The organism is Actinoplanes sp. NBRC 101535, assembly GCF_030269225.1.
Classification (GTDB): Bacteria; Actinomycetota; Actinomycetes; order Mycobacteriales; family Micromonosporaceae; genus Actinoplanes; species Actinoplanes rectilineatus.
Genome location: NZ_BSSY01000017.1, coordinates 1 through 55,377, shown reverse-complemented (window position 1 = coordinate 55,377; position 55,377 = coordinate 1). Strand labels below are relative to the sequence as shown.

The 55,377-nt window shown below is 70.7% G+C and carries 55 protein-coding genes and 1 riboswitch (1 of these 56 only partly in view); of the genes, 19 read left to right on the top strand and 36 right to left on the bottom strand.

Features of this window, described 5'->3' with window-relative positions; genetic code table 11:
- Both QSK32_RS34960 and QSK32_RS34955 read right to left on the bottom strand, forming a co-directional pair.
- Window positions 1–361, bottom strand: the 5' portion of a protein-coding gene (locus QSK32_RS34960; RefSeq protein WP_285474306.1) for a peroxiredoxin. 98 nt of this gene lie to the left of the window's left edge; the window shows 361 of its 459 coding nt (coding positions 1–361); its start codon is at window positions 359–361; the stop codon falls past the left edge of the window.
- Complete coding sequence (locus QSK32_RS34955) at window positions 342–3,113, bottom strand: helix-turn-helix transcriptional regulator (protein WP_285474305.1); 2,772 nt, start codon at window positions 3,111–3,113, stop codon at window positions 342–344. The genes QSK32_RS34960 and QSK32_RS34955 overlap by 20 nt, the downstream gene beginning before the upstream one ends.
- 40 nt (window positions 3,114–3,153) lie before the next feature.
- On the opposite strand from QSK32_RS34955, the gene QSK32_RS34950 reads away from it, so the two are divergent.
- The gene (locus QSK32_RS34950; protein WP_285474304.1) at window positions 3,154–3,477 is read left to right on the top strand and encodes an SCO4226 family nickel-binding protein; all 324 of its coding nucleotides are present in this window, start codon (window positions 3,154–3,156) and stop codon (window positions 3,475–3,477) included.
- 199 nt (window positions 3,478–3,676) lie between these two features.
- Here the strand turns inward: QSK32_RS34950 and QSK32_RS34945 are convergent, their stop codons facing one another.
- Together QSK32_RS34945 and QSK32_RS34940 are read right to left on the bottom strand one after the other, a co-directional pair.
- Window positions 3,677–4,465: an SAM-dependent methyltransferase gene (locus tag QSK32_RS34945; RefSeq protein ID WP_285474303.1), complete on the bottom strand. Its 789-nt coding sequence runs from the start codon at window positions 4,463–4,465 to the stop codon at window positions 3,677–3,679.
- On the bottom strand, window positions 4,462–4,701 hold the full coding sequence (locus tag QSK32_RS34940; RefSeq protein ID WP_285474302.1) for a hypothetical protein: 240 nt from the start codon (window positions 4,699–4,701) through the stop codon (window positions 4,462–4,464). Before QSK32_RS34940 ends, QSK32_RS34945 begins: the two co-directional genes overlap by 4 nt.
- A 105-nt stretch (window positions 4,702–4,806) precedes the next feature.
- Here QSK32_RS34940 and QSK32_RS34935 point away from each other — a divergent pair, with 105 nt between their 5' ends.
- The 3 genes from QSK32_RS34935 (at window position 4,807) to QSK32_RS34925 (ending at window position 6,869) form a co-directional block, all read left to right on the top strand.
- Window positions 4,807–6,015 (top strand): glutamate-cysteine ligase family protein, encoded by a 1,209-nt coding sequence (locus tag QSK32_RS34935; protein WP_285474301.1) that lies wholly within the window; start codon window positions 4,807–4,809, stop codon window positions 6,013–6,015.
- A gap of 314 nt (window positions 6,016–6,329) precedes the next feature.
- A complete protein-coding gene (locus QSK32_RS34930) occupies window positions 6,330–6,689 on the top strand; it encodes a peptidase inhibitor family I36 protein (RefSeq protein WP_285474300.1) in 360 nt (119 codons plus the stop codon).
- A 51-nt stretch (window positions 6,690–6,740) separates the two neighbouring features.
- On the top strand, window positions 6,741–6,869 hold the full coding sequence (locus QSK32_RS34925) for a hypothetical protein (protein WP_285474299.1): 129 nt from the start codon (window positions 6,741–6,743) through the stop codon (window positions 6,867–6,869).
- A gap of 210 nt (window positions 6,870–7,079) precedes the next feature.
- On the opposite strand, the gene QSK32_RS34920 is transcribed toward QSK32_RS34925, so the two are convergent.
- Window positions 7,080–7,517: an MmyB family transcriptional regulator gene (locus tag QSK32_RS34920; protein WP_285474298.1), complete on the bottom strand. Its 438-nt coding sequence runs from the start codon at window positions 7,515–7,517 to the stop codon at window positions 7,080–7,082.
- Between QSK32_RS34920 and QSK32_RS34915 the strand changes: the two genes are divergently transcribed.
- Window positions 7,500–7,916, top strand: a complete 417-nt coding sequence (locus QSK32_RS34915) for a nuclear transport factor 2 family protein (protein WP_285474297.1) — start codon at window positions 7,500–7,502, stop codon at window positions 7,914–7,916. The genes QSK32_RS34920 and QSK32_RS34915 overlap by 18 nt on opposite strands.
- Here QSK32_RS34915 and QSK32_RS34910 read toward each other — a convergent pair.
- From QSK32_RS34910 to QSK32_RS34885, 6 genes are all read right to left on the bottom strand, one after another.
- The gene (locus QSK32_RS34910; protein WP_285474296.1) at window positions 7,847–9,040 is read right to left on the bottom strand and encodes a serine hydrolase domain-containing protein; all 1,194 of its coding nucleotides are present in this window, start codon (window positions 9,038–9,040) and stop codon (window positions 7,847–7,849) included. The genes QSK32_RS34915 and QSK32_RS34910 overlap by 70 nt on opposite strands.
- A 200-nt stretch (window positions 9,041–9,240) precedes the next feature.
- Window positions 9,241–10,125: a TIGR03560 family F420-dependent LLM class oxidoreductase gene (locus tag QSK32_RS34905; protein WP_285474295.1), complete on the bottom strand. Its 885-nt coding sequence runs from the start codon at window positions 10,123–10,125 to the stop codon at window positions 9,241–9,243.
- 4 nt (window positions 10,126–10,129) lie between these two features.
- Entirely contained in the window at window positions 10,130–10,660 is a 531-nt protein-coding gene (locus QSK32_RS34900; protein ID WP_285474294.1) for a hypothetical protein, read from the bottom strand.
- A 23-nt stretch (window positions 10,661–10,683) separates the two neighbouring features.
- Entirely contained in the window at window positions 10,684–11,406 is a 723-nt protein-coding gene (locus QSK32_RS34895) for a nucleotidyltransferase domain-containing protein (protein ID WP_285474293.1), read from the bottom strand.
- On the bottom strand, window positions 11,403–12,137 hold the full coding sequence (locus QSK32_RS34890; RefSeq protein ID WP_285474389.1) for a nucleotidyltransferase domain-containing protein: 735 nt from the start codon (window positions 12,135–12,137) through the stop codon (window positions 11,403–11,405). The genes QSK32_RS34895 and QSK32_RS34890 overlap by 4 nt, the downstream gene beginning before the upstream one ends.
- A gap of 12 nt (window positions 12,138–12,149) precedes the next feature.
- Window positions 12,150–12,356: a hypothetical protein gene (locus QSK32_RS34885; protein WP_045747362.1), complete on the bottom strand. Its 207-nt coding sequence runs from the start codon at window positions 12,354–12,356 to the stop codon at window positions 12,150–12,152.
- 278 nt (window positions 12,357–12,634) lie between these two features.
- Here QSK32_RS34885 and QSK32_RS34880 point away from each other — a divergent pair, with 278 nt between their 5' ends.
- From QSK32_RS34880 to QSK32_RS34870, 3 genes are read left to right on the top strand one after another with little or no spacing between them, the layout of a single operon-like run.
- Window positions 12,635–12,979, top strand: a complete 345-nt coding sequence (locus QSK32_RS34880) for an ArsR/SmtB family transcription factor (protein ID WP_045747361.1) — start codon at window positions 12,635–12,637, stop codon at window positions 12,977–12,979.
- A complete protein-coding gene (locus QSK32_RS34875; protein WP_045747360.1) occupies window positions 12,972–13,448 on the top strand; it encodes an SRPBCC family protein in 477 nt (158 codons plus the stop codon). The genes QSK32_RS34880 and QSK32_RS34875 overlap by 8 nt, the downstream gene beginning before the upstream one ends.
- A gap of 31 nt (window positions 13,449–13,479) precedes the next feature.
- Window positions 13,480–14,580: an acyltransferase family protein gene (locus QSK32_RS34870; RefSeq protein ID WP_285474292.1), complete on the top strand. Its 1,101-nt coding sequence runs from the start codon at window positions 13,480–13,482 to the stop codon at window positions 14,578–14,580.
- Window positions 14,581–14,691: 111 nt separating this feature from the next.
- On the opposite strand, the gene QSK32_RS34865 is transcribed toward QSK32_RS34870, so the two are convergent.
- The 4 genes from QSK32_RS34865 to QSK32_RS34850 all read right to left on the bottom strand — a co-directional run bounded on the left by QSK32_RS34865 (window position 14,692) and on the right by QSK32_RS34850 (window position 21,769).
- Window positions 14,692–15,942, bottom strand: a complete 1,251-nt coding sequence (locus QSK32_RS34865) for a glycosyltransferase (RefSeq protein WP_045747358.1) — start codon at window positions 15,940–15,942, stop codon at window positions 14,692–14,694.
- Window positions 15,939–18,173, bottom strand: coding sequence for a glycoside hydrolase domain-containing protein (locus tag QSK32_RS34860; RefSeq protein WP_045747357.1), 2,235 nt, complete (start codon window positions 18,171–18,173; stop codon window positions 15,939–15,941). The genes QSK32_RS34865 and QSK32_RS34860 overlap by 4 nt, the downstream gene beginning before the upstream one ends.
- A gap of 9 nt (window positions 18,174–18,182) precedes the next feature.
- Window positions 18,183–20,477 (bottom strand): putative bifunctional diguanylate cyclase/phosphodiesterase, encoded by a 2,295-nt coding sequence (locus QSK32_RS34855; RefSeq protein WP_285474291.1) that lies wholly within the window; start codon window positions 20,475–20,477, stop codon window positions 18,183–18,185.
- A 65-nt stretch (window positions 20,478–20,542) separates the two neighbouring features.
- Complete coding sequence (locus tag QSK32_RS34850; protein ID WP_045747355.1) at window positions 20,543–21,769, bottom strand: aminotransferase class V-fold PLP-dependent enzyme; 1,227 nt, start codon at window positions 21,767–21,769, stop codon at window positions 20,543–20,545.
- Between the two features lie 16 nt (window positions 21,770–21,785).
- A riboswitch (SAM riboswitch) is annotated at window positions 21,786–21,902 on the bottom strand.
- Between the two features lie 60 nt (window positions 21,903–21,962).
- On the opposite strand from QSK32_RS34850, the gene QSK32_RS34845 reads away from it, so the two are divergent.
- The gene (locus QSK32_RS34845) at window positions 21,963–22,748 is read left to right on the top strand and encodes a DUF1684 domain-containing protein (protein WP_285474290.1); all 786 of its coding nucleotides are present in this window, start codon (window positions 21,963–21,965) and stop codon (window positions 22,746–22,748) included.
- Window positions 22,749–22,757: 9 nt separating this feature from the next.
- Window positions 22,758–23,843, top strand: a complete 1,086-nt coding sequence (locus QSK32_RS34840; RefSeq protein WP_285474289.1) for a M20 family metallopeptidase — start codon at window positions 22,758–22,760, stop codon at window positions 23,841–23,843.
- A 121-nt stretch (window positions 23,844–23,964) separates the two neighbouring features.
- Here the strand turns inward: QSK32_RS34840 and QSK32_RS34835 are convergent, their stop codons facing one another.
- Together QSK32_RS34835 and QSK32_RS34830 are read right to left on the bottom strand one after the other, a co-directional pair.
- Window positions 23,965–24,639 (bottom strand): response regulator, encoded by a 675-nt coding sequence (locus QSK32_RS34835; protein WP_285474288.1) that lies wholly within the window; start codon window positions 24,637–24,639, stop codon window positions 23,965–23,967.
- Window positions 24,636–25,679 (bottom strand): sensor histidine kinase, encoded by a 1,044-nt coding sequence (locus QSK32_RS34830; protein WP_285474287.1) that lies wholly within the window; start codon window positions 25,677–25,679, stop codon window positions 24,636–24,638. The genes QSK32_RS34835 and QSK32_RS34830 overlap by 4 nt, the downstream gene beginning before the upstream one ends.
- 162 nt (window positions 25,680–25,841) lie before the next feature.
- On the opposite strand from QSK32_RS34830, the gene QSK32_RS34825 reads away from it, so the two are divergent.
- On the top strand, window positions 25,842–27,299 hold the full coding sequence (locus QSK32_RS34825) for a multicopper oxidase family protein (protein ID WP_285474286.1): 1,458 nt from the start codon (window positions 25,842–25,844) through the stop codon (window positions 27,297–27,299).
- On the opposite strand, the gene QSK32_RS34820 is transcribed toward QSK32_RS34825, so the two are convergent.
- From QSK32_RS34820 to QSK32_RS34805, 4 genes are all read right to left on the bottom strand, one after another.
- The gene (locus QSK32_RS34820) at window positions 27,290–28,462 is read right to left on the bottom strand and encodes an MFS transporter (RefSeq protein WP_285474285.1); all 1,173 of its coding nucleotides are present in this window, start codon (window positions 28,460–28,462) and stop codon (window positions 27,290–27,292) included. The genes QSK32_RS34825 and QSK32_RS34820 overlap by 10 nt on opposite strands.
- A gap of 96 nt (window positions 28,463–28,558) precedes the next feature.
- Window positions 28,559–29,161: an HD domain-containing protein gene (locus QSK32_RS34815; protein ID WP_285474284.1), complete on the bottom strand. Its 603-nt coding sequence runs from the start codon at window positions 29,159–29,161 to the stop codon at window positions 28,559–28,561.
- A gap of 77 nt (window positions 29,162–29,238) precedes the next feature.
- Window positions 29,239–29,577: an STAS domain-containing protein gene (locus QSK32_RS34810; protein ID WP_285474283.1), complete on the bottom strand. Its 339-nt coding sequence runs from the start codon at window positions 29,575–29,577 to the stop codon at window positions 29,239–29,241.
- A 108-nt stretch (window positions 29,578–29,685) separates the two neighbouring features.
- Window positions 29,686–30,900, bottom strand: a complete 1,215-nt coding sequence (locus QSK32_RS34805) for an MFS transporter (RefSeq protein WP_285474388.1) — start codon at window positions 30,898–30,900, stop codon at window positions 29,686–29,688.
- Between the two features lie 331 nt (window positions 30,901–31,231).
- Between QSK32_RS34805 and QSK32_RS34800 the strand changes: the two genes are divergently transcribed.
- Window positions 31,232–32,020, top strand: a complete 789-nt coding sequence (locus QSK32_RS34800) for a DUF1906 domain-containing protein (RefSeq protein ID WP_052721146.1) — start codon at window positions 31,232–31,234, stop codon at window positions 32,018–32,020.
- Here QSK32_RS34800 and QSK32_RS34795 read toward each other — a convergent pair.
- From QSK32_RS34795 to QSK32_RS34765, 7 genes are all read right to left on the bottom strand, one after another.
- Window positions 31,977–33,623: a sensor histidine kinase gene (locus QSK32_RS34795; protein ID WP_045747374.1), complete on the bottom strand. Its 1,647-nt coding sequence runs from the start codon at window positions 33,621–33,623 to the stop codon at window positions 31,977–31,979. The two genes, QSK32_RS34800 and QSK32_RS34795, sit on opposite strands and share 44 nt — an antisense overlap.
- A gap of 18 nt (window positions 33,624–33,641) precedes the next feature.
- Window positions 33,642–35,198: a sensor histidine kinase gene (locus QSK32_RS34790; RefSeq protein WP_045747348.1), complete on the bottom strand. Its 1,557-nt coding sequence runs from the start codon at window positions 35,196–35,198 to the stop codon at window positions 33,642–33,644.
- 328 nt (window positions 35,199–35,526) lie between these two features.
- Window positions 35,527–35,781, bottom strand: coding sequence for a hypothetical protein (locus QSK32_RS34785; RefSeq protein ID WP_157411513.1), 255 nt, complete (start codon window positions 35,779–35,781; stop codon window positions 35,527–35,529).
- Window positions 35,782–36,392: 611 nt separating this feature from the next.
- Entirely contained in the window at window positions 36,393–36,941 is a 549-nt protein-coding gene (locus QSK32_RS34780) for an AbfB domain-containing protein (protein ID WP_052721210.1), read from the bottom strand.
- Between the two features lie 97 nt (window positions 36,942–37,038).
- Window positions 37,039–37,542 (bottom strand): riboflavin biosynthesis intermediates N-glycosidase, encoded by a 504-nt coding sequence (gene ybiA / locus QSK32_RS34775; RefSeq protein WP_285474282.1) that lies wholly within the window; start codon window positions 37,540–37,542, stop codon window positions 37,039–37,041.
- Window positions 37,543–37,583: 41 nt separating this feature from the next.
- Complete coding sequence (locus tag QSK32_RS34770; RefSeq protein ID WP_045747923.1) at window positions 37,584–38,426, bottom strand: SIR2 family NAD-dependent protein deacylase; 843 nt, start codon at window positions 38,424–38,426, stop codon at window positions 37,584–37,586.
- Window positions 38,423–39,322: a macro domain-containing protein gene (locus tag QSK32_RS34765; protein ID WP_285474281.1), complete on the bottom strand. Its 900-nt coding sequence runs from the start codon at window positions 39,320–39,322 to the stop codon at window positions 38,423–38,425. Before QSK32_RS34765 ends, QSK32_RS34770 begins: the two co-directional genes overlap by 4 nt.
- Window positions 39,323–39,406: 84 nt before the next feature.
- Here QSK32_RS34765 and QSK32_RS34760 point away from each other — a divergent pair, with 84 nt between their 5' ends.
- The 5 genes from QSK32_RS34760 to QSK32_RS34740 all read left to right on the top strand — a co-directional run bounded on the left by QSK32_RS34760 (window position 39,407) and on the right by QSK32_RS34740 (window position 44,588).
- Window positions 39,407–40,324, top strand: coding sequence for a helix-turn-helix domain-containing protein (locus QSK32_RS34760; protein ID WP_285474387.1), 918 nt, complete (start codon window positions 39,407–39,409; stop codon window positions 40,322–40,324).
- 127 nt (window positions 40,325–40,451) lie between these two features.
- Window positions 40,452–42,011, top strand: coding sequence for a lysyl oxidase family protein (locus QSK32_RS34755; RefSeq protein ID WP_045747920.1), 1,560 nt, complete (start codon window positions 40,452–40,454; stop codon window positions 42,009–42,011).
- Window positions 42,012–42,080: 69 nt separating this feature from the next.
- The gene (locus QSK32_RS34750) at window positions 42,081–43,238 is read left to right on the top strand and encodes an LCP family protein (RefSeq protein ID WP_245674342.1); all 1,158 of its coding nucleotides are present in this window, start codon (window positions 42,081–42,083) and stop codon (window positions 43,236–43,238) included.
- A 59-nt stretch (window positions 43,239–43,297) separates the two neighbouring features.
- Window positions 43,298–43,831, top strand: coding sequence for a hypothetical protein (locus QSK32_RS34745; protein ID WP_285474280.1), 534 nt, complete (start codon window positions 43,298–43,300; stop codon window positions 43,829–43,831).
- 10 nt (window positions 43,832–43,841) lie between these two features.
- Window positions 43,842–44,588 carry an SDR family NAD(P)-dependent oxidoreductase gene (locus QSK32_RS34740; RefSeq protein WP_285474279.1) on the top strand — a complete coding sequence of 249 codons (747 nt, stop codon included), beginning with the start codon at window positions 43,842–43,844 and terminating at the stop codon, window positions 44,586–44,588.
- 91 nt (window positions 44,589–44,679) lie between these two features.
- On the opposite strand, the gene QSK32_RS34735 is transcribed toward QSK32_RS34740, so the two are convergent.
- The 6 genes from QSK32_RS34735 to QSK32_RS34710 are packed head-to-tail and all read right to left on the bottom strand — an operon-like array spanning window position 44,680 to window position 51,268.
- Window positions 44,680–45,369: an HAD family hydrolase gene (locus QSK32_RS34735; protein ID WP_045747917.1), complete on the bottom strand. Its 690-nt coding sequence runs from the start codon at window positions 45,367–45,369 to the stop codon at window positions 44,680–44,682.
- On the bottom strand, window positions 45,366–46,499 hold the full coding sequence (gene wecB, locus QSK32_RS34730) for a non-hydrolyzing UDP-N-acetylglucosamine 2-epimerase (RefSeq protein WP_045747916.1): 1,134 nt from the start codon (window positions 46,497–46,499) through the stop codon (window positions 45,366–45,368). The genes QSK32_RS34735 and wecB overlap by 4 nt, the downstream gene beginning before the upstream one ends.
- A complete protein-coding gene (locus QSK32_RS34725; protein ID WP_285474278.1) occupies window positions 46,496–48,661 on the bottom strand; it encodes an ATP-grasp domain-containing protein in 2,166 nt (721 codons plus the stop codon). The genes wecB and QSK32_RS34725 overlap by 4 nt, the downstream gene beginning before the upstream one ends.
- Window positions 48,661–49,995, bottom strand: a complete 1,335-nt coding sequence (locus QSK32_RS34720; protein WP_285474277.1) for a glycosyltransferase family 2 protein — start codon at window positions 49,993–49,995, stop codon at window positions 48,661–48,663. Before QSK32_RS34720 ends, QSK32_RS34725 begins: the two co-directional genes overlap by 1 nt.
- A 53-nt stretch (window positions 49,996–50,048) precedes the next feature.
- Window positions 50,049–50,753 (bottom strand): PIG-L deacetylase family protein, encoded by a 705-nt coding sequence (locus QSK32_RS34715; protein WP_245674340.1) that lies wholly within the window; start codon window positions 50,751–50,753, stop codon window positions 50,049–50,051.
- On the bottom strand, window positions 50,717–51,268 hold the full coding sequence (locus tag QSK32_RS34710) for a hypothetical protein (protein ID WP_285474276.1): 552 nt from the start codon (window positions 51,266–51,268) through the stop codon (window positions 50,717–50,719). The genes QSK32_RS34715 and QSK32_RS34710 overlap by 37 nt, the downstream gene beginning before the upstream one ends.
- Window positions 51,269–51,411: 143 nt before the next feature.
- Here QSK32_RS34710 and QSK32_RS34705 point away from each other — a divergent pair, with 143 nt between their 5' ends.
- Both QSK32_RS34705 and QSK32_RS45785 read left to right on the top strand, forming a co-directional pair.
- Window positions 51,412–53,151: an OFA family MFS transporter gene (locus QSK32_RS34705; protein ID WP_285474275.1), complete on the top strand. Its 1,740-nt coding sequence runs from the start codon at window positions 51,412–51,414 to the stop codon at window positions 53,149–53,151.
- Complete coding sequence (locus tag QSK32_RS45785) at window positions 53,148–53,255, top strand: MFS transporter small subunit (protein WP_425394694.1); 108 nt, start codon at window positions 53,148–53,150, stop codon at window positions 53,253–53,255. The genes QSK32_RS34705 and QSK32_RS45785 overlap by 4 nt, the downstream gene beginning before the upstream one ends.
- Before the next feature lie 281 nt (window positions 53,256–53,536).
- On the opposite strand, the gene QSK32_RS34700 is transcribed toward QSK32_RS45785, so the two are convergent.
- Both QSK32_RS34700 and QSK32_RS34695 read right to left on the bottom strand, forming a co-directional pair.
- A complete protein-coding gene (locus tag QSK32_RS34700) occupies window positions 53,537–54,454 on the bottom strand; it encodes a pentapeptide repeat-containing protein (protein WP_285474274.1) in 918 nt (305 codons plus the stop codon).
- A gap of 286 nt (window positions 54,455–54,740) precedes the next feature.
- Window positions 54,741–55,377 (bottom strand): ISAs1 family transposase (locus tag QSK32_RS34695; RefSeq protein WP_285474273.1); only part of this gene is annotated, 637 nt, incomplete at its 5' end.

Genomic DNA, 55,377 nt, shown 5'->3' with positions numbered 1-55,377 from the left:
AGGTCATCCGCTTGGTGCTCAGTGGGCCGAGGGCCAGCTTGCGCTTCACACCGTACGCGGCGATCGTCGCCATGTCCGGGTCGGAGAGCAGCGGATAGTCGAAGGTGTTGGCGTCGGCGAACTCCTTCTGCTTCGCGACGGTGTCCTTGCTGATGCCGACCCGCTGCACACCGGCCGCCTGGAACTCGGCGCCCAGGTCCCGGAAGTTGCACGCCTCGGCGGTGCAGCCCTTGGTCATCGCACCGGGGTAGAAGAAGAGGACGACCGGCCCATCCTTGAGGAGATCGGTCAACCGCCGCGGGTTGCCGTCCTGGTCGGCCAGTTCGAAGTCGGGGGCGATGTCACCTTTGCCTATGCTCACCCGCAGCAGGATACGCCGCCAGCCAGCCGGCGATCTGGGTGCGGCGGCTCACCCCCAGCTTCGTACGGATGTGCTCCAGGTGCGCCGACACGGTCCGCGGGGAGATCACCAGCGCGGCGGCGATCTCCCGGTCGGTGCGGCCCGCGGCGACCAGCCGGGCGACCTCCATCTCGCGGGCCGTCAACGGGACCGGGCGGGTCTGCTCACCGGCCGGGGTGCCGGCCAGCCAGAGGGCGGGTGGCGTGCGCGTACCCCACCGGGTCTGCACCTCGGCGACCAGCGCGGCGGCCTCGGCCGGGCGACGCGAGCGGTGCGCGCAGCGGGCCCGGTCCAGCAGCGCCGCACTGCCCTCCCAGAACCGTCGGCGCCGCGACCAGGCCTGCGACGCGCGTTCCAGCAACACCCGGGCCTTGCCGGTCTGCCCCTCGGCCAGCAGGATCAGGCCCTGCGCGTGATCGAGGGCGGGCAGCGTGCCGGGAATCCCACGATCGGTCAGCAGACCGGCGACCCGGGCCAGCCAGTCCCTCGCGGCGGTCGGTCCGGCGGCGGCCAGGTGCGTCCGGACACCCGTCACCGTGTACGGGTAAAGGTAGGCCGCATCGCCGACTCCGGCGGACGCCGCGTGACCCCGTTCGCACCAGGCCAGCGCCGTCGCGTGGTCGCCGCCCAGCAGGGCCAGTTCGGCAAGCCCCCACCAGGCGGGCGAGACGCGCTGCAGTTCGTGCATGGCCTCGCCGAGCGCGGCGGCCTCGGTCAGTGCCGCGTGCGCCCCGGCCGGGTCGGTGACCAGCCCGCAGAACCCGAGCACGTGCAGCGCGGTGATCCGGGTGGTGATGCCGCCGCGGCCGTCGGCCAGGGCGGCCCGGGCCTGCGCCTCGGCACCGGTGAAGTCGCCGGTCGCCCAGCGGACGTGCGCCAGGTGGGCGGCCATGTAGTGGCGGTCGTTGAAACGTTCGGCGCGGTCGGCGTACGCGATGCCACGGGTCAGCCAGTGTTCCGCCCGTTCGTACTCGACCAGCACCGAGGCGGACGAGCCGAGCATCCGGTGGGCGCGGGCCGCCTGGCGTTCCCGGTGCGCCGCGGCGGCCCGGTCGATCACGGCTTCCAGCAGGGCGTACCCCTCGTCGAGACGCCCCAGGAAGAGCAGCACCGCGCCGACGGTGGTGTCCCGGTCGTCGTCCTCGGCCGGGTGCAGCGCCCGGGAACGCTCGCCGTCGGCGAGGGCTTCGGTCAACCGCCGGTCCAGCATGTACGCCGCCGCGAGCGCCCCGTGCAGGCGGGCCCGGATGCCGTCGTCGCCCGCGGCCAGTGTCAGCCCGGCCCGCAGTTGTTCGACCCGCCGGTCCAGCCCGTCGCCGAGCAGGTGCCGGACGGCGACCCATTCGGGCAGCAGGGCGGCGGCCGCCAGTGGTTCGTCCCGGTCCAGCCGCAGCCGGTAGGCCTCCGCGTAGGCCCGGTCCGCGGCGTCGTTCTCGTCGATCGCGGCCAGCTCGGCGGCGAGCGCGGACAGCAGGGCGGCCCGGTCGGCGGCCGGGTCCGCGGTGCGCAGCGCCCGCCGGTAGAGCTCGGCCGCCTCCTGGTGGGCGGAGAGCTGGGCGGCCTCGGTCGCGCCGGTCATCGCGTACGGGAAAGCGTCCTTGGCTCGTTGGGCGCGCTCGTACTGGTCGCTGACGAATGCGGCGGCGAACCCGGCGTCGGCCGCCGCCGCGGCGGCCCGTCCGTGCAGCTCCCGGCGCCGCAGCGGGCTGAGGTCGGCGTAGAGCGCGTCCCGGATCAGCGCGTGCCGGAAGTCGAACCCGGTCCCGTCCGCCCGGGGCAGGACGAAGAAGTTCTCGCCCAGCTCGCGCAGCGCCGCGTCGATCGTCGCCGGGGCACCGCCGGTGATCGCGATCAGCAGGTCCAGGTCGAACGAGCGGCCCAGCACCGACGCCGCGCCGGCCAGCTCCCGGGCGGCGGGGCCGAGCCGCTCGGCGCGGAACAGCACCGCGTCGGCGAGGGTGTCCGGCACCCCGTCGGCGGCCGCCAGGAACTCCTCGACGTGCAGCGGGATGCCGTCGCTGCGGGCGAAGACGGCGGCGGTCTCGGCGGCCGGCAGGCGCGTGCCGGCGATGGCCGCGGCCAGCTCGGCGGTGTCGGTACGGCTCAGCCGGGTCAGCCGGACCTCCTCGGCGTGACGCTGGGTGAGCAGCCGGGCCCGCCACGCCCGCATCGGCACCCGCGGATACAGCTCGTCGCTGCGGTACGTCCCGACCAGCAGCAGCGGCAGCGCCCGGGCCCGCAGCGCCATCCGCGCGAGGACGTCCAGGGTCAGGTCGTCGGCCCAGTGCAGGTCCTCACACGTGATCAGCATCGGCCGGGTGCAGGTGGCCACCCGTTCGACCATCTCGGTGAGGTCGGTGACCAGCAGCCGCCGGTGCCGGTCCGGGTCGCCGCGCGCGCCGTCCCGCAGCCGCTGCATGATCCGGGTGCCGGTCGGCGCGGTCGCCGGGTCCCGCCGCAGACCGGCGCCGAGATCGCTGAGCAGCCCGGCCGCGATCTCCACGTCGCCGGGGGTGGCCGCGGTGCCGATCACCGCGAACCCGGCCGCCGCGGCGCGCACGCTGATCTCGCGCAGCAGGCGCGTCTTGCCGATGCCGGCCTCACCGGCCAGGAACAGCAGCTCGCCCGAGCCCGCGGCGGCCCCGGCGAGCCGGCGGCCGGCGAGTTCGAGCAGATCACGCCGTCCGATCAGGACGGGACTACTCAGCGTCACCATCGCACTGTAAGAGCCCCGGTGCGGCTTCCTAGGTGTTGTGACCGATGTCCGACGGCTTCCGGGCGGGCACGCTGAGCTGGTCAGTCACCGGTACGACGGAGAGGGCCGGACGATGGCCAAGTTCATGGACGTGCACGACGGGTTCGTCGGAGTCACCGCGGAGCAGTTGAACGCCGCGCACGAGGCCGACCTGAAGATCGAGGGCGAGGAGGGGGTGCACTTCGAACGGGCGTGGCTCGACCCGGAGGCCGGCAAGGTGTTCTGCCTGAGCACCGGGCCGAGCAAGGAGGCGGTGATGCGGGTGCACGAGAGGGCGGGTCACCCGACCACCGAGGTGTACGAGCTGACCACCGAGGTCTAGACAAGTTTCGTCAGGGTCCGCGTGGTGACTTCAGCCGCCCAACGCGCCCGGAATCACCACACCCCACGACGGGTGTGGTGATTTGGGGCGTCCAGCGCGCCCGGAATCACCACGCCACGACGGGTGTGGTGACTTCGGGTGCCCAGCGCGGCTGAGGTCACCACGCGGACGGGATTCGCGCCCTGACCACGAAACGTGGCTAACGTTTGCGTCCCACGCCGCCGAACAGTGCCACCTGTGCGTCGGTGAAGGTGCTCACCTCGTCGGGGCGCCAGCGCAGGATCGGCGTCACGCCCGGCTCCAACAGGTCGAGGCCGGTGAAGAAGCGGGCCACGTCGAGCCGGTCCCGCAGGCGGGTGGTGATGCCCTGCCCTCGCATGATCGCGGCGAACCTGGCCCACGACTGCGGGTCGTGCTCGTCGGTGATGTGCGAGATCACCAGGTGACTGCCGCGGGGCAGGGCGTCCATCAGGGCGGCGACCGTGGCATACGGGTCGTCGGCGTCGTCCACGAAGTGCAGGACGGCGTAGAGCAGCAGCGCCACCGGCCGGTCCAGGTCGAGGATCTCGCGGACCTCGGGCCGCTCCAGGATCGCGACGCCGTCCTGCAGGCGGGCCTCGGCGTAGCCGGTGCGGCCCTCGGGCGTGCTGGTCAGCAGTGCGCGGGCGTGCGCGAGGACGAGCGGGTCGTAGTCGACATAGACCACCCGGGCGGCCGGGAGCACCTCCTGCGCCACCTCGTGCACGTTCGGCGAGGTGGGCAGACCGGTGCCGATGTCCAGGAACTGGTCGACGCCGGCCTCGGCGAGCATCCGCACCGTGCGGCGCAGGAACGCCCGGTTCTGCCGGGGCGCGGTCGCCGCGTTGGGGTTGGCCTGCAGGCCCTGCTCGGCGGCGGCCCGGTCGGCGGCGAAGTGGTCCTTGCCGCCGAGCAGGTAGTCGTAGACACGGGCCGGGTGCGGCCGCCCGGTGTCCAGTGGGTCGCTCATGCCTTCCCCCGCCTCTCGACACGCAGTCCACTGAGGATAGTGCCTATCGGGGCGAGCGCGGCGGACAGAAGCAACGCGGAGAACAGGAAGAATGCCGGTTTCACGACGATCAGCGCGACGCCGGCGCCGAACAGCAGCGGGCTGCGCACCGGAGCGCGGCCCTGAGCGACCAGAAGGCCGAGCAGGACGATCGCCGCGAGGGCGAGAATGAGCAGGGCCGCCTGGACAGATGACATGCAGTGACCGTACGGGTACGACCCCCGGCCCGGCTCCGGCGGTTCCCCTGATCCCGACCCCTAGGTTATTCCTACTGCGCAGATAGGAATGCTATGCTCGGCGGCGTGACACTCTCCGAGCAGGCCGCCGAAGACCTCATCGCCGCACGCGCCTTCAGCTCCGGCCTGCCCGGTTTCGTCGGCATCGCCGTCGACCTGCTCCTCGACCCGGCCTGCGCGCCCACCGGGCGGCGCCCCCTGCGCCACGGCTTCCTCGACACCCGGTCACCACGCCTGCTCGTGGTCAGCGGCCCGCCGTCGCCCGGCATCGAGGTCGCCCTCAAACGCATGACCGACGACCTGGCCGCAGCCGGCCGCGTCGTCGAGGGTCACGGCCTCACGGTGCTGGCCCAGGCCACCGACACCGCCCACCCGGAGGGGCCGGCCCACGCCCTCGGCACCGCCACCGCGGGCATCCGGGTCGGCCTGGAGGCGGGACTCGACGGCGGCGGGCCACTCGGGATCGACCATCGGTGGGCGCTGGCGCACACACTGGCTCCGGTGCTGGCGGCCTCGTTCGCGAACGCGCCGTTGCGTCACGGGCGGCCGACCGGATGGCGCAGCGTCCGGCAGTCCCTGCGCCGGGACACTCCCGTGCTGCCGCCGGTCGTCGGCTCACCCTTCAGCGATTCCCCTACGATCGACGGCTTCTCGGCCGTCGACGGTGGCTCAGCCGTTCTCGGCGGTTCGGCCGTCGACGGTGGCTCAGCCGTCGCTGGTGGCTCGGCCGTCGACGGTGGCTCATTCTTCGGCGGCGGTTCGCTGCCCAGCGATCCGGCTCGCTCCTGGGCCGCCCATGCGATGAACGCCCCGACCGCGACCGGCCGCACCCTGCGCCAGGCGATCCGGGCCGGCGCCCGCCTCACCCCCGACGACGTCGACCGGCACCTCGCCGCCCTGCGCCCGCCGGTCGCCGCCCGCGGTCACCTCGAGATCGACGTCGCCGACCGCCAGCCCGGCACCGGCTGGCGCATCCCCGCGGTCGTCGCCGCCGCCCTGATCGACGACCCGCGCGCCGCCGACGAGGCCTGGCAGGCGACCGCCCACCTGGGCGCCGAACCCCGCCTCTGGGAGCGGGCGGCCCGCGACGCCCTCACCGACACGACCCTGGCCGCCGCGGCCCGCGACTGCTTCATGGCCGCCTACGGCGCGCTGGCCCGCCTGGGCGTCTCCCGCGAACTCCGCGACGACGTGGCCGAGTTCACCGAGCGCTACGTCTTCCGGGGCCGCTGCCCCGCCGACGACGTCCTCGACCAGGTCGCCGCCCGTTCCTGACCCGGCTGCCGTCTGCTCCCGACGCCTCGCCCGCCCTGATGCCCTCGCGCCCCATGGGCGGGCTTCCCTTTCAGGTAAAGACAAATTCCGCATGAACTGGTTATTAATCGTCGCTCAATATAGGCTCAAATCTCATTGAGATCAATGCCGACATTATTGCCGATCAGTGCTCAATAATCGACCTCATCGAATCGCCGGAAGCTCGCATAGCAATCCAAATGAGCACGCGTCGACGCGGTGCGTCTTGTCACATCCATTGCCTCAAATATTCCCTCTACTGTGGAAGCAGCTCACCTTCCAAGGGGGAACGGGAAATGGAAATTCGCAAGATGGCAGCGGTGGCGGCGGCATCGGTCGTGGCCGCCGGAGCGGGACTCCTCGTCGGCGCCACTCCCGCTCAGGCCAGTGTCGCGCAATGCACGGCCGCCTACACGGGGTACCTGTGCCAATGGGACGAAGTGAACTACACCGGCACTTTCCGCATCGCTCTCCCGCCGAGCGACAGCAGGTGCTGGACTACCTCCACCTACCCCCGGGCCGCCAAGAACCTGACCACAAAAAGGGTCAGGTATTACAGCAACTCCAACTGCACGGGTGGTTACGCAACCCTCGACCCCGGAGTCCAGGTCTACGAACTCGGATTCAACTCCAACAGCATCAGGACCCTCTCATAGCAGTCCTGCCTTTTTAGCGGCGCGTTCCTCGTCGGTCAGTACGCACGCGGCGTGCAGATCGGCGAGGTGGCGCAGCAGGGTGGCGCCGGTGTCGTTCACCGGGCCGGCCTTCACCCGGATCTGCGCCGCCTCGGCCTCGACCTCGGCGGCGGGCCCTGGCCGCGGTCACCGCCCCGGTAGCCGCCCAGGCAGCCAGTTCCAAGCATGGTCATCGGCGAGGACGCGACCGAGGTCGCCAACCCGCCGACCACCTGCACCACCGACTGCCAGGCGGAGAACGGCGTCAACGGCCGTCACCAAGGAGGCCATCGGGGCGGCCATCGCTCACATGACCCAGAGGCACTTCGCGGGCATCGACTGAAGCACTGCTCCCTACCAGGTCCCGGGTGTTCAGGTGTCGTCGCGGAAGTTGTAGAGCATCAGCCAGTGGTCGCGTTCGGGGTCGTGCAGCATCTCGATGTCGAAGGTCGTCCACCCGCGGACGGGATGACGCATCCGCTTCACCGCGGACCGGGTGGCCCCCACCTCACCGCGTTCGAACTGCTCGCGGAAGGTCGCGCTGGCCCTCATGAGTTCCGCACGCAGCGAGCGCAGATAAGGGTCACCGGGATAACGGCTGAGCGCGCCCCGCAGTTCGGCAGCCGCGATCCGGATGAGCTGTTCCGCGCCGTCCTCCCCCACCAGCTCGGGCAGGGCGTCGGCGGTGAAGATCTGGTAGACGATGTTGCGCTCGTACCGGCCGGTGGCTGTCAATGGTTTGAGCAGCTCGGCGGCCGCGGCGTTGCCGGCCAGCAGGTCGAGCCGGCCGTCGTGCACGATGACCGGCATCGTGCCGTCCAGGCCGCGCAGCAGTCGCGCGGGACCACCACCCCGGACGGCGTGGCCGACATCATCGCCGGCCGCCGCCGGGGACGGTGTGTCGCCGACGTCGCCGGGCGACAGGAGATCCTCGCCTACACCGAGGGCCTCTTCGCGAAGTTCGATCCGCTCGTCTGGCGCGACCCCGAATGGACCACGGCACCGGCGGTCTACTTCCACGGCAGGGGTGACATGGTCGTCGCCCGTTCGGGGAAGGCCTACCGCAACACCTACCTGACCCGGTTCACCGTCGAGGACGGCAGGATCACCACCATGGCGGAGTACGCGAACGCCTTCCTCTACGCGGGACTGCGGGTGCGACCGAACGGGGCCGAACTCCGCGCGCTGCTCAGAGCTGTCCGCCGCTGATGCGCTGGGCGGCTGCGCCGTTGTGCAGGAACCGGGCCCGGCCCTGCCCGTCCGCGCCGACCAGCGAGAAGACCTGGTGGGTGCCGGCCTTCGGTTCGACGGCGATCAGCTCGTCCTCGTCGAAACGGACCACCTCGACGGGGTCCACGGCCGGGGCGATCCCGGTGCGGGAACGGTAGGTGATGACCGCGCGATCGGCCCGCCCGGGAAGAGCGGCGAGGGTGAAGTCGTAGAGGGTCGAACGGTAGGTGCCGCAGGAACGCCTTCTGTCCCTTGGAGACGCCGGTGTGGCCGACGACCCCGTCCCCGTGGAGCATCCAGCCGAGACCCCAGCCGACGGCACCGAGGCCGAAGTTCGGCACCGCCGGGAGCTGGGGTTCCCGCAGCACCGCCAGGGCCGGGTCGGTGAGGTGCAGCCGGACGAACTCCAGCAGCTCCCGGGCACTGATCGCGAAGTGCGAGCCGCTGGGCGCAGAGTAGTACGACACCGCCCAGTCGCTGACCGGCACGACCTGCCCGCCGGACGGGACGTGGCCGACGGCGGCTCGTTGCAGGATCGCCTCATAGGTGTCCACGGCCGCGGTGCGCAGACCCAGCGGCGCCACCAGCCGTTCGCGGAGCACATCGTGGAACGGTGCACCACGGAGCACCTCCACCAGGCGGCCCAGCACCACGTACCCGCTGTTGGAGTAGGAGAAGAGACTGCCCGGTGGCAGAAGATGGTCCGCCGTGGCGAGAGTGTCGACGAACCGGGCGATGGCGTCGTCGTTGCGCCCGGTGTCGACGAAGTGGTTGCCGTCGACGCCGCCGGTGTGGGTGAGCAGGTGCCGGGTGGTCAGCGTGGCGGTGGCGGCCGGGTCGCTCAGCCGGAACCCGGGCAGGTGGTCGCGGACCGGCCGGTCGAGGTCCAGCACACCCTCGGCCGCCAGCTGCTGGATCAGCGTGGCCGTCCAGATCTTCGTGATCGACCCGACTTTGAACACCGCGTCGGTGGTGGCCGCCACCCCGGTCCGCAGGTTGAGCACACCCGCCGCCTCGTCCCGGATCACCCCGCCGGACAGCACGGCGACCTGGGCGCCCGGGACGCCGTACTCCGCCAGAAGCTCACCCAGGTCCCATCCCATCCCGACAAGGCTAGACACGTTCCGTCATCAGGCTCCGCGTGTTGACTTAGGGCGTCCAGCCCGCCCGTAATCACCACACCCCCACCGGGTGTGTTGACTTAGGGCGTCCAGCGCGCCCGAAGTCAACACACCCATGGGAGTTCGCGCCCTGACCACGGAACGTGTCTCGGGCCGGATTCCAGGAGCAGATGACCGCGCGGTCAGTGTGCGGCCAGGCCGAGGATGACGTCCATCGCCTTGCGTTTCTCGGCGACGGTGGCGCCCAGCCGGCCGTCCGGGATGATCAGCTCGTCGAGGCCGATCGCCCGGTACTCGGCGATGGTGTCGGCCAGCTTCGCCGGGGAACCGCCGATCACCGGCGTCGACAGGCCCTCCGGGAGCGGGCCGTCGACCACGGTCGTCGCCTGTGCGGTGCGCTGGATCGACGCCGGGTCGCGGCCGACGTCGGCGCAGTGCCGGTCCAGCACGGCCGACTTGTGGGCGATCAGGTCCGGGGTTCCCCAGGCGTTCCACATGTCGGCGTGCTCGGCGACGACCCGCAGCATGCGTTTCTCGCCCTTGGCGCCGATCAGGATCGGCAGCGGATCCTGCACCGGCTTCGGTTCGCAGACGGCGTCGGTGAGCTGGTAGTGCGTACCGTCGAAGGTGGTCTCCGGGTCGCGCAGCAGGCCGCGCAGGACCTGCAGGGCCTCCACGAAACGGTCGATCAGTTGTTTCGTGGGCGGGAGTTCCAGGCCGTACTGCGCATGCTCGTTGATCTGCCAGCCGGCGCCGACGCCCAGGGTGAAGCGGCCCCCGGAGATCTGGTCGGCGGTGGCCGCCATGTTGGCGAGGACGGCCGGGTGCCGGTAGGTGTTGCCGTAGACGAGTGTCCCGATCCGCACCCGCGGCACGGCCGCCCCGAGTGCCGCCACCAGCGAACCGGCTTCCAGGACCGGGTGGTGCGGGTCGAAACCGGCACCGGCGTTGGGCATGAAGTGGTCGGCGATCCAGACGCCGTGCCAGCCGGTGTCGGCCGCGTGCCGGGACACTTCGAGCACGTCGGTCCAGGGTTGTGCCGCGCCGGGCCAGATCGAGATTCGCATACGGTCACCCTGCCACGGAGCGCTTCTTCGGCGAGATCGGGTAGCGGCCCAGGCCGAGCGCGGCCCGCATGGTTCCCACACAGTGGTCGCGGGCCAGGTCGACGCGGGCCCGGCCGTAGTGTTCCTCGAGGTTCATCTCGGCGTCGGTGGTGCGCACCGGCTTCTGCCAGGCTTTCTTCATCTGCTCGCCGACCTCGGCCTTCGCCTCGTTGGCGAGCAGCCGGTAGGCGGCGGCGACCCGCGGCGCCTCGATGTCGAGCAGCGCCTGGTGGTAGGCCAGCCGCGAGTAGATCCGGCTGACCTCCTCGGTGAGTTTCTGCCGCGCTTCCGGGGTGCCCGAGCGTCGCCGGATCCGGTAGGGCATCTCGGCGTAGTCCTCGACGACGCTGAGCGCCTCGCCGAAGGCCTGCGCCCGGCGTTCCCGGCGGGCCGTCTGCCGGTTCAGGGCGTAGGTGAGCAGCGCGGTGAGGGCGGCTCCGAAGATCGCGATGACCGGCGCGAGCACCGCCGTGGTCTGAGCGGTCGTCCAGGTCATGCGGCGTGCACCGTCCAGGGGCGTCAGATCTGGTGAAGGACGTCGATGATTCTCGCAACCTGGTCCGCGTCCCATTGATCCGGCCCCGGCCCGAACAGCCGGTTGATGCCGTTCTGGCAGTACAGCCCGTCCAGTTCGTCCCGATGCTCGCGCAGCCAGCCGAGGGCACTGCGATAGGAAACAAGATCAAAAACGTTGTCGGGTACGTTGTAAAGCAGGCATTCCAGCAGGTAGGAGGGCGCGGGGACGCCGTTTTCCACACGTGCCCTCTTCGCGGCCCGGACGGCCTGCTTGAACCGGCCGCCGGTCCGCAGATCCTTCGCGTCGCCGTTGCGGCGGTGCTGCTTCGGAAAGTTGACGATCGGCAACCCGTTCTTGTCCCGGAAGAACACACCACCCCGGTGTTCGGTCGCCACGAGAACGTCGACCATCTCCCCGAAGAGCGAGTCGGGTTCGTCGACGTTCAGACAGCGGCGCCCCATGCGTACCCGATAGGACTTTCCCATGGTGGTGAGAACGTCGTCGCGGAACTCCTCCCAGCCGTAGCCGGGATCGTGCGGCCCGGTGAGCATGAGCACCAGGTCGATGTCGCTGGTGTCGTCGAGAGCGGTGCCATTGGCCCGCGACCCCTGGACGAAGATCTCATATCGCCGCGTATCGAGCAGTGTCGACCGGCCCAGCGCGTCGCGCAGTTCCTTCTCCGCCCAGGGGAGCCAGAACTCCGGACTCCGGAGCGCCATGGTCATGACGCAATTATGCCGCGCCTCGCGAGGTCGACGGTGCGACGGGCGTCCCACCAGGCGATCAGGGCCGTGGGCAGGCGGGGTGACGGGATCGGAGCGCCGTTGCGGCGCACCCGCAACTGGTCGATCAGCCAGCGCGGAGCGTGGGCGCGCTCGATCGCGACCGATTTGGACAGCAGTTCGCCGGTGGCCAGGGTGTGCCGGCCCCGGGCCATCGACGTCAGGCCCAGGTCGGCGATCACCGGGTCGAGCCAGAGCCACGGGCGGCGGGCCGCCCACGCCCAGTAGCCGGTCAGTTCGGCGCGGGCCGCGGCGCGGACGTCGTCGTCGGTCATCGGGGCGAACACCGCCGCCGGCGGGCGCCCCAGGACCGGGTAGCCGTGCCGGACCAGTTCGGCGCGGGTGACGCCGGACAGGATGCGCTGCACCATCCGCCCGTGGGTCCAGGTGGGGTGGCGCAGGTCGGGTTCGGCGGCCCGGGCGGCGTCGACGTACACGCAGCCCAGGTTGAGGCCGTCGGCGATGCCCGCGTCGAGGGTGCGGTGCAGGGCGGCCAGGACCGCTTGGCGGTCGGGTCCGGCCGGGCCGTCGGTGAGGGCCACCAGGTCGAGGTCGCTGACGCCGGGGATCCAGTCGCCGGTGGCCAGTGATCCGGCGACCATCAGGTCGGTCACCCAGCCCAGGTCCGCGAGCAGACCGGCGAAGGCGGGCACGGCGGCGGGCGGCGGCGACATCACGACGCCAGTCTATGGATGGGCTTCCAAGACCACCGGGCGACGGCCCTCGAGGGTGTGGGCGGCGTGCACGGCGAACCGTTCGGCGACGGCGATGGCGGCGAGCACGGTGGCGCGGCGTTCGCCCGGGTGGACAGGGCGGCTGGCGGCCAGTTCGGCGCGGAGCCGGGCGAGGGCGGCGATGCACTCGTCCAGTGAACCGATCACCTCGTCGTGCACGTCTTCTCCGAACGGGGAAGCAGTGGGCCGCAGCGATGCGCGGCGGCCCACCGAAGTCACTTCTTCTTGTCCTTCTTCTTCTTGTCCTTCTTGTCCTTCTTCTTCTTGGCCATGACGGTTCCCCCTTCCCCGGCTCAGCGTCGAATCGCTCCCGATGCTATGCGACACGGTAACTACACGTGAACTTTTCACTACAGACAGGTGTGAACACCCTGGTTGACAGTCGCGAAACAACCTTCTAGCTTTGCTTTCAACCAGTAAGTTGAAAGTAGGTCCCGATGCCCGCCGACACCCTGTCCCGCGTCTTCTCCGCGCTGTCCGACCCGACCCGGCGTGACATGGTCGCCCGGCTCAGCGCGGGAGACGCGACGGTGAGTCAGCTGGCCGAGTCCTACCCGATGACTCTGCAGGCGATCTACAAGCATCTGCGGGTGCTCGAGGACGCCGGCCTGGTCACCCGGCCGCCGGGTCCGCAGCCCCGGCCGGTGCACCTGGAGACGGAGTGCCTCGACGAGATGAGCGCCCTGCTCGAGTTCTACCGGCAGCGCGCCGAGCGCCGCTACCAAAAGCTGGACAGCGTTCTGAAAGACATACAGGCAGACGAGGAGAGAGACAGTGACTGAGGCCACCATCACCGCCGATCCGACCGTGCCGATGGTCCGGATCACCCGCGACTTCGACGCCACCCCGGAGCAGCTCTTCCGGGCACACACCGACCCCGAGCTGTTCGCCCGCTGGGCCGGCCCGGAGGCGATGACCAACAAGATCGACTACTGGGACGCCAAGGACGGCGGCAGCTGGCGCTACGTGGCGCACCGCGACGGCGAGGAATATGCGTTCCGCGGCTGCTTCCACGAGGTGAGCCCGCAGCGGATCGTGCAGACGTTCACTTTCGAGGGATTCCCGGACGGTGTCGCCCTGGAGACGCTGACCTTCGAGGACCTGGGCGACGGCCGCACCCGGCTGCACGCACAGTCCCTGGTCGACAGCTTCGAGGGCCGCGACGCGTTCCTCGCGAGCGGGATGGAGACCGGGGTGAACGAGGGCTACACGAAGCTGGAGCGTCTCGTCCAGAGTGACCTGCGCCTCTGAAGAATCAGACCGGGGCTGCTAGCTTGCCCGGATGTCATCGACCGTCGCCGACCGTGATGTCGGCATCCCCCGGCGGATCGTCGATCTCCCGTCGCTGACCGGGATGCGGTGGACCGCCGCGTTCCTGGTCTTCGGAGTGCACCTGCACGTGATCGAGTACTTCGCCCCCGGCTGGGCGGCGAGTGTGATCCGGTTCCTGTTCGCGCCCGGTGCCGTGGGGGTGTCGTTCTTCTTCATCCTCTCCGGCTTCGTGCTGATGTGGGCCAGCCCCGACCCGGTCGGCTGGCTGCGGTTCTGCCGCCGCCGGTTCGCCCGGGTCTACCCGCTGCACGCGGTCACCGCCGTGTTCGCCCTGCTGCTGGCGTTCGTGACGGCCCGCAACGAGTTGCCGCAGCCGCTGGTGGTGCTGGCCAACCTGACCCTGCTCCAGTCCTGGATCCCGGACTTCACCGTCGTCCAGGGCCTGAACTCGGTGAGCTGGACGCTCTCCTGCGAGGCGTTCTTCTACGCCGTGTTCCCGCTGCTCGGTGCCGTGATCGGCCGCCGCGGGCCGGGTGCGCTCCTCGCGGTGGCCGGCGCGGCCTGGGCGCTCACCACCCTCGGGCCGGCGGCCGGGCGGCTGTTCGCCTCCGCCGAGGCGGTCACGCTCTTCTTCCATTGGAATCCGCTGGCGCGGCTTCCCGAGTTCGTGTTCGGCATCGCGCTCGCCTGCCTGGTCAGATCCAATCCTTCGGGGGTACGCCTACCGTTGCTCTGGACCGTCGCCGGGATCGCCACGATCTCCGGGTACCTGACGGTCGAGCACGTCCCCGAGGTGTACGGCTACGCCGCCTGCACCATGCTCGGCTTCGGTCTGGTGCTGGTCGCCGCCGCGCTCTCGGACAGTCGCGGGAACTGGACGCCGTGGCGGCACCGGCTGGCCGTCCGGCTCGGTGAGTTGTCGTTCGCGTTCTACCTGATCCACATTTTGGTGATCCGGGTGTTCGAGGCGATCGTCGGGTATCACCCGAAACTCGGCACCGCGCAGGGTGCTGCGCTGACCGCGGGCACCTTCTCGCTGTCGCTGACCTCGGCGTGGCTGCTGCACCGCTACGTCGAAGGCCCGGCCCGCAAGCTGCTGCTGCGGTCGTGACGGACGATACGGGGGCCGGCGACGGCCGGCCCCCGTACCCGTCAGATGAGAAAGCCCGTCAGAAGAGAAAGCCCCTCGAGGAGAGAAAGCCCGTCCGGAGGGACAGCCCGATCAGGAGCGGAAGAGGTCGTCGAAGACCGCGCCCCGGTCGAACTGCAGGGCGTAGGCCCGGGCACGCTTCTCCAGGTCCGCCCGGTCCGCGTCGGACATCTCCAGCACCACCCGGTCGACCGCGTCGGCGAGGCCGCTGATGTCGCCCGCCTCCACGATCACCGCGGTGTCGCCGACCGCCTCGCCGGTGCCACCGGTCAGGGTCGTCACGATCGGACCGCCGCCGGCCAGTGCCTTCTCGGCGAGCGCGATGCCGAACGTCTCGACGAAGTCCGGCTCCGGCTTAGTCGGCAGGGCGTACGCCGCGCAGCCGTTCATCAGCAGCGGCTTCTCGTCGTCGTCCACATCGGTGAGGAAGACGATCCGGTCGTCCTCCTTCGCCATCGCCCGCACGTGGTCGAGCGCCGGCCCGGTGCCGGCCACCACCAGCTTCACGTCGTCGCGGCACCGCATCTGCCCGTACGCGATGATGAGGTCGTAGATGCCCTTGGCGCGGGCGACACGGGACAGGAACAGGATGTACTTGCCCCGCTCCAGGCCCCGTTCGGCGAGGGCGGCGTCGACGGCGTCCGGTTCGATGTCGAGGAACGCCGACGCGTCGATCGGCGGGTAGCTGACCGTCACCCGGCGGCGGCACTGTTCGGCGAACGTGGTGCCGCCGTGCGCGTCGACCTCCTCGGCCGCCGCGATGATCTCGTCGCGGGTGTACTCCGAGACCGCGACCACCTCGTCGCTGGCCAGGAACGTGGTGAGCAGCACGGTCGCCGCGCCGAAACGCCCCTCGCGCAGGCAGGACCGGATCACGTTGGTGACGTCCGAGCCGACCGCCTTGGCGATGGTGTGCACCTGCGGGGCGAACCCGGCGGCCCGGGCCGCGGTCACCGCGTCGTTGATGACCTGGGTGTGGGGTACCAGGTACATCGAGAGGCAGACCGTGGGCACCGGCTCGGCGAGCAGCTCGACCAGGCGACCGGTCAGGCCGGCCAGGTGCCGTCCGTCCGGCACGCGGTAGTCACCGACCGCCTCGGGGCGTTCGACGGTGATGCCGGGGCTGTACGGCAGGAGCCGGTCCAGCGGTTTGAGGGGCAGTCCGGCCGACTGGAGGGTGGGGATCGGCCAGGTGAGCAACCGTACGTCGTCGAATCCGCGGGTGAGCGCCACCTCGGCGAGGTTGCGCGCCTCGCCCGAGTGTCCGCAGATGACCGGGTCGGCGCGGACCGCGATCACCAGGCGGCGGGTCGGTCGACTCATGGTGTTTCCTTCGGGTGGGGGTGTGAGAGGGAAGGCGGCCGGGACCCGTGACCCCAGGTGGAGGGTTCGGGGCCGAGCCGCAGGTGCAGCCGCCCGCCGTTGTGGATGTCGGACGCGCTGAGATGGGTGACGTCCAGCGGTTTGCCGTTGAGGGTGGCGGACTGGACGTATTGCACGGGGGGTTCGCGGTCGATCCCGTCGACGCCGATCGGCGTCTCGTGGTGACCGCTCGTCTCCACGATGAACTCGCCGCCTTCGACCTGCAACGACGACCACGCGAAGGCGGGGGCGTTGGCGAGGAAGAGGTTCTGTCCGGCGACCGGGAACAGGCCGAGGGAGGCCCAGACGTACCAGGCGCTCAGGCCGCCCGAGTCGTCGTTGCCCGGCAGGCCGCCGGGTCCGGTGCCGAACTGCCAGGTCAGCGCGGAGTGGACGACTTCGGCCGTCCGGTCGGGGCGGCCCGCGTAGTGATATGCCCAGGGGACCTCCATGTCGGGTTCGTTGTTCAGGCCCTCGAACCGGTTGAGGGCGTAGCCGGCGGCCATCTCCGCGGGTGTGGGACCGATGCCGGGCTGTTTGACCGGCTCGGCGCCGTAGCCGAAGAACCGGTCGAGCATCACGGTGAACGCCCGTTCGCCGCCGGCCAGGTCGATGCGCCCGGCCATGTCGTGCAGCAGCCGGAACGAGTAGTTCCACTTGCCGCCCTCGTAGAACTCCGAGTCGCGCAGCAGGCCGGTGGCCGGGTCGAACGCGTTGACCCAGCCGCGGCTGCGCCGCTCCAGGTCGTCGGCGAGGCGGTGGTCGTTCAGCGCGCGGGCCAGTTTGGCGGTGCAGTGGTGGGCGTACGCCAGGTCGAGGGTGTGGGTGATCGGGTGGACCCGGCCGTGCTCCCAGAAGTCCTCGCCGTAGAGCCGGCGCAGGTCGTCGACCATGTGCACCAGCGCCCACGTCCAGTCGATGCCGGTGCGCTTCAGCGCGTGCGCGTCCGCGATGGCGGTGTGTGCCAGGGCGCTGGCCTGCCGGAAGAACCGGTCGGCGCCGCGGGCCATCCGGTAGCCGATCGGGAAGTTGCCCTCCTCCTCGCAGACCCGGATCAGCGACTCCAGGAGATCGGTGGAGCGCTGCGGCGCGATCGCGGACAGCAGCGGGATCTGCGTCTTGTAGATGTCCCACATGGTGCAGATGTCGAACGCGTACGGGCCGGAGTTGGGCCAGAACGGGCTCTCGTCGTCGGCGAAGCACGGCTTGACCAGGGAGTGGTAGAGCGCGGTCGCCATCACGGTCCGCCGGGCCGGGGTGCCGCCCTCGACCTTCACCTTGCCGAGCTGTTCGCGCCACCGGTCCCGGGTGCGGGCGCGGACCGGTTCGAACGCGGTCCGGCCCAGGCCGCACTCGCGTTCCAGGTTCTCCCGGGCCTGGTCGGTGCCGCGCAGCGAGAAGCCCAGCCGGACCTCGATCGTCTGGCCGGCGCGGACCGGGCCGAGGAAGATCGCGCCGAACGGCCGCAGGGTGGTGTTGCGGATGCTGTCGAAGTCGAGGCGGGTGCCGCCGGGGATCAGCCGCCGGTCGTACCACAGCATCTGCCGCCAGCCGGGACTGTCCACCTCGGCGTAGACGGAGAGCGGGACACCCTCCATGACGACGGTGCCCTGGACCCGGCCGTACCCCATGCTCTCGGCCTGGGCGCGCAGCGGCACCGTGCGTCCCAGGTCGATGGCGAGGCCGCCGCAGGACAGGTCGATCACCACGCGGGCGCTGTCGTGGTCGGGGAACGTGTAGCGGTGCACCGCCACCTTCTCCCCGACGGTGATCTCGCAGCGCACGCCGGTGTCGAGGTTGGCCGCGTAGTAGCCGGCCTCGGCCTGCTCGTCCTCGAGCGGCCAGGACTGCCCGAGGTCGTCGAGCGGCTGGACCATCGGCGTGACCCGCACGTAGTTGTAGTACTTGCGGATCGCGCCGGTGCCGGACTGCTGGAAATGCGTGAACCCGGAGGCCTGCAGCCGGGGGAACATCTCCTCCGGCACGCCCTCGGTGTTCTTCGCGTAGCGGCCGTAACCGGTCGGATAGGCGCCGGAGTAGGCGCACGCGGACACCATGCCCAGTGGGGCCGAAGCCCCCGGGTGGGTGTTGCCGACCTGCGGTTTCGGCCACCACCAGGTAGCGGCGAGACCGCTTGCCCGAGGCAGGTCGGTGGCCGCTGTGCCGATGAAGGGATCTACGTTGTCAAGGATGGCCGGACTTTAACCGGCCACAGCGGTCCCGGTGGTTTCGTTCAGATGAACTCCCCCGAAGGGGGTGATCCCTTTGCTCTCGACGGTCACTCCGTCGGCGAGCATCTGGCTGAACTCCGGCGCGGGCAGCGGCTTGCTGAAGAAGTAGCCCTGGACCGCCGGGCAGCCGGCCGCCTGCAGCGCGTACCAGTCGGCGGCCTCCTCGACGCCCTCGGCGATGGTGGACATGCTCAGCGAGCGGGTCAGCCACAGCACCGCCGAGATGATCGACGCTTTGCGCTTGTCCTCGGCCAGTCCGGCGACGAACGAGCGGTCCAGCTTGACGATGTCCGCGGGCAGGGACTTGAGCCAGGTCAGCGAGCTGTAACCGGTGCCGAAGTCGTCCAGGGCGATGCGGACGCCGAGGTTCTTGAGGGCTTCCAGGCGTTCGCTGACGTCGACCGTCGAGGACAGCAGCGCGGTCTCGGTGATCTCCAGGACCAGCCGGGACGGGTCGAACCCGGGGATCCCGGCGAGCAGGTTCGCCACCACCGGCACGAAGTCCGGCTCGGCCAGCTGGCGGGGGCTGACGTTGACCGACACGTACCCGAGGTCCTCGGACCAGCGCAGCAGGTGCGCGACGGCCTCCCGCAGCACGTGCTCGCCGAGCGGCACGATCAGGCCGGTCTCCTCGGCCGCGCCGATGAAGTGGAACGGGCTGAGGATCCTGCCGTCCGGGGTACGCATCCGCACCAGCGCCTCGGCGCCGATGATCTCGCCAGTGACCGTGGAGACGACCGGCTGGAACCACAGCGGCAACGATTCGCGCATGTCGTCGGCGAGGGCGGTCCGCAGCCGGGCCTCGGCGGCGATCCGCTCCTGGACGGGCACCCGCAGTTCGTCGGTGAACACCTGCAGCCGGTTGCCGCCGGCGCGTTTGGCCGCGTACATGGCGGTGTCGGCGGCCAGCACCACTTCCTCGGCGGGCAGCGGCCCGGAGGCGGTCGTGACGCCGACGCTGAGCGCGATCGGCTGTTCGCCGCCGGGCACCTGCAGCGGCTCGGCCAGCGAGGCGAGGATGCCGTTGCCGACGCGCAGGCCGATGCCGGCCGGCCCGGCCACCGCCACGATGAACTCGTCGCCGCCGAGCCGGGCGGTCAGCGCGCCGACCGGGACGACCGAGGTGAGCCGCAGCGCCAGGGCCCGCAGCACGTCGTCGCCGGTGGTGTGCCCGGTCGCGTCGTTGATCGACTTGAAGCGGTCGACGTCGAGGTAGATCACACTGACCGGTTCGGCGCTCTCGGCGAGCAGCAGGCTCAGGTCGTGTTCGAAGGCCTTGCGGGAGAGCAGCCCGGTGAGCGAGTCGTGGCGGACCTGATGGCGCAGCTCCGCCTCGTGGTTGCGGACCGACGTGACGTCGAGCAGGTGCACGAAGGTCAGTTTGAGCTCGCCGTCACGGTCGTACAGGTTCGTGCTGTGGATCTGCACCCAGATCAGGGAGCCGTCGTCGTCGCGGCGGTACTGCCGGGTCAGGGTGAGCGGGTCCTCGGACTCGCGGATCGTGTCGTACATCGACTGGACGCCGTCCTCGACCGCCTTGATCGGCAGGTCGGCGACGGTGAACCCGGACGGCAGCACGTCCGGCAGCCGCAGCCACTCCCGGTAGGCGCCGTTGGTCCGCAGCAGCCGGCCGTCCGGGGCGATCATCACCATCGGCACGGGCGTCTCGTCGAACGACACGCTCAGCTGGGCCTGGCTCTCGTCCAGGTTCTCCTGGGCGCGTTCCTCCTCGGCCTCGGTCAGGCTCCACTGGACGACCTGGAAGCCGGCCGCGAAGAGCACCGCGGCACCGTGCAGCAGGGCCCAGGTGAACGGGTGGTTCTGGGCACTGCTGTGGTCGTACGTGTGCTCGCTGACGAGCACCCCGAACACCGAGTGGTGCAGGGTGGTGGCGATCAGGAACACGCCGAACGGCGCCCAGTCGCGGTACAGCGCGAGCGCCGCCACCGCGACGAAGAACGAGAAGTGCGATTCGGTCAGACCGCCGCTGAGCGAGACGAAACCGCCACACGCCACCGCGTAGCCCAGCGCGACCGCGACCGACCGTAACCGGCGGGACCAGGACCGGGTTCCCACCAGCACGGACGTGAGGATGAGGCCGTCGGTGACCAGCAGGGTGGGGCCGGTGTCGGGACGGAACGCGCCGAACACCGTGAGGATCACCATGATGACGGCGAGCAGCACCGTCAGCAGCCGGTGCCGGCGTGCCCAGTCCTCGTCCCGAAGCCCGCCGCCGACCGGGAGCCTGTCCCACAGCCACGTCATCCACCCCGCCACGATTGTCTCTTCGGCGGGTTCGGCGGCCAGGGAAGGCCAACACGGGTAGCGGATCAGGTGCGAAGGACCGCCGCGAGGCCTGCGACGAAGCGGTCCACGTCCTCGACGTCGCTGCCGATGCCGAAACTGGCCCGCAGGAGCCCGGTCGCGCCGTCACCACAACTGCCCGTCGTGGCACTCCCGGTCAGCCGCCGCACCAGCGGGTGGGCACAGAACTGACCGGCGCGGACCCCGATCCCGTGATCCCGGCCCAGGCGCAGCGCCACGTCGGCCGGGTCGTGGCCGGGCAGGGCCAGCGAGACGATGCCGACCCGGGGCTGGTCCGGGCCGAAGACGCTGACCTCGACCGCGCCGGGCACCCCGGCCAGGCCCTCCCGCAGCCGGGTCAGCAGGGCCTGCTCGTGGGCGTGCAGGGCGTCCCGGTCGGCGGCGGCCAGGGCCTCGGCGACGGCCGCGATGGCCACCGCGCCGAGCAGGTTCGGGGTGCCGCCCTCGTGCCGGGCCGCGCCGGTCGCCCAGGTCAGCTCGCCGGGGACGTCACCGACGACGGCGCTGGCGCCACCACCGGCGAGGTACGGCTCGGCGGCGTCCAGCCAGTCGGCGCGGCCGGCCAGCACACCGGCACCGAACGGGGCGTACAGCTTGTGGCCGGAGAACGCGAGGTAGTCGGCGCCCAACTCGTCCAGGTCGACGGCCCGGTGCGGGGCCAGCTGGGCGGCGTCGACGACCACCCGGACGCCGTGGGCGTGCGCGACGTCGGCCAGCTCACGGACCGGCCAGACCTCCCCGGTCACGTTGCTCGCACCGGTCACGGTGAGCACGGCCGGACCGGTGACGGTGGCCAGCGCCGCGGTGAGCAGCGTGACCGCCTCCGCGGGCGACGACGGGGTGGGCAGCCGCACCGGGTTCGGCCAGGGCAGCAGGTTCGCGTGGTGCTCGCCGGAGAACTGGAGTGTCGTGGTCCCGGCCGGCAGTGCCCGGGCCAGCAGGTTGAGCGCGTCCGTGGTGTTCCGGGTGAAGATCACCGTGTCGCCGGGGCGGGCGCCGACGAACTCGGCGACCACGTCGCGGGCCAGCTCGTACGCCAGGGTGGAGGCCTGGGACCGCACCCCGGTGCCCCGGTGCACGCTGCCGTAGCGCGGCAGCAGGTCCTGCACCGCGTCGGCGGCTGCCCGCACACAGGGGGCGGACGCGGCGTAGTCGAGGTGCACGAAACGCGTGAGCTCGCCGGACGGCAGAGCGACCTTCAGATCTTCACCGATGACATCCAACAATGGCATGACCGCGCCTCCACGGGTTCGCCTCTTGCCGGCATCGGGCGATGCGCGGCCCGGTCTTCACCCGGGGCACCCCATCGCGAACTGCAAGGGTTGCCGGCCAGCAAGCCGGGGCTTTCCGCTGGCACTCATGACCTGGCGACGACCGTAGCAGACGTGTATTACCCCCTCAACAAGTAGTGATTAGGCTCAACGCATGACGATCACGTTCCAGCAGGAGTGGGAGACGTGGCACGACGCCCACGAGCAGCGGCGTGCCTCCCCGCACGGTTTTCTCGCCATCACCGGTCTGCACTGGCTGACGGAGACCCCGCAGCGGTTCGACGGAGTGCCGGGGTCGTGGAGCACCGGGCCGTCCGGGCCCGCGGTGACGCTGGACGATGGTGAGGAGATCATCGTCGACGGCAGTCCGGTGTCGGGCAGCTTCGCCTTCGGCAAGATTCCCGACAAAGGCGACGTCACGGTTGAATACGGAAATATCCGGATTGAGGTGGCAAGTCGTGGTGGGTTCGACGTGGTTCGCCCCCGCGATCCCGCCGGCCCGGTCCTGAAGGCCTACGACGGCACCCCGGCCTATCCCGCAGACGAGAAGTGGGTCATCTCCGGGGATTTCCGGGCGTTTGACGAACCGCGCCCCTACCCCGTCGGTTCCGTGGCCGAAGGCATCGAACACGTCTACGAATCCCCCGGCGTGATCACCTTCACCGTCGACGGCGTCGACCACGAGCTGGTCGCCTTCAACGGGCACACCCCGGGCACCCTCTCGGTGCTGTTCACCGACGAGACCTCGGGCGTCACCACCTACGCCGCGAACCGCAGCGTCCAGGTCGCCGCCCCGGCCGCCGACGGCACCGTGACGGTGGACTTCAACCGGGCCACCAATCTGCCGTGCGCGTACACCGAATTCGCGACCTGCCCGCTGCCCCCGCAGGGCAACCGGCTGCCGATCGCGGTGGAGGCGGGCGAGAAGAAGCCGAGTTAGCCTGCCTCGGTGGAGGAACTCGTCGCACCCGCGGTGGAGCTGATCGGCATCCGCTCCACCGCGGACCGTCCCGCCGACCTGCGGCACGCCCTCGACCTGGTGCTCGACCTCGTCGGGCCGGGTTTCGACACCCGGCACTTCGTCGCGAACGGCAAACCCAGCGCGCTGCTGACCACCGGCGACCGGCCGCAGGTCATCCTGAACGCGCACCTGGACGTGGTACCCGGCAAACCGTCCCAGTTCGCCGCCCGTCGCGACGGCGACCGCCTCTACGGGCGCGGCGCCCAGGACATGAAGGTCGCCGCGCTGGTGATGGCCACGGTGTTCCGCGACGTGGCCCGCACCCTGCCCTACCCGGTCGGGTTGCAGCTGGTCACCGACGAGGAGGTGGGCGGTTTCGACGGCACCGGCCACCAGGTCGCCGCGGGTGTCACCGCCCGGTTCGTGGTGATCGGCGAGCAGAGCGCGCTGCGGGTGGTGGCCGCCTCCAAGGGCATCCTGCGGGCCCGGCTGACCGCGACCGGTCGCACGGCCCACGCCGCGTACCCGTGGCTCGGCGAGAACGCCCTGCTCACCGTGGTGGACGCGGTCAGCCGGGTGGTCGCGCGCTATCCAGTTCCGGACGCCGAGGCCTGGACCACCACGGTCAACGTCGCTTCCATCACGACGTCGAACACGGCCGCGAACATCGTGCCCGCCGACGCACAGGCCTGGCTCGACGTCCGCTTCCCGCCGCACGACACCGACTTCACCGGCCGTGAACCCGCCGAGATCGTCGCCCACCTCGCCGCGATCACCGGGCCGGCGGTGGACGTCACGATCGAGGGGCTGGGCGCGCCGCACTATGCGAATCCGGACAGCGCCCCGGTCCGGCTCCTGCAGCAGGCCGCGCAGTCCGTCGGCTACGACGGCTCCCTGCTGCGCAAACACGGCGCGGCGGACGGCCGGTTCTACTCGGCGCGCGGTGTGGACGCGTGCATCTTCGGTCCGGCCGGCGACGGACAGCACGGCCCGCACGAATACGTCGACCTGCGGTCACTGCGCCCTTACCACGACGCGCTGCGCACGTTCCTGCTCTCGTGGGGGTACGCGTGAAGCGGCGTCCCCCTTCGACCCGCAATCCGACCGTCCCGGGTTCGCCTACCGCACCCCGCAATCCGGGCGTCCCGGGCTCACCTCCGGAACCGTTCCGCACTGGGTCGCCGCCGCTGACGGTTCAGGATCGGCGCTCGCCGGGGCGGACCCGGCCGGTCTCGTAGGACCAGACGACCAGCTGCGCCCGGTCCCGCAGGTCCAGTTTGGCGAGCACCCGCGTGACGTGCGTCTTCACCGTCGCCGGGCTGATCGCGAGCGCCGCCCCGATCTCGTCGTTGGACAGTCCGGTCGCGACCAGGGCGGCGATCTCGTCCTCCCGCGGTGTCAACCGTCCCGCCCCGGCCGCCGGCACCGGGGACGCCGGGACGGGACGGCGGGTGAACTCCGCGATCAGCCGCCGGGTCACCGACGGCGCGAGCAGGGCGTCGCCGGCCGCCACCACCCGGACGCCGCGGATCAGGTCGACCGGTTCGATGTCCTTCACCAGGAAACCGCTGGCGCCGCCGCGCAGCGCCCCGTACACGTACTCGTCGTGATCAAAAGTGGTCAGGATGACCACCTTGACGGCGGTCAGGCGCGGATCCGTGACGATGCGCCGGGTCGCCTCGAGGCCGTCCAGCACCGGCATCCGCACGTCCATCAGCACCACGTCCGGTCGTTCCCGCAGCGTCAGGTCCACCGCCGCCGCGCCGTCCCCGGCCTCGGCCACCACCGCGATGTCGTCCTCGCCGCCGAGGATCGACCGGAATCCCGCCCGCACGAGCGTCTGATCGTCCGCCAGCAGCACCCGGATCACGACGCCTCCACCGGCGACACGGGCAGTACCGCGTGCACCCGGAATCCACCACCGGCCACCGGTTCCGCGGTCAACCGGCCACCCAACGCCACCGCGCGTTCCGTCATCCCCCGGATCCCGTTCCCCGCCCCGACATGACCGCCGGCCGCCGTCCCGTTGTCGACGATCTCCACCTCCAGCGCTCCCCCGGCCAGCCGCACCGACACCACCGCCTCGGTCGCCGCCGCGTGCCGCCGGACGTTCGTCAGCGACTCCTGCACGATCCGGTATCCGGCCGACTCCACCGCCGGGGGAAGCGGCCCGGGCGGGAGTGCGGTCACGCGTACCCGAAGATCAGAAGCCTGCGCCGCAGCGACCAGACCGGCCACCGCGGCCAGCGACGGCGCCACCGGCTCAGCCCCGTCCACCTGTCGCAACACGCCCAGCACCGTGCGCATGTCGCGCAGCGCCTCCCTACTCGCCGCGCGGATGGTCTCCAGCGCCGCGAAGGCGGTGTCCGGATCACGGCGGTGCAACGCGGCCCCGGCCTGCACGGTGATCAGCGAGATCTGGTGGGCGGCCACGTCGTGCAGTTCGCGGGCGATCCGCAGCCGTTCCTCGAGGACCGCCTCGCCGGCTCTCCGGCCGGCCGCGTCGATCCGTTCCTGTCGGTCCCGCCACAACTCGCCCACCACGACCGCGGCCAGCAGCACCACTCCGAGGCCGGCATGGTCCTCGATCCGAGCATGGCGGCCGACCGCCAGAAACGCCGCGAGAATCAGCGCGACCGCCACGATCGCCGTCGGCCGACGGCAATATCGAGCGACGCCCGCCACTGCGATGAGCAGCGCGATCCCCATCGGGGAGTCCGGGAATCCGCCCGGGTAGTAGCCGAGCGCGCACCCCGCCGTCACCACCAGCGTGAGCACCGGATAACGCCGCCGAAGCGCCAGGACGGCACCACTGACAACGACGAGCGGCCACCCGAACGGCCACATCTCCGGAAACGCTCCGGCCACCCAGACGACGTCCAGCACGACGACCGCGACAGGCAGCAACACCCCTGGAGGGTACGCGAGAAGCGCACTCCCCCGGCCGCCCTGCGCCTTTCGGCGTACCCGATTCGCAAAAGCGCAGCTCAGCCCGGCCGGGTTTATCCCCGATGTGCCGATGACGAATGCCGCACACGATGAACCGACACCTTCGCGGACGGGGATTCCTTGATGAAACGACGCAGTGTGCTGCTGCTCGGCACGTTAGGACTGGCAGCGTGTTCCGCGGAACCGCCACCGCACGAACCCACCTATACGAATCGCCTTCGGATCCCCCCGCTTGCCGATTCCCGAAAATCCGCGGACGGTGCGACGGAGTTCGCTCTGGAATTGCGGGCGGACGGCCGTTCCTCCTTTCTTCCCGGCACGGTGACCACGACGTGGGGAATCAACGGCGCCTATCTCGGACCGGTGATCCGGGCGACCCGCGGCGACCGGGTCCGCATGATCGTGACGAACCGGCTGCCCGAGGTGTCGACGCTGCACTGGCACGGCATGCGGCTGCCGGCCCGGATGGACGGCGGGCCGCACCAGACGATCGCGACCGGGGCGACCTGGCAGCCGGAGTGGACGATCGAGCAGGCGGCCGCCACCACCTGGTTCCATCCGCATCCGCACGAGCGGACGGCGATGCACGTCTACCGCGGGCTGGCCGGCCTCTTCCTGATCGACGAGCCGGGCGGCCCGGACCTGCCGGACCGGTACGGCGTCGACGACATCCCGCTGATCATCCAGGACAAGCGGTTCTCGGCGGACGGGGCGCTCGTCGAGGGCGGCGTGGAGAGCGGCACGTTCGGTTTCCTCGGCAACCGGATCCTGATCAACGGAACGTACGACCCGTTCTTCGAGGCGCGGACGTCACTGGTCCGGTTCCGCCTGCTCAACGCGTCGAACGCCCGCGTGTACCGGGTCGGGTTCACGGACGGGAGACCGGTCCGGGTGATCGCCGGTGATCTGGGGCTGCTGGAACGCCCGGTGGACGTGGACCGGGTCAAGCTGAGTCCCGGCGAGCGGGCCGAGATCGTGGTCGCCGTGCGGCCCGGCGAGCAGCTGCTCCTCGATTCCCGGGGCGAGGACAGCAGCACCGCGAACGACATCGAGGAGGAGGACTTCCCGCTGCTGAAGGTGGTCGGCGCCGCGACCCTGGCCGCATCGGCGGCCCTGCTCGAGTCGCTCGGCGGCGCGCCCGCCACTCCGCCGCCGGCCGGTGCCCGCGTGCGGCGGTTCGTCCTGTCCGGTTCGGAGATCAACGACCGGGACATGGACCTGTCCCGCATCGACGAGGTGGTCCCGGCCGGCGCCCACGAGATCTGGGAACTGGACAACACCACCTATGCCCACAACTTCCACATCCACGAGGTGCCGTTCCGCATCCTGGACGTCGACGGGACGCCGCCGCCGGAGTATCAGCGCGGCCCGAAGGACACGGTCTTCGTCCCGAAGAAGGCGACGGTCCGGCTGTCGGCGCGGTTCGGGACGCACACGGACGCGGTCACCCCGTACATGTACCACTGCCACATCCTGCGTCACGAGGACAAGGGGATGATGGGCCAGTTCGTCGTGGTCGCGCCCGGCACCGAAGACCGGGTGTCCCGCTCACTCCCGGTCGCGCACACCCATCACGACTGAGCCGACAGCGCGGGCAGCGGCTCCCGGCGCCGGTCGCCCAGCGCCGCCGCCAGGGCCGCGGTGGCCTGGAGCAGCGCCAGCACGGCCAGCGCGACCAGGCTCGCCGTCCACGATCCGGTGCGGTCGGCCAGCACCCCGGCCAGCACCGGGCCACCCGCCGCCAGCAGGTAACCGAGGCTCTGCGCCATCCCGGACAGCCGGGTCGTCTCCCCCGAGGTGCGGCCGCCGATGCTGATCAGCGTCAGCGCCGCCACCAGGGCCGCGCCCTGACCCCACCCTGCCACGATCACCCAGAGCACCGCCAGCGACGGCACCGTCAGCAGCCCGGCGACCGCCACCACCAGCGGCACGCTCGACAGCACCGCGCCGGCCACCCGGGTGCCGGTCCGGCGCAGCAGCAGCGGAATCACCAGCCCGCCCACGATGCCCATGCCCTGGTACAGGAAGAGGTGCACGCCGGCGGTCCGCTGCGACACCCCGCCCGCCACCTCGATCGTCGGCAGCCAGGTCACCATGATGTAGAACGTGGTCGACTGCAGCCCCATGAACGCGGTCAACAGCCAGGCATGCCCCTGCCGCCAGACACTCCCGCTCTCCGTTGCACTCACCCTGGGCGTTTCCGAAGAATCAGATTTTGTACGCGGAAACCACACGCCCGCCACCACCAGCGCCAGGCCCGACCACACCGCGAGCGACAGTCGCCAGTCCGCGAGCCCGGCGATCGGTACCGCCACCGCGGAGGCCAGCGACGCCGCGATGGTGAGGAACGCCGTGTACACCCCGGTGGCCCGGGACACCTGCGCCGCGAAGTCGCGTTTCACGATCGCCGGGACCAGCACGTTCCCGACCGCGATCGCACACCCGATGATCACCGTGCCGAGCCAGAGCCCGGCGTCGCCGGTGTACGAGCGGACCACGCCGCCGACGGCCAGCACCAGCAGCGACACCAGGACGGTCCGTTCGATCCCGTAGCGGGACGACAACCGGTGCACCTGGGGTGACACGGCGGCGAAGGCCAGCAGCGGCACCGCGCCGAGGATGCCGGCGGTGGTCTCCGCCAGGCCTTCGGCGGCACTGATCTGCGGCAGCATCGGCCCGACGACGGTGATCGCCGGTCGCAGGCACAACGCCACGAGAAAAACGGTCCACGAGGCGCGCGTCATCCGCCGAACCCTACTCGCGCGTTTCCGGCGGAAGGCCGACGTGTTACCGCACCGAGACGCCGCTCACGAACCGTAGCGACGGGGGCAGGACAGCTCTCAGCCGGCGAGGGGAAGCCCCGCTGCAGGTCCGCCGACGAGCGCGTGCTCCACCCGGGCCGCCACCGACCGCAGGTGCGGGCCGCGCATCGGGTCGACCTTCGCGTTCCAGGAGCAGGGCCCGTGCCGGAGCAGCACCTCCGCGTAGCGCGACGCCTGGTCGACCCGGTCGCCCTTGGGGCCCACGGTCTGGTCGGCGTAGGTGAGGGCGTCGGACATCAGGGTCCGCTCGTCCGGGAACGCCGCCAGCCCGGCCGCGAATCCGCGGGCCGCACCGACGAACCGGGCACCCGAGTGATACGCCACGAGGCCCGCGATCCGGGCGGTCCAGCCCTCGGCGCTCACGTGCACGGCGCCGTCGAGGGGATGAAAACCGGTCAGCGCGATCCGGGCGGCGTAGCCGATGTCGTGCAGCCAGGCGGCCGACACCAGGACGTCCGGGTCGAGGTCGAGCCGGTCGGCGAGCTCGGCCGCGCGGGCGGCGACCCCGGCCGTGTGCCGCCATCGGTCCCCGCTGTCCCCGATGAGGGACTCCGCGAGATCACGTGCTCGGGCGGCGCGGCCGGCGAGAACGCGGGGGCGGGCGACGGTGGCGGTACTCATGGCCGAAGGTTATGCCGACCTCGGTGAACACCAGGGAAACAGCCGATGGCAGCTCCCTGAAAAACCTCTTGCCGGGTTCACCGGGGCGGCGGCGGGACGCAGGCGCGCAGCCGCGGGGACGGCACCCCGGCCGCGTGGAGCTGCGCGGCGAGGTGGTCGTTGGGATTGTCGACGAAGACCGCCACCCGGTGGTCGTCGCCGAGCCCGCAGGCGGCCACCACCGACCCCAGGTTGATCGGATCGAGTTCGGCCACGTCGGCAAGGTCGACGATCATGCGGAGGGGCCGGACCCGGCGGACCGTGTGCACCAGCACCTGCCGCAGTTCCACCGCGTCGTCCGGCCCGACGGATCCGTGCGGATGGATGACCACACTGCCGTCGGGACTGGTCCGGACGTCGAGCATCGAGCTACGCATCGGATCGCCTCTCGTTACCGCTCGTTCAACTGCTCGACCACCCTATGCGCGTGTCCGAACGCGACCGTCCCAACATCGCGTGGCCATCAGGTGAACGGCCGTCGCCGGTCAGGTCCGGGCGAGCGGCCGCCGCTCCCGGTCGAGGGCGAAACTCACGATCGCCAGGAGCAGGCCGGCGACACCGAGGGCCACACCGGTCCAGGCCGGGGCGAGGTAGCCGTACCCGCGGGCGATCACCAGGCCGCCGACCGCCGCGCCCAGGCTGTTCGCGATGTTCATCGCGGACTGGTTGACCGCCGCGCCCATCAGCTGCGCGTCCGGGGCCACCGCGATCAGGCGGGCCTGCAGCGCCGGCCCCAGTGCCAGGCAGGTGGCACCGATCAGGAACGCACCGATGTAGACACCGGTGACGGTGCGTGCGGTGTCCGCGAAGAAGGCCATCGAACAGATCGCCCCGCAGAAGCTGACGATGACGACGCCGCGCAGGTTGCGGTCGGCGAACATGCCGCCGTACGCGTTGCCGACGGTCATGCCGAGGCCGAGCGAGACCAGCACCCACGGCACCTGACCGGTGCTGAGCCCGGCGACCTCGGTGGTCACCGGTGAGATGTAGGTGTTGACCGCGAAGAACCCGGCGAAGCCGATGGCCGCGGTGACCGCGACGAGCCAGACCTGGGGACGGCCCAGAGCGCGCAGTTCGGCGGCGGGCGAGCCCTGCACCGGGGTCGGCACCGGCGGCACGAGGGCGAGCACGGCGAGCGTGGTGAGCAGGAAGACCGCGGCGATCACCAGGTAGGCGATCCGCCAGCCGGACGTCTGGCCGAGGTGCGTGATGGCCGGGACGCCGGCCACGTTGGCGAGGGTGAGACCGCCCAGCACGATGGCGAAGCCGCGGGCCTCGTTGCCCGGCCCCATCAGCGCCGCGGCGAGCAGCCCGGCCGCGCCGAAGTAGGCGCCGTGCGGGATCCCGGCGACGAACCGGGCGGCGAGCACGGTCTCGAAGGTGGGGGCGAGCGCGGATGCCACGGTCGCCACGGTGAAGAGCACGAGCAGGGACAGGACCAGCCGCTTGCGCGGCATCCGGACGGCGAGCACGGCGATCAGGGGCGCGCCGACGACCACCCCCATCGCGTACGCGGTGATGACCCAGCCGGTCTGCGCGACGGCGGTTTCGGGTGTCCGGGCCCACACGTCCGGGAGGAGGTCCCGGGTCATCTCGGGGAGGAGTCCCATGGCGACGAACTCGGTGAGGCCGATCGCGACGCCGCCGAGAGCGAGCGCCAGGAGGGCCACCAAGCGTTTCCGCCGGTTCAACAGGTTCAGGGATTCCACTCGCGCACCCTAATTGAGCTGCGGATTTACTCCCGAGCCCAAGTGGGAGAGGTCACGGGCTATTAGTGTGTGCTGATGCTCGCACACCCCGGACCACGTTTCAACGATCATGTTCGGACTGCCGGGGCCGCGACCCGCCGGATGCCGGTCGACGTGCTCTGACGCGTACCCCAGAAAAAGAGAGGGCAAAAGGCTCACCGGGACCGAAGCCCGGCCGAACGGCTGATTGCAAGCCCGAACGGCCCCCGACGTAAGGTCCGAAATGCTGTCATCGCCCCGCGGTCTCCTCGGCGCGCTCACCGCGACATGCTGCTTCCTCTCAATGACATTCGCCAATGCGCCTGCGCGGGCCGCCGCACCGGTCCCGCCACAGCCCGGTGATTTCCGCGGGTACGGTTTCGACGCCTGCACCGCGCCGTCCGGCGCCGCGATGAAAGCGTGGCTGCGCTCCTCCTACCGTGCGGTCGGCATCTATTTCGGCGGCAACAACCGCGGCTGCGCGCAACCGCACCTGACCCCGTCCTGGGTCCGTGAACAGGTGGAACGCGGCTGGCGGATGATCCCGCTCTACGTCGGACCGCAGGCGAGCTGCAGCCAGGTGAACAAGAGACACCGGATCGACAACCGGCGGGCCGCCGCGATGGGACGGGCCGCCGCCGAGGACGCCGCATGGCAGGCCGGACGGTTGGGGCTGCCGCCGCAGAGCGTGCTGTTCTACGACATGGAGGCCTATCAGACGGGCAATGCCGCCTGCCGCAACGGTGTTCTGGCATTCGTGCACGGATGGACCGGGCGGCTGCACCTGCTCGGTTATCTCTCCGGTTTCTACAGCAGCGCGTCCTCCGGCGTGACCGACCAGGTCGCCGCCTATCACCGGTCCGGTTACGACCGGCCGGACTTCGTGAACTTCGCCCGCTGGGACGGCGCCGCGACGGTGCACGACAAGGTGATCCCGGTCGGACACTGGTCGCCGCAGCGGCGGATGAAACAGTATCGCGGCCCGCATCGCGAGACCTGGAACGGCGTCACGCTGAACATCGACAGCAATTACCTGGACGTGGCCCGTGTCATTCCGGTTCCCCCGACGATGACGCCGCCTTCGGCAGGGTGAACGACACGGTCGTCCCGCCGCTCGCCGAATCCCCCACCTCGATCGTCCCGCCGTGCCGCTCGACGATCCGCGCGCAGGTGGACAGCCCGATGCCGTGCCCCTTCGCGGCCGGCGCGTTGTCCAGGCGGGTGAACATGTCGAAGACCCTGCCGCGCTGGTCCGCCGGGATGCCCAGGCCGTTGTCGGCGACCCGGATCACCCAGCCGTCGCCGGTGTCGCCGGTGCTCACCGTGATCTCCGGCGACCGGTCCGGGTGGCGGTACTTGATCGCGTTGGCGACCAGGTTCTGCAGCAGCTGCCGGACCAGCACCGGGTCGCCGGCCACCGCGGGCAGCGCGCCCTCGGCGCTGATCCGGGCGTTCGCCGCGTCCGCGTCGGAACCCAGGTCGAGACGGACCTGCTCGACGATGTCGGCGAGATCCACCTCCTGGAGCCGGACCGGGGCGCTGCCGGCCCGGGCGTAGTCGAGCAGCGAACCGATCAGGTCCCGCATCCGCTCGACGGCCTTACCCGCCGACTCCACCCACTTCAGGGACAGGCCCTGGGCCTCGTCGCCGATCAGCTCCAGGTAGCCGCCGACCGCGGCGAGCGGCGACACCAGGTCGTGGCTGACCGCGCCCGCGAAGTTCGTCAGGTCCGCGTTGGACCGGCGCAGTTCGGCGTTGGCCGACGCCAGCTCCCGGCGGGCCTCCTCGATCGCGCGCTGCTGGGCACGGGCCGTGGTCACGTCGTTCATCGCGACCACCGCGCCCTGCGGCGCCCCGTCCGGCCCGCACAGGGCCCGGCCGCTGACACTGACGTGCACGGGCTGACCGTGCTTCGGCCGGATGATCATCTCGGCGTCGCTGACACAGCCCTCGCGCAGGGCCCGCAACAGCGGGATCCGGTGGTGCGCCAGCCGGGTCCGGCCGTCCGTCTCGAACAGGTCGTACTTGTCGGAGAAGTCCCACGGGTCGACGTCCGGGTCCGCGTCCAGGCCGTGCCACTCCCGGGCGGCCCGGTTGAACAATGTCAACCGGCCCATCGGGTCGGCCGCCACCACCGCCACGTCGATCGTCTCCAGCAGCGTGTCGGTCCACCGCTGCCGCTCCTCCGCGGCGATCGCCAGCTCGGCGTTGATCCGGGCCTGCCGGCGGCGCTCGAACAACGCCAGGATGATCTGCGCCAGGTCCTGCAGGCGCTCGATCTGCTCGGCGGTCAGCTCGTGCCGCTCACCGTCGAACACGCACAGACTGCCGAGCGCGTGCCCATCCGGGGTGACCAGCGGCGCCGAGGCGTAGAACCGTACGTCGGCCAGGACGCCGGTGACCCACGGGTTGACCGCGTACACCGGATCGAGACGGGCATCCGGCCGGTAGACGAACTCCCCGGTCTCGAACCGAACCGCACACATCGAATCGCTGCGCGCCGAATCGCCGCCCTCGAAACCGACGGTGGTCAGCTGACACTGTCGATTCTCGTCGATCAGGTTCAGGGTCGCGGTCGGCACCCCGGCGACGATAGCGGCGACCCGGACCACGGCCTCCAACTCGTCGTCGGCCGGATTGTCCAGCAACCGGTACTCGTGCAGGGCCACCAGCCGACGGCGTTCGTGCTCCGTCATCCGCTGCGCCAGGTCCACTTAACGCGTATCGGCAGCGGCCGCCGAAACCTGACCGTCCGGCAACGTGAAAACCACCGTCGCGCCACCACCCGGGCTGTCCTCCACCCGGATGTCCCCGCCGTGCCGGTCCACGATGCGCCGGCAGATCGCCAGGCCCACCCCGTGCCCGGCGCTGATCCGCCCGTCCACCCGGGTGAACATGCCGAACACCGCCTCCCGCTGATCCGCCGGGATGCCCAGACCGTTGTCCACCACCCGGAACGCGCCGCCGACCGCCCCCACCGACACCTCGCACCGGCGGATCGGATGCCGGTGCCGGACCGCATTGGTGATCAGGTTCTGCAGCAACTGCCGCAGCAGCACCGGATCGCCGTCGACCATCGGCAACGGCCCGGACACGGTGACCCGCGCACCGGCCGCCGTGATCTCCACCCGCAGATCGTCCAGAACCTCGGTCAGAAGATCGTTCAGGGGTACGCACACCGGCTGCACCGGCGCGTTACCGGCCCTCGCGTGGTCGAGCAGCGCATGAATCAGGTCCCGCATCCGGCCGACGGCGGCGACGGCCGCGGCCACCCACTCCCGGGCCTCACCCCGCATCTCGTCCTCGAGCAACTCCAGGTAGCCGCCGACCGCCGCCAGCGGCGCCGCCAGGTCGTGGCTGACCGCCCCGGCGAAGTTGCTCAGATCCGCGTTGGAACGCAACAGTTCCGCATTGGCCCGCGCGAACCGCTCCCGGGCCTGCTCGATCAGCCGGCGCCGGGCCAGGTCGGCGGTGTCCTGCGACTGGGCGACGACGGTACCCAGCAGCGACCCGTCGGCGGCCCGCAACTCCCGGCGGTCCGCGCGCACATGAATGGCCTCACCGTCCGGGGCGCGGACGAGCATCCCGTCCCCCGCCCCCGCACACAAACCGGCGACGACACCCTCCGGACCCGTGGCCACATCGAGGCCGTGCCACTGGCGGGCCGCCCGGTTGAACCGGGTGAACCGCCCCTGCACGTCGACCGCCAGCACCGCCACGTCGATCGAATCCAGCACCAGCTCGATCCACTCCTGCCGGGCGTCGGCGGCGGCCACCAACTCGGCGTTACGGCGCACCTCACTGCGCCGCTCGAAGAGCGCCACCACCACGGCGGCCAGATCGGACAGCGCGGCAACCTGCCGGGCGTCCAGAGTGTGCGGCACCCGGTCGAACACACACAGGCTGCCGAGCACGGTGCCGTCCGCCATGACCAGCGGGGCGGCGGCGAAGAACCGGATCCGGCCGGCCCGCACCGCCGGATCGTCCCGATGCCGCGGATCAGCCGCCGCATCGGTCAACTGCACGAACTCACCCGGCCCCAGCGTCTGCCCGCACAGGGTGTCACCGCGGGCGTGAACGGAGCCGGTGAAACCGACCGTACTGAACTCGTACAGACGGTCGTCGCAGAGAAGGTTCAGGCTGGCGGTGGGGACATCGGCGACACTGGCCGCAACCCGGACGACAGCCTGCACCTCCTGTTCGGCCGGACTGTCGAGGAGCCGATACTCGTGGAGACGCTCCACCTCCAGCCACGGCTGGGCCAGATCCACGCTCCCACTATCGTCGGCTCATGCTCCGGCCGGGCCGGATTCGCCAGCTTCCCCAGCCTCACTTATCACCGAATCGCAACCGTTCCTCACCCGTACCACCTCCGGCCCGCACCCGGGTCGCCACCGTCCTGCTCCGGACCGCCGTCCCCCTGGGCGCTGGTCCCCGGACACCGTCCCCCGGGCGGGTGTCATCCCTCCGGCCGGCCCGGTCCCCGCCCACTGTTGTCTGGTGGCCGCTGTTGTCTGGTGGCCGCTGTTGGTGCGTGGCCGGTGTTGGTGCGTGGCCGGTGTTGGTGCGTGGCCGGTGTTGGTGCGTGGCCGGGCAGGCTCACCAGAAACGGCGGCGCCGATAGTGCCCGTGATGCCGGTAGTGACCATGGTGGCGATAGTGGCCGTGATGCCCGTAATGCGGCGCCCCCGGATGCCCGTAGTGCTGCCCGTAGGCCCCAGGATGCCCGTAGGTGCCCCGGTGCAGCCGGTGGTTGACCTCCCTGAGCAAGCCGTCGACAGCCGCGCTCTGCCCTCGGCGCCGCTCCAGCTTCGACGCGATCATGGACAACACGAATCGCTTGATCAATCCCACCGCGCCCTCTCCTCGCATGCTTCCGACCTGCCCCCAGGGTAGAAGGCGGGGGCACGCCTCCCGCTGTATAAAACCTGTCCGTTACCTGAGTAGGCCCAGCCCCGCCCGTTGGCACGGCGCTCCAGCAGCCTCGTAGGAAGACGAGCGCGGCAGCCGCCGACAACGATCTTGGCCGACGATCGGCAGCCCCGATCCGGCGACAGGCGACAGCCCAGCGACGCGGGGGAACCGTGGGCGACGGCTGAGCAGTTCAAGCCGTCGCCCACGGTCGACCAGAGCCCCCGAAACCACCACCACCGACGGCCGAGCCCACCCAGCCGTCACCCACGGTCTGCCCCGAACCACCTACACCACCGTCGACGACGGCCGAGCCCACCCAGCCGTCGCCAGTGGCTCTACGCGGCCCACAAAACCACCACCAGCGACGGCTGCGCAAACGCGGCGGTCGATCACGAACGCCGGCCCCTCAGGAACGACAGCCGTCCACGCCTACGACCGGACACACCCGTCACTCGATCACGAACGTCAGGCCCACCACGGACGTCAGGCCCACCACGGACGTCAGCCGATGTCTTTACACACCCGGGGCCCCGAGACGCCGACCGAACCGGTCAGCGGAGGTCGGCCAGTGGGGGTTCCAAGGCCCACGTGGAGTCCTCGGCGAATGCGGTGGAGCCGTCGTCGGCGGTCAACCACAGGTGGAAGCCGGTGTGGCGCACGTAGTGGCCCGGATAGTTGTAGGACTCCAAGGACGTCCAGGAGGCGCCGACGGCGGCGTTGCCGGGCCGGAGGTGGAAGGTGGCGTCCTCGCGGAACAGCGCGCTGCCGTCGGACTGGTCCATTGTCAGGCGGCCGGCGTGGTGCCGCAGGAAGTAGCTCGGGAAGTTCTTCGACCGCAGTGCGATGCCGGTGCCGGCCAGTCCGGGTACGAGCGTCCAGGTGGCGTCGTCGCGGTCCAGGTCGGTCGTGACGGTGGTCAGCTCGCCGAGTGCGTAGCGGTGCCGGACGAAGTGGCCGGGCATGTTGAACGACTCGAGGGAGTAGTAGGTGTAGACGTCGGGCTGCGGGATCGGCGGTCCCGCAGCCGCGCGCACCGACGGGGCGACGACGAGCAGAGCGAGAACGACGGTGAGGAGGAGACTGCGGGTGGGGTTCCTCATGGCGGCGCGCTCCTGCCGGTCGAGACAGCGGGGACGGCAAGGACGGCAAGGACGGCGGAAACGCGCGGCTTCACCGCGTACTGATCATAGGTATTTGTCAGGGATTTTCGCGGAGAATGTCGCGGACCTGCATCAACGCGACGCCCAGCAGGTTCTGGCCACGCCACTGTGCCGGATCGGCGGCGCGCGGATCGTCGCGGGTCAGCCCGATGCCCCAGATGCGGTCCATCGGGCTGGCCTCCACCAGGATCCGGGCGCCCGTGCCGAGCAGGTACGCCCCCAGCGCCGGGTGCTGCCGGAACTTGGCGGTGTTGCCGGCGACCACGATCGGCACCCGGTGTTCGTCCCACGTCTCCTGAACGAATCCGGACACCCGGCCGCCGAGTTTTTTCGCCGCGTGGGGATGGGGGGCGGCCAGGATCTGCTCGGCCATCGCCGCGTCGCCGAACAGCTGGGCCTTGCCCCACATCATGTAGTGCTCGGCGCTCGCGAACACGACGCCGTCGAGGGTGAACGACGACGGGAACCACTGGCTGAGGCAACCGGCCCCGGCGCTGCCGTCGGCTTCGGGCTGGTGACCCCAAAAGTACAGGTACTTCATGCCGGGCAGTCTGCCGAACCCGGCCCTGATCCGCCGCTGATTTACCCGAGGCGGGCCAGCAGGACGTCGGCGGGAGCGGCGACGCCGAGGGCGTCGCCGCCCAGGGTGGCCGGCACGTCCGGGTGGTCGCGGTTGATCCGGATCAGACGTCCGCCGGGGGCCGCGGCGGCGAGGCGTTCCATCGGCCAGCGGATCACACTCGGGGTGTTGTAGCCGCTGCCGATGTCCAGGACGAGCAGGCGTTCGTCGTGTCCGCCGGCGGCCAGCCAGTGCTGCAGGCGGTCGCGGGCGGGCAGGTGGAAGTCGGGGATGTACTCCGGGCCCTTGTGGACGTTGAGGAACACCGGTCCGCCGCAGCGCGGGCAGGCCGGGATCGCGTCCGGGTCGGTCACCTCGCCGGTGGCGGGGTCGTAGGCGGCGAGTGCGGCGTCGACGATCGGACGGCTCTCCCAGGTCTCCCGGGTGCACGGCCGTTCGCACTGGTAGCGGCCGTAGTCACCCTGCGGGGTGTAGACCCGGTCGGCGTCGAAGCCGTTGCGGGCGAACAGCGCGTCCACGTTGCTGGTCATCACGAAGTGGTCGCGGTCGCCGACCAGGTCGCGCAGCTTCCGGTACACCGGGTGCGGGCCGGGGCCGAACCGGACGTCGGCGACGTGCGTGGACCAGTATCCCCAGAGCAGCGCGGGTGGCAGCGGGGCGCCGATCAGTTCGTACCGGGCGCGCAGTCCCCGCCGGTGCAGCGCGGGGAACAGTTCGGCGAAGCGCCGCGTGTCGGTGTAGTCGTATCCGGCGGCGGCGGACAGTCCGGCGCCGGCGCCGATCAGGATCCGGTCGGCGCCGGCCAGCCAGTCGCGGATGGTGTCGACTGTTGCGGTGATCGTCATGAGGGATCCTTCTCGGTCAGGGCGTGGCGGTAGTGGTCCAGGTCGGCGGTGCTCCAGACGTCGAAGATCACCCGGAGCGGGAGGCCGGGCCGGGCGGCGAGCCAGGCGGCGACGGTGTCCAGCGCGATCCGGGCGGCCCGAGCGGCCGGGAACCCGAACAGTCCGGTGCTGATCGAACAGAAGGCCAGGGTGCGGATGCCAGCGGCCTCTGCCGCGAGATCCAGGCAGCTGGTGTACGCGTGAGCGAGCGTCCGCACATGCCCCGGCCGCAGCGGACCGTCCACGATCGGCCCGACGGTATGGATCACGTAGTCGGCCGGCAGGTGGTAGCCCCGGGTGATCGTCGCCGTTCCGGACGGTTCCGGTCCGGGGCGGGTGCCGGTGATCGTCGCGCAGTCGGCGCGCAGTCGCGGGCCGGCGGCGGCGTGGATGACGTTGTCGACGCACCGGTGGTCCGGCTGGAAGCAGCCGAGCAGGCGGTCGTTGGCGGCGTTCACCACGGCACCCGCTCGCAGCGCGGTGATGTCGCCCTGCCAGAGGACGGTCCGTTCGGCGGCCGGGTACCCCGTTCCCGGGTACCCGTCGGCGATCGTCGGCAGGCCGGCCGCGTCCACCGTGTGACGTGCCTGCCGTTCACCGCCGAGCAGCGCGTCGAGTTTCGGGACCGCGTCCGGTGGCAGCGGTCCCGGTCCGCGAACGGTCAGCAGTGCGCGCAGCAGCGCCCGTCTGCTCCCCGCGTCGCCGGCGGCCGGGATCGCCCTGCCGGCCGCGAGCAGGGGGAGCAACTCGCCGACGAGGGTGTCGTGGGCGGCCGCCGGGGCGGGTTCGGCCGCGGGACGGAACACCTCGTCGAGGTCGATCAGGTCGCGGTACTCGTGGAGCAGCGTGGTGGTCATGCGGCGCCCCTTCGGTGGTGATGTCCTGCAGCGACCACGCTAGGTCCGTCCCGGGGCCCCAGCCGGGTACGATCACGACCCGTGATGGTCAAAAACCGACACGCCCCGTCCGGGATTCCGGAGATCCGGTTCGCCGCCCCGGCCGGGATCGCCGCCGGGATGGAGGTGGTCGGGCTCGGCCGGCTGCGGGAGCGGACCGCGGGCGGCGTGCTCGGCGCGCTGCAGCGCCCCACGTTCCACCACGTGCTGACGGTCCGGACGGGCGTGCTGCGGTACACCGTCGACTTCACCGCCCACGACCTCTCCCCCGGTTCGTGGCTGTGGGTCCGGCCCGGCCAGGTGCAGCAGTGGGGCGACCCGTCCGGGGCGGAGGGCACGCTGGTGCTGTTCCGGCCGGACTTCCTGGGCGCGGAGCCGGCGTCGGCGGCCCGGCTCGACGACCCGTACGCCCCGGTGCTGCTGCGGCCGGCCGGCGACGAGCACCGGCGGCTGACCGCGGCGCTCGGCCACCTGGCGGCGACGTTCGACGATCCGGGACGGCTGCCGCTGGACGCGCAGCAGGACGTGCTGCGTCATCTGCTGGCCGCGTTCGTGCTGCGCCTGGCGCACGCCGGGCCGGTCGCCGGCGCCCCGGCGCCCGCTCCGGCGGATGCCTTCCTGCGGTTCCGGGACGCGGTGGAGCGCCGGTACGCGAGCAGCCGCCGACTGGAGGAGTACGCGCGGTTGCTGGGCTACTCGGCGCGGACGTTGTCCCGGGCCACGCAGGCGGCGGCCGGGGTGAACGCGAAGGAGTTCATCGACCGCCGGGTGGTGCTGGAGGCACGCCGGCTGCTGGCGCACGGGGACGATACGGCGTCGCGGGTGGCGACGCGGCTCGGGTTCAGCAGTGCGACCAACTTCAGCAAGTACTTCCACCAGCGGACCGGCGTCACACCGATCGCCTTCCGGGAGTCCGTGAGGGCCGGCGTGGGTGGGGACGCGGTCGTTTCCGCGTACCCCTGAAGGAGAATGACCGGCCTCCCCAGATCGTGCCAACCGGTTCTGTCCTCATAGGAACTTCACAGTCGATCGCCTTCGATGGCCCGGAAGCGGCCGGAACACCGCCGGCCGACCAACCGGGAAGGATCACATGGCTGACCCGAAGAAACGCCTGTTCACCATGGTCGCGGTGAGCAGCACGCTGGCGCTCACCGCGGCCGGTGTGGGTGTCGCCCAGGCCTGGGCGGCGACGCCGCCGCCGCTCTCGTTCGTCGCCGCGACGTCCGCGGTGACCGCCGAGAGGTTCGTGTGGGAGGACGAGGTCTACCTGAACTTCGACCTCGGCCTGCACGTGATCGCCGGGGCCGACCCGCTGGAGATCCGGGCGAAGCGCAGCGGGTACGACAAGCCGATCGTCGCCGAGCGCCTGGTGACCCAGAACGGCAAGAAGAAGTGGGTGACCCTGCCGGCCGGCACGGTGACCGATTTCAACGGTCTCAAGGACTTCACCACGATCAGCATCGCGAACGCATCGGGGGAGGTCGTGACCGAGTACACGACCTCGTTCTGCGGCAACACCTGGAGTTCGGCGCGGACCCGGCCGGACGCCCCGGCGACCAACCCCTACCCGCGGGACTGCGGCGGGTACAACCCGTTCACGCTCGGCGCGGTGTGGGGCGTGCAGGCCGGCTGGAACGCGGCCGTCCCGGACGTGCCGCAGCAGGAGACGTTCGACCTCGTGCCGGGTGACTACACGGCGACCGCGACGGTGAACCCGGTCTACCGGGACCTGTTCGGCATCACCACGTCGTCACTCACCGTCGACGTGTCGGTGGTCGAGGGCGAGGACGGCAAGGGCGCGGGTCTCGCCGCGAAACGTCAGGCGGAGGCCGAGGACCCGCAGGCGGCGCCGGCCGGCGAGCACGACCTGCACAGCGCCGAGGGTGACGCGGAACGGCAGGTCTCGTCCTATCTGCCGGAGTTCCGTGCCCCGGCGAAACGCCCGTCGACGCTGGCGGCGGTGCCCAGCGGCCCGAAGCCGGACCTGCGGTCGCTGCCCGCGTGGGACATCGCGCTGGAGGAGGACGCCGACGGCAAGTGGTACGTGAACTTCGGCGCCACCGTGTGGAACGCCGGCACGTCGCCGCTGCTGGTGGACGGTTTCCGGCGTTCCGGGACCGAGCTGATGGACGCCTACCAGTACTTCTTCGACGCCAAGGGCAACCAGGTGGGGTCGAAGGAGGCGGGCACCATGGAGTGGGACCCGCGCGAGGGTCACATGCACTGGCACTTCACCGACTTCGCGCAGTACAACCTGCTCAACGCCGACCAGTCGCTCGCGGTGCGCAGCGGCAAGGAGGCGTTCTGCCTGGCCAACACGGATGCGGTCGACTACACCATCCCGAACGCGAAGTGGCGGCCGGACAACACCGACCTGTCCACGTCGTGCGGGGCGAACACCGTGGTCGCGGTGCGTGAGGTGCTGGACATCGGCAACGGTGACACCTACAGCCAGTACCGGCCGGGACAGTCGTTCGAGATCACCGATCTGCCGAACGGCACGTACCACATCCAGGTCCTCGCCAACCCGGAGAACCGGCTGGCCGAGCTGAGCACGACCAACAACTCGGCGCTGCGGGAGATCGTCCTCGGGGGTACGCCGGAGAACCGGACCCTGGTCGTACCGCCGGTGCACGGTATCGACGGATAACCGGACCGCACTGCCGCCCCGGCCACGATCGGCGCCGGGGCGGCAGTGCGGTTGACACACTGTGCGACCATGCGCGAGGTCGTGCCGCGCGGGGAGAGTCACGTGTCAGAAACCACGAAACACCGTTTTCCGCTATGGATCGTCTTCTATCTGATCACCGGTCTCCTGCTCATGCTGGCGAGCGGCGGCGCACTCGCCGCCGAGCAGGCGGTGTATGCCCGGATCGGATCAGTCCAGGACGACACCCTTTTCGTGGAGGTCCCGGCGAAAGGCCCGGAAGAGCCGGAGTCGGACATCGAGGGGCCGCTGAACATCCTGATGGTCGGCATCGACCCCCGCAACGCCACCGAGGCGCCCCGCTCCGACTCGATCCTGGTGGCGCACATCCCGGCCGGGCTCGACCAGGCGTACATCTTCTCCATCCCCCGCGACCTGTACGTACAGATCCCCGCCTCGGAGAAGGCCGAACTGAGCGCCCATCACGGCAAGATCAACGGCTCGATGTCGCTGGGCAGCCGGGTCCCCGGCTCCGACCTGCCGGACACCAACCAGGGTTTCCAGCACCTGGTGAAGACCCTCGGCCAGGTCACCGGGATCAAGAAGTTCGACGCCGGTGCGATCATCGACTTCGGCGGCTTCAAGGACATCGTCGAGGCGATGGGCGGCGTCACCATGACCGTCGACCAGGAGGTCCCCTCCGAACACCTCAAACCGGACGGCAAACCCCGCGACCGGCTGTCCCACTGCGCCGACAACACCTGCGACCACCCCTACTACGGGGAACAGAAGGTGTACAAGATCGGCACCTATCACCTGCAGGCGTGGGAGGCGCTCGACTACGTCCGGCAGCGGTACCACCTGCCGAACGGCGACTACGACCGCCAGCGCCACCAGCAGCAGTTCATCCGGGCGATAGCCGAGCAGGCACTCAGCAAGGACATGGTGACGAACCCGTCGAAACTGCTGCGGGTGATGGACGCGGCCGGCAAGTCGCTGACCTTCTCCGGCGGCGGCCACGACGTGACGGAATGGGCCGTGGCACTACGGCACCTGCGCACCCAGAACATGGTGACCGTCGCCCTGCCCGGCCACGGGGTCTCCGTCAACGGCTCGTACGCCGGCGAGGAGTTCGAACCCGAGGTCGCCGACTTCTTCACCGCCGTCCGCACCAACACCGTCCCGCAATTCCTTCTGGATCATCCCGAGTTCGTCAACACCGGCGGCTGACGTCTACCCGACTCGGAGGCGCTGGTGCGAGCCCGGTCCGGGCATCGATGATGGACGACATGGGGCCAGCGGGAGAACGCGAACTGTGGAGCCAGACCAGTCCCGGCGGATGGGTGGCCCGCGACGTCTACCTGTTCGCCCTCTCCTGCTTCGTGCCGCTCGACCTGTTCCTGCTGACCTCGTCGATCACGGTCGCCGCCCCGGTCACGGCCCTCGTCGTGCTGGCCCACCTGATCTGGGCGGCCCTGGCGATCCGCTCCTGGTGGCGGCACTACCGCACCGTCGTACGGATGTGGACCGACCCGGCCAGGCCGGGCATCGTGTGGCTCCGGCGGGCCGACGACACCGTGGAATCGTTGGCCCCGGACCGGATCCGGCAGATCCGGGTCGTGCACACCACCGGCTGGTTCCAGGGCGAGAACCCGCAGAGTTACCGCCTGACCCGGGTGAGCCTGCAGGCCGGCCTGGCTTCCTATCCGCTGGGCGAGCTGGACAGCTGGCCGGCCACCCGCAAGGCGCTGGAGCGGACGTTCCCGGGCGCGCGCCTCAACGAGCGCACCATCCACCGGTCCAGCCGCGAGAGCGCCGACTGACGGCCCGCCCATGACCCGAACCGTTCTGATCACGGGCGCCACGGGCGGGATCGGTGGCGCGCTGGTGCGGGCGGCCGCGGATCGGGGCTGGGCCGTCCTGGCCGCCGCCCGTGACGGGTCCGCGCTCCAGGCCTTGTGCGACGCGGTGCCCGGAATGACTCCGCTGCCGGCCTCCGACGGATCACCAGCACGGCACGACCCCGCGCCCGGGACAACGCCGCTGGTGGTCGACCTGCGCGCCCCGTCCCGCTTCGCGGAGTCCCTGCCCCGGCTCGGCCGCCTGGACGCCGTGATCCACTGTGCCGGCATCGCGGAGGTGGCCCCGGTCGCGGAATCGTCGTACCCGCTGTGGCACGACACGCTGACCGTCAACGTGGCAGCCGCCGCAGAGATCACCCGGCTGTACCTCCCGGCATTGCGTGCCGCGGCCGGTCACGTCGTCTTCGTCAACGCGACGCCCGGCCTGCACGCGGTGCCCCGTTGGTCGGCCTACACGGCGAGCAAGGCGGCGCTCCGCGAGGTGGCCGACGCCCTGCGGCAGGAGGAGGCCCCGCATGGGGTACGCGTGACCTCCGTCTTCCCGGGCGGCACCGCAACGGGTCTGCTGCGCGAGGTACGTTCCGCGTTCGGCCGCCCGTTCGACCCGGCCGACTGCATCCAGCCGGAGACCCTGGCAGACCTGATCCTGAACGTCCTCGACATGCGCAACGACGCCTACATCCCCGAGCTGTCCGTCCTGCCCACCCCACGCCCCTGACCCACCGCCCGCCAGGCCCTTGTGCGGACGGTCTCGTGATCCATGGAACCCGGTTGCGGCCGGTGAGCCTTCACGCGTACGCCGAAGAGCGTCACGAAATCAACAGAGCCGCAGCCGCCGGCAGGTCCGCGGCCACGACGGTGGCCGCGGGGTCGTCCGGGACGTCGGCGTATTCGCCGGTGCACACCCGGATCGAACGCGCCCCCAGCGACGCCGCGACGGCGGTGTCCTTCGCGGGGCGGTCGCCGATGACGACCAGGTCGGCCGGGTCCGCGCCCAGGGCCTGAGCCGCATGGAGCAGGCCCGACGGGTGCGGTTTGCGGTGGGTGCGGCCGCCCAGTTCGTCGGTGATGACGACCGCCGTGAAGAATCCGGTGAGCCCGGTCGCGGCGAGTTTCGCGCGCTGGATGACCGGGTTGCCGTCGGTGAGACAGGCGACCGGGAAGCGTTCCGCCAGGGCTGCCAGTGCCGTCAGTGCTCCCGGATAAGCCGGCAGCCGCCGCGGACGATAGGTCGTGAAGGCTGCGACCAGGGCCGGCACCAGGCCCGTGGCCTCATCGGCGTCGAGTCCGTAGTCGCCGAGGGCCCGGTCGATGGTGCCGCCCCGGTCCGAACCGGCCACGAGTTGGCGACGGACCAGGCGGGACAGCCGGACCGGGTCGAGTCCCGCCAGGACCGCCCCCGCCCGTCCCACCGCGCGGGACGCACCGTACAGGTAGGAGGACTGCGGGAAGATCGTGTCGTCGAGGTCGACGACCACTCCTGCCGGGGCCGGGTTCATGCCACGGTCCAGGGCAGCGTGCCGTCGGTGTAGTCCGGCTCGTCCAGGGCGAGCAACGGGTCGAGGGCCGGGTCCGCCAGGATCGCCGCGACCTTCCCGCCGGTGTGGCCGTCGCCGTACGGGCAGGGCAGCGCCGCGATCCGTTCCAGTTCGTCCGGGGTGCTCAGGCGCTGCGCGGCCCGCAGCGCCCGGTCGGCTTCGGTGTCACTGCCGATGCCGGTCAGGACGGCGGCGCCGGTCTCCACGCCTTCCCATCGTGGCGTGGACCGGCGCAGCACGACGGCCGGCACGCCGAGGTACGCGGCTTCCTCCTGGAGCCCGCCGGAGTCGGTGACGACCACCCTGGCGTGGGCGAGCGCGTGCAGCAGCCGGTCGTACGGCAGCGGTTCCTCGGCGGTCGCCAGCCGGGCCTCGAGGCCGTGCTCGCGCAGGCGGGCCCGGGTCCGCGGGTGCACCGGGAACCGGACCGGGCCGATCTCGGCGAGCCGGCCGATCAGGTCGGTGAGACGGGCCAGCCGGTCCGGGTCGTCGACGTTGGAGGCGCGGTGCGCGGTCACCAGCACGCCGGTGCGCACGGCCGGTGGGACCGGGGTGACCCCGCGCAGGCGCAGGGTGTCGATCACGGGGTTGCCGACGACGAAGATCCGGCGCGCGGGTACGCCTTCGTCGGCGAGGAACGTGGCGGCCCGGGCGGTCGGCGCGAAGTGGATCTGCGCGGTGGCCGCGGCGACCCGGCGGTTGACCTCTTCGACGCTGCGCGGGTTGAAGCTGCGCAGGCCGGCTTCGAGGTGCGCGAACGGGATGCCGGTGTTGCGGGCGGCCAGCGCGTACGCGGGGACGGTGTGCGTGTCGCCGAGGGTCAGCACCAGGTCGGCGGGGTGGGCGGCGAGGGTGCGGACCGCGCCGGAGACGAGGGCGCCGAGCCGGTCCGGGCCGGGCGGCAGGGTGAGCCGCAGGTCGGCGGTCAGTCCGAGGGTGTCCTGGACGTCGGCGCTCATCGCGGCGTCGGCGTGCTGGCCGGTGTCGACGGCGAGGACCCGGTGGCCGGCGGCGCGCAGGGCGGCGGCCACCGGCGCCAGTTTGATCACTTCGGGGCGGGTGCCGAACGCCAGGACGATGCGGCGGTTCATCGGCCGGCGCCGTCGGTCGCGTGGGCGAAGGCGAAGGCGGGTACGCCGGCCAGTTCGGAGGCCGGCCCGACGACGGTCGTCAGCGCATGGTCGGAGGCGGGCACGGCCGGCGGGAGAGAAACGGGCATGCCGCCGGCCGGCGGGCCGGGGACGGGTGTGCCGCCGGCCGGCGGGCCGGAGACGGGTGTGCCGCCGGCCAGCGGGTCGGGGACGGGTGTGCCGCCGGCGGTGTAGTAGACCTCGCTGAAATGCCGGGCCATCCGCACGTCCGGGCGGAAGCCGAGGACGGGCAGGTCGGCGTCCGGGTCGAGGATGCCGTCGACGTAGGTGCCCACCACATCGGCGCCGGCCGCCAGGGTCAGTGGGAGGCCACCGGAGAACCGCGGGTTGACCTCCACGATGGTCGCCTCGCCGTCGTCGTCGACGAACCCCTGCACGTTGGCCGGCCCGGTCAGGCCGACCGCCCGCAGGGTCGCCGCGACCACTTCGGTGACCGCGACCGAGGTGAACGTGGTGCCGCGGACCGAGATGCCGCCGCGGGTCTCGTCGCGCCAGCGCGGAACGCAGGCCAGCAGGGTCCCGTCCCGGCCGACCAGCGCGTCGGCGGTGAACTCGCGGCCGTCGAGGCGGGTCTGCACGATCGCGCCGGGGACGGTGGTGAACGCGTGCGCCAGGTCGCCGGGGTGGTCCACCAGCACGACGTCGCGGCTGCCCCGGCCGCGGGACGGCTTGATCACCCACGGGCCGGGGACCTTCATGATGGTGGCCAGGGTCCAGGCGGTCGCCGGGTGCGGGACCCCGGCGGCGTGCAGCACCTGCGCGAACGCGACCTTGTCGAGGCAGCTCTCGGCGGCGGCCAGGTCCGGGAGCCAGGTCAGGGTGCCGCGTTCGCCCAGTTGCGGGCAGAGCGGGGCGATCGCGCCGTACTCCTCGGCGACCGTGCAGACCAGGGCTGACGGCCGATGCCGGTCGACTACTTCGAGGAGCTTCTCCGCGTACCCCGCATGGTTGGCTTTGGGAAGGACCGCTTGCAGGGCCGTCAGACGCAGGCCGACCGCGTCGGGGTTGGCGTCCAGTGCCAGGATCCGGTCGCCGCGGGCTTGCAGGGCCCGGATCACCGCGACGCCGGCCGGACCGCCCGCGCCGGTGACCGCGATGAGCCGGCCGCTGTCCGGCCTATCCGGAATCTCCTGATGAGTCGGCCGCATCAGCCAGGCCCGGGCCCACAGGCGCACCGCGATCACGTCGGCGCCGGCCACCGGCTCCCACTGGCGGGCCGCCACCGCGTCGGCGAGCGCGTCCAGCACCATCGGGTCGGTCTCGTAGGTGGCCACCGCCAGCAGCGTCGCGGTGTGCACCCCCAGACCCTTCTCGGCCAGCTCCCGGATGATCGCCACCCGGCGGGCGGGTTCCTCGTGACCCACCCGGTAGTCGATGCGGCGCTGCTCGCGGCGTTTGGCGAGACGGCGGGAGAGGGCCTTCGGCAGCAGACGGCGGTGCATCATCGCGGCGATCTGCACCTTCTGCACCCTTGGTTCCACGATCGGGGCGGCCTGCTCGTCGACCGGTGCGGCGTTCATCCGATGCCCCAGGCCCGGACGCGCCCACGCCGTCGGACGGTCGGCCGTGTGCCGACCGGCGGCATCCTGTTCGGCACGTTCCGCGTCATACATCGTCATTCCGATCATGATCAGCAAACCGACAAGCGTGTACGCGAAGTTCAGCGCCGCACCGACCCAGTCGTGGAAGAACACCAGCGCGTCCACCGCCAGGTACCGGCCGGCCAGCAGCGAGAGGATCAGCCGCACCTGGTTGGCGGCCAGGACGAACACGCTCGCCACCGCCAGACCGGCCAGTGCCTGCGGCCGTTCCCGGAGCGCCACCAGGGCGAGCGCCGCCAGGGCGAGCACACTGGCGAGGATCGAGCAGGAACCGGTCATCTCGGCCACCACCGGCTCGAACCCGGGGCCGAAGACGACGAACGAGTCGCCGAGCGCGCCGGAGATCCGGTCGACGCCCATCAACTCGATGATCGAGGAGGCCAGCGTGACCTCGAAACGCCGGACCGGGTCGATGTACAGGACATAACCGCCTACGCAGAACGCGACCGCAACCGCCATCTCGAGCAGGACGAGCCGGCGCCGGCGGGCAGTCGCGCTCATCACGCCGCTTCCCTCAGTGTGCCCAGTTCGGCGACCTCCGCGCGGGCGATCGGTGCAATCGTGGAGGTGGCACCGGATCGGGCGGTCTTGGACCAGCTGTAGGCCCTGCCCCACATCCCGTCGAAGTAGGCGGCCGTCGCGGTCAGGATCGACATGCCGAACGCCGGGATGAACCCGACGAGCATCCACACCGCCCGGCGTTCGACCCGCCCGAGCACCAGCCCCACCGCCAGCTCGGTGAACGGCCCGGCGAACAGCAACGCGGACAGGGCAACCATGTGCATCGGCGACGAGCCACCGATCCCGACCGCACGGAGCAGGATCAAAAGCAGACCCAGACCACACAGCACGGGTACGTGGTAAACCCAGAGGAACAGCATCGACTCGAGCTTCTCCATCAGCGTCAGATGACGGGTGCGCAGAATCGGGCGCCAATAGTCCCGCAGGCATTTCTGGTGTCCGCGGGCCCAGCGGTACCGCTGTTTCCAGAATCGCCGGGAGGAGAGGACGGCCTCCTCGAAGTCGACGGCCGACGGGTCGTACCGGACCCGGTACCCGTCGAGCAGCAACCGCAGCGTGAGGTCGGTGTCCTCGGTGACGGTGTGCGGGTTCCAGCCGCCCAGGCCGCGGATCAGCGTGGTCCGGACGGCGCAGTTGGCGCCCCCGTAGGCGGGCAGCTCGAACAGGGCCTGCCGGCCGTACTCGTTGACCAGGTAGCCGGACAGGTAGTCGATGAAGATGGTGCCGGCCAGCGGCGACTCGATGCCGTTGCGGACCACGCAGCGGCCCATGACCGCGCCGACCTTCGGTTCGCGGAAGTGCCGGACCAGGCGGCGCAGCACGTCGGGTTCGGGCTGGTGGTCGGCGTCGAAGATGACGGCGATCTCCGCGTCGACCAGGGCGAGGGCGTCGTTGAGGGCACCGGACTTGCCGCCGCCGGCACCGGGTTCGCGGTGCAGGACGCGCAGGCGGGGATCGACGACGGTCCAGGCGTCGAGGCGCTCGCCGGTGCCGTCGGTGGAGGCGTCGTCGACGACGACCACGGTCAACTGGTGGCGGGGATAGTCGAGGCCGAGCAGGGCGGCGACCATGCCGTCGACGACGAGTTCCTCGTCCTTGCAGGCGACGAGGACGGCGACCGACGGGGTGAAGGCGCCGATCAGGGGTGCGTTGATGTCGCGTTCGGCCCAGCGGGCGGCGGCGATCGCGAAGCCGAGGTGCCTGAAGAAGAAGAGGAGGAAGACGACGTTGAGGACGGTGGCGATGCCAGCAAGTGTCGGGTTTACTCCGAAAAATGCGCAAGTGATGGTGAATATGGCGGCATGTCGCGCCAAGCCCCACCGGAAGTGGGTCGGGGACGCCACACGATGATGACGTCCCCGATAGCTCATACCGCCACCCGGGCCTCGAGTCCCGAAATCTCCGACAAAGGTGCCACGATCGGTGGGGCCAGATCCCAGACGAACCGCGCCGGGACGAACGCCTCCGCGTACCGCACCCGGGCCTGCGCCCCGAAATGCCGGGCCGAGGCCGCCACCACCTCGGGGTCCACCATCGCCGAGTTCTCCACCTGGCTGTGGTGACAGGCCAAAGCGTCGATCTTCCTATTCAGGTACGCGGAGATGTCCACGAAGACGGACGGTTCGAACCGGGTCGTGGACGGACTCCGGTAGTGCAGGATCCGCCGACTGTGCCGGGCCGCGGAGATCGCCGCGGCCGCCACCGCCCGGTGATCCTGATGCGAATCGTCCGGTGCGTGCACGTACACCACGTCAGCATCGGTGTCCCGGATCGCCGCCTCGATCACCGCCACGGTCGCCGCATCGGGCGCCACCGCGCAGTCCTCCAACGGCCCCCAGCGCAGCAGACAGTCCAGGTTCCGGGCCGCCGCCTCAGCCTCCGCCCGCCGGAACCCCACCGGCCCGGGACCGTTCTGCCCGCCGGTGATCACCAGCATCGTCACCGCGTCCCCCGCCGCCCGGTGCGCGGCGAGGGTGCCCCCACAGCCCAGCTCGATGTCGTCGGGGTGCGCCCCGATCGCCAGCACGCTGCGCATCATCGAGGGCCGGCCGCCGCCCGGCGCCGGCGCCACACGGCCACCACCACCGCGGCGACACCGGCGAACGCCAGCACGATCAGCGGGCCCGAGCCGTTGCCGCCGGCCGGCAGACTGACGTCGTTGCCACAGGTGGGCCGTTTCCAGGTGGCGGAGACGCTCTTGCCGCCGACCTTCCACGTGACGGTCGTCGTGGCACTGACCCAGCCGGTCGCGAACGACGCCTTGTGCGTACCCGGCTTGAACTTGGTGGTCACGTCCGCCTCGGTCGCGGTGGTGCCGCCGGCCAACGTGACCTGATTGTTGTCGCCCGCCGCGATGGTGCCGGTGACGCTTCCGCCGACCGTGTAACCGAAGACCGCGCGGTAGGTGTTGTCCTCGCTGTTCTTGAGCACACAGTCGCAGGTGGGAGTGCCGTTGAGGGTCTTCCAGGTCGCGGCCGCCGGGCCGGAGTTGAGCACGAGCGCAGTCACCACAGCGGCGATCAGCGCGACCGCGCCCGCCGTGATGGCCACGCCGCGGCGACGCAGCAGCGCGGGTTTACCCGCCATGGACCCCACCTCCAGGAAGTCGTGATGGTGCGACCTCCCGATCGGTAATCCGGGCTTCAGGTTGAGAACTGGCGTAACACCACATTTTATGATCGAATGCGCTCGATCGCTCCCCCTACCAGGTAAAACAAGGGAGGCGCCGAGTGTCTCTACTCACCGCCCTCGACCGTGAACATACGACCGCCCCGGCGGGCTACAGCCGGTGGTTGATCCCGCCGGCAGCGCTCTCCGTGCACCTGTGCATCGGCCAGGTGTACTCGACGAGCGTCTACAAGAACTCCTTCATCGCCCACTTCGACGCCAGCCAGACCGCGATCGGCGTCATCTTCAGCATCGCGATCGTGATGCTGGGCCTGTCCGCCGCCGTCGGTGGCACCTGGGTGGAGAAGAACGGCCCGCGTAAGGCCATGTTCGTCTCCGCCTGCTTCTGGGCGCTCGGCTTCCTCGTCGGTGCTCTCGGCATCGCCACCCAGCAGCTGTGGCTGCTCTACCTGGGCTACGGCGTGCTCGGCGGCATCGGCCTGGGCATCGGCTACATCTCCCCGGTATCCACCCTGATCAAGTGGTTCCCGGACCGCCCCGGACTCGCCACCGGCATGGCGATCATGGGCTTCGGTGGTGGCGCGCTCCTGGCGAGCCCCGCGTCCCGCCAGCTGCTCTCGTTCTACGACAGCGGCTACGACCCGACGGTGGCCACCTCGGTCGCCTCCGGCCACGCCCTGCTGCTGCTGTTCCTGACGCTCGGCGGCGCCTACTTCGTGATCATGATGTTCGGTGTCGCCACCATCCGGGTCCCGGCACCCGGCTGGCGCCCCGAAGGCTGGGACCCCTCGACGGTCAAGTCCAAGCCGATGATCACCACCGCGCACGTCTCCGCGGCGAACGCCGTGAAGACCCGCTCGTTCTGGCTGCTCTGGATCGTCCTGTTCTGCAACGTGACCGCCGGCATCGGCATCCTCGAGCAGGCCAGCCCGATGATCCAGGACTTCTTCCGTGAGAACGGCACCTCGGCCGTGGCAGTCGCCGCGGCGGGCGGCTTCGTCGGCCTGCTGTCGCTGTTCAACATGGGCGGCCGCTTCGTCTGGTCGTCCACCTCGGACATCATCGGCCGCAAGCCCATCTACATGATCTACCTGGGCGCCGGCATGGTCATGTACCTGCTGCTGGCCACCGTCGGCAGCAACGCCATCCCGCTGTTCGTCCTGCTGGCCGGCGTGATCCTGTCGTTCTACGGCGGCGGATTCGCCACCATCCCGGCGTACCTGCGCGACCTGTTCGGCACGTTCCAGGTCGGCGCCATCCACGGCCGCCTGCTGACGGCGTGGTCCGCGGCGGGCATCGCCGGCCCGCTGATCGTCAACGGCTTCCTGGACAGCCAGGGCAAGCCCGGCACCCTGACGGCGTCGGCCTACCAGCCGGCCCTGCTGACGATGGTCGGCGTGCTGGCCATCGGCTTCATCGCCAACCTGCTGGTCAAGCCGGTCCCGGCGAAGTTCCACGAGCCGACGGGCCCGCTGCCCACGGCCGCTCCGGAGGCGACCGCGGCCCCGGTCGCCGACCCCGAGCCCGAGACCGCCAAGGTCGAGGCCGAAGCTGAAGCCGAGGTCATCGAAGCGAAGCCTTCGCCCGTGGCCGACGCCGAGGTTGCCGAGTCTGAGGCTGCCGAGACCGAAACCGAGCCCGAGGCCGGGGTCGCGGTCGCTGAGCCCGAGACCGCCGAGGCCGAGGTCGCTGAGCCCGAAGCCGAGGTAGCCGAGGCCGCCGAGGTCAAGCCCGAGGCAGAGGTCGAGCCGAAGGCCCCCGAGGCCGCAATGGCCGAGGCCGAGCCGAAGGCAGACGCCGAGACCGAGGCCGAAAAGAAGAAGAAGGAGACCCCCGCATGAAGACCTCCACCGCGCGACTGGTCGCCTCCTGGCTCCTGGTCACCGTCCTGCTCGGCTACGGCATCATCCAGACGCTGATCACCGCCGCCAAGCTCTTCGCCTGACCGCTCCCGGGGCGAGGTAGGTCGTTTTCCGAATGCTTTTCAGGAATACGACCTACCCCTCCCAGACACCACACCGCACCGCCTAAGCGCGACCCACTGCCCTCTCCCGCTCCCCGAGACCGTTCCGGCCCGGACGTGGGAGAGGGCAGTCCCGTTCTCGCCCGAGCACGGCGTGATGGTCGACAGGTGGTCCAACGCCGCCTATATCGCACCGGGTCGCCCACCGCTGCCACCGGTCGCCGCACCGTCCTCCACCTTCTCGACCGGATCGGGACGCAGGTTCAGATCAGCCTCTCCTCGCGAAGCTGACGCTGTGCCTCATAGAGGGTTTCGACGGCGAAGGTGGCCAACTCCTCTCCGCCCGGGAAGTCGGCTGCCAAGTCCTGCCGGCCGACGACCCACCCGGCGGTCGCGCTCAGTCCGGGGCGCTGAACGGACTCGCGGGAGAGGAATCGCCGGAAATCCTTGCCGATCTGATCTCCGCGAATCATCGAGTTGGCGCCCGCACGCTCGGCCACTGCCTGGAAGCCCTCCGGGATGACGATCAATCGGTCGCTCTCCAGGAAACCGACGTTCTGAAGTTCCATGCCGTCGAACTCGGCGTACCGGAATTCGCCGGAGGCGAACACCACGCTCCGGAGAACCGCCGGCGTACCGATCTCCGCCATACCTCTTCCTACGAAACGAACTTCCCTCAGACGTCCGGAGAACCTTCCACCTTGGAACGAACAATGGGTGAAGTCCGCCTTCACGACGTCCGAGAAAGCGCACTCCGCGAACATGGACCGCTCCGCCGAGAAATGTCCCCATTTGACAGCGGAGAAGTCGACGTGGTCGAACGAGCTGTCGGCCACGAGTGACTCTCGAAGATCAGATCGGCGTATCGAACAGTCGGAGAAGGAGCACTCCTGGACGGTGACATCGGAGAGGTCCGAGTCGTCGAGCCGACACCGGGAGAAGTCAGCATCGACGATCCGGGATCCTCGCAGTGAGGCATGACTCAGGTCGGCCGAGACGAGGCCGGCTCCTTCGAGGACCGCATTCTCAATGCGGAGTCCTCGAAGGTCGGCGCGGCCTTCGAACTCGGGCAGATCCAGGTCGTCGAGAGGCGTACCGTCCGCCAGCCGACGGGAGATCTCGCGTCTAGTAGCCGCGCCTTCCCCCGCCGCCCAACGGTCGATCAACGCCTTCTTCGACATATCGCGGTCTCCTCATCGGGTAGCGAGATGGATACCTCTGCCGAAGATCGCAGTGTAGTCCGTGTTATGTCCCTTCCAATCCCCCTCGGTGGTCATGTCCCAGGGTCATTGCATAGTCGGGTAACTGCTGGTCACGGCGATGATCAGGTTGTGTGATTGGCGGTTGGCCTGGCGGGTAGGTCGGGCGATATTGGTCGCTCCGTTCGCGCGGTGCCAGCCGATCGCGGTGTTACGCAGGGTTGCGATGACGGCGGGTCCGTTGTTGGCCCGGGCTTGATGTAGATCTTCACGGAAAGTCATGTCGCGGACGTGGTGGAGGCGGTTCTTGATGTGCCGGTGTCGGCGGATCCAGGTTTGCAGGTTGCGGGCCGTGGTGTGGCCGGCGGGCGGGCGGGGACACGGTCAGGTGGGTGGTCTCGCGGCTGGTCTGGCCGGCGACGATGCGGGTCCGCGTGATCCGGATGGCCTGTTCGGCGTGGGGGAAGCCGATGCCGCCGGGTGTGGCGACGGTGACGGCTTTGACGGTGTGGGTCTCGCGCCGGCCGTGACCGCGGTCGCGGGTCTGGTCCCCGACGGGGATCTGTGCCCGGGGCAGTTGCTTGAGCTGTTTGAACAGGGTCGGCTGGTTATCTTTCACCTGGACCGGCAGGTACGCCTTGCGGGCGGCGGTCTGTTCGGCGTGGCCGGTCCGGGTGTGCAGGGCGCCGGCGGTGAACAGCACTCCGGTGAGGGTGCCGAGGACCTTTTCGACGGCGTCGAGAAGTGGCACGAACGAGGTGATCTCGTTCGACTTCGTGTCTACGGTGACCTGCGCGATCACGATTCCGGTGGTGGTGTCCAGCGCGGACAGCAGATGCACCTGCCGGCCGTCGCCCGAGCGGGCGCCTCGCAGGGTCTTACCGTCCACCGCGATCACCTGCCGG

Excerpts from the sequence above, each read along its gene's own strand:
- QSK32_RS34725 (WP_285474278.1), bottom strand. The coding sequence starts at position 48,661 with ATGAGCGCGACTGCCCGCCGGCGCCGGCTCGTCCTGCTCGAGATGGCG.
- QSK32_RS34945 (WP_285474303.1), bottom strand. The coding sequence starts at position 4,465 with ATGAGCGACCCACTGGACACCGGGCGGCCGCACCCGGCCCGTGTCTAC.
- QSK32_RS34845 (WP_285474290.1), top strand. The coding sequence starts at position 21,963 with ATGACGATCACGTTCCAGCAGGAGTGGGAGACGTGGCACGACGCCCAC.
- QSK32_RS34700 (WP_285474274.1), bottom strand. The coding sequence starts at position 54,454 with ATGTCGAAGAAGGCGTTGATCGACCGTTGGGCGGCGGGGGAAGGCGCG.
- QSK32_RS34820 (WP_285474285.1), bottom strand. The coding sequence starts at position 28,462 with ATGACGCGCGCCTCGTGGACCGTTTTTCTCGTGGCGTTGTGCCTGCGA.
- QSK32_RS34910 (WP_285474296.1), bottom strand. The coding sequence starts at position 9,040 with ATGGGATGGGACCTGGGTGAGCTTCTGGCGGAGTACGGCGTCCCGGGC.
- QSK32_RS34810 (WP_285474283.1), bottom strand. The coding sequence starts at position 29,577 with ATGCGTAGCTCGATGCTCGACGTCCGGACCAGTCCCGACGGCAGTGTG.
- QSK32_RS34865 (WP_045747358.1), bottom strand. The coding sequence starts at position 15,942 with ATGAGTCGACCGACCCGCCGCCTGGTGATCGCGGTCCGCGCCGACCCG.
- QSK32_RS34940 (WP_285474302.1), bottom strand. The coding sequence starts at position 4,701 with ATGTCATCTGTCCAGGCGGCCCTGCTCATTCTCGCCCTCGCGGCGATC.
- QSK32_RS34920 (WP_285474298.1), bottom strand. The coding sequence starts at position 7,517 with ATGCCGGTCATCGTGCACGACGGCCGGCTCGACCTGCTGGCCGGCAAC.
- QSK32_RS45785 (WP_425394694.1), top strand. The coding sequence starts at position 53,148 with ATGAAGACCTCCACCGCGCGACTGGTCGCCTCCTGGCTCCTGGTCACC.
- ybiA (WP_285474282.1), bottom strand. The coding sequence starts at position 37,542 with ATGAAGTACCTGTACTTTTGGGGTCACCAGCCCGAAGCCGACGGCAGC.
- QSK32_RS34850 (WP_045747355.1), bottom strand. The coding sequence starts at position 21,769 with ATGCCATTGTTGGATGTCATCGGTGAAGATCTGAAGGTCGCTCTGCCG.
- QSK32_RS34800 (WP_052721146.1), top strand. The coding sequence starts at position 31,232 with ATGACATTCGCCAATGCGCCTGCGCGGGCCGCCGCACCGGTCCCGCCA.
- QSK32_RS34710 (WP_285474276.1), bottom strand. The coding sequence starts at position 51,268 with ATGGCGGGTAAACCCGCGCTGCTGCGTCGCCGCGGCGTGGCCATCACG.
- QSK32_RS34890 (WP_285474389.1), bottom strand. The coding sequence starts at position 12,137 with ATGTCGCCGCCGCCCGCCGCCGTGCCCGCCTTCGCCGGTCTGCTCGCG.
- QSK32_RS34815 (WP_285474284.1), bottom strand. The coding sequence starts at position 29,161 with ATGAGTACCGCCACCGTCGCCCGCCCCCGCGTTCTCGCCGGCCGCGCC.
- QSK32_RS34905 (WP_285474295.1), bottom strand. The coding sequence starts at position 10,125 with ATGCGAATCTCGATCTGGCCCGGCGCGGCACAACCCTGGACCGACGTG.
- QSK32_RS34795 (WP_045747374.1), bottom strand. The coding sequence starts at position 33,623 with ATGACGGAGCACGAACGCCGTCGGCTGGTGGCCCTGCACGAGTACCGG.
- QSK32_RS34770 (WP_045747923.1), bottom strand. The coding sequence starts at position 38,426 with ATGACGATCACCGCAACAGTCGACACCATCCGCGACTGGCTGGCCGGC.
- QSK32_RS34760 (WP_285474387.1), top strand. The coding sequence starts at position 39,407 with ATGGTCAAAAACCGACACGCCCCGTCCGGGATTCCGGAGATCCGGTTC.
- QSK32_RS34755 (WP_045747920.1), top strand. The coding sequence starts at position 40,452 with ATGGCTGACCCGAAGAAACGCCTGTTCACCATGGTCGCGGTGAGCAGC.
- QSK32_RS34765 (WP_285474281.1), bottom strand. The coding sequence starts at position 39,322 with ATGACCACCACGCTGCTCCACGAGTACCGCGACCTGATCGACCTCGAC.
- QSK32_RS34780 (WP_052721210.1), bottom strand. The coding sequence starts at position 36,941 with ATGAGGAACCCCACCCGCAGTCTCCTCCTCACCGTCGTTCTCGCTCTG.
- wecB (WP_045747916.1), bottom strand. The coding sequence starts at position 46,499 with ATGAACCGCCGCATCGTCCTGGCGTTCGGCACCCGCCCCGAAGTGATC.
- QSK32_RS34895 (WP_285474293.1), bottom strand. The coding sequence starts at position 11,406 with ATGACCATGGCGCTCCGGAGTCCGGAGTTCTGGCTCCCCTGGGCGGAG.
- QSK32_RS34930 (WP_285474300.1), top strand. The coding sequence starts at position 6,330 with ATGGAAATTCGCAAGATGGCAGCGGTGGCGGCGGCATCGGTCGTGGCC.
- QSK32_RS34750 (WP_245674342.1), top strand. The coding sequence starts at position 42,081 with ATGCGCGAGGTCGTGCCGCGCGGGGAGAGTCACGTGTCAGAAACCACG.
- QSK32_RS34855 (WP_285474291.1), bottom strand. The coding sequence starts at position 20,477 with ATGACGTGGCTGTGGGACAGGCTCCCGGTCGGCGGCGGGCTTCGGGAC.
- QSK32_RS34735 (WP_045747917.1), bottom strand. The coding sequence starts at position 45,369 with ATGAACCCGGCCCCGGCAGGAGTGGTCGTCGACCTCGACGACACGATC.
- QSK32_RS34870 (WP_285474292.1), top strand. The coding sequence starts at position 13,480 with ATGTCATCGACCGTCGCCGACCGTGATGTCGGCATCCCCCGGCGGATC.
- QSK32_RS34900 (WP_285474294.1), bottom strand. The coding sequence starts at position 10,660 with ATGACCTGGACGACCGCTCAGACCACGGCGGTGCTCGCGCCGGTCATC.
- QSK32_RS34740 (WP_285474279.1), top strand. The coding sequence starts at position 43,842 with ATGACCCGAACCGTTCTGATCACGGGCGCCACGGGCGGGATCGGTGGC.
- QSK32_RS34880 (WP_045747361.1), top strand. The coding sequence starts at position 12,635 with ATGCCCGCCGACACCCTGTCCCGCGTCTTCTCCGCGCTGTCCGACCCG.
- QSK32_RS34825 (WP_285474286.1), top strand. The coding sequence starts at position 25,842 with ATGAAACGACGCAGTGTGCTGCTGCTCGGCACGTTAGGACTGGCAGCG.
- QSK32_RS34745 (WP_285474280.1), top strand. The coding sequence starts at position 43,298 with ATGGGGCCAGCGGGAGAACGCGAACTGTGGAGCCAGACCAGTCCCGGC.